57 protein-coding genes (1 of these 57 running past the window's edge) are annotated in these 55,046 nt (G+C 67.4%); 20 read left to right on the top strand and 37 right to left on the bottom strand.

Annotated features, from left to right (window positions below):
• The 7 genes from cutA to B9C99_RS17045 form a co-directional block, all read right to left on the bottom strand.
• On the bottom strand, positions 1-1,284 hold the 5' portion of the coding sequence (gene cutA / locus B9C99_RS17075; RefSeq protein ID WP_088898673.1) for an aerobic carbon-monoxide dehydrogenase large subunit. 1,245 nt of this gene lie to the left of the window's left edge; 1,284 of the gene's 2,529 nt are visible here — the first part of the coding sequence; the start codon lies at positions 1,282-1,284; its stop codon lies off the left edge, out of view.
• Entirely contained in the window at positions 1,281-1,952 is a 672-nt protein-coding gene (locus B9C99_RS17070; RefSeq protein ID WP_088898672.1) for a (2Fe-2S)-binding protein, read from the bottom strand. The genes cutA and B9C99_RS17070 overlap by 4 nt, the downstream gene beginning before the upstream one ends.
• Positions 1,949-2,863 (bottom strand): xanthine dehydrogenase family protein subunit M, encoded by a 915-nt coding sequence (locus B9C99_RS17065; protein ID WP_088898671.1) that lies wholly within the window; start codon positions 2,861-2,863, stop codon positions 1,949-1,951. The genes B9C99_RS17070 and B9C99_RS17065 overlap by 4 nt, the downstream gene beginning before the upstream one ends.
• 87 nt (positions 2,864-2,950) lie before the next feature.
• On the bottom strand, positions 2,951-4,399 hold the full coding sequence (locus B9C99_RS17060; RefSeq protein WP_088898670.1) for a solute carrier family 23 protein: 1,449 nt from the start codon (positions 4,397-4,399) through the stop codon (positions 2,951-2,953).
• A gap of 177 nt (positions 4,400-4,576) precedes the next feature.
• Entirely contained in the window at positions 4,577-6,280 is a 1,704-nt protein-coding gene (locus B9C99_RS17055; RefSeq protein WP_088898669.1) for a helix-turn-helix domain-containing protein, read from the bottom strand.
• Between the two features lie 54 nt (positions 6,281-6,334).
• Positions 6,335-7,435, bottom strand: a complete 1,101-nt coding sequence (locus B9C99_RS17050) for an XdhC family protein (protein WP_088898668.1) — start codon at positions 7,433-7,435, stop codon at positions 6,335-6,337.
• A gap of 21 nt (positions 7,436-7,456) precedes the next feature.
• Entirely contained in the window at positions 7,457-8,854 is a 1,398-nt protein-coding gene (locus B9C99_RS17045; RefSeq protein ID WP_088898667.1) for an amidase, read from the bottom strand.
• Positions 8,855-8,995: 141 nt separating this feature from the next.
• On the opposite strand from B9C99_RS17045, the gene B9C99_RS17040 reads away from it, so the two are divergent.
• On the top strand, positions 8,996-10,171 hold the full coding sequence (locus B9C99_RS17040) for an MFS transporter (protein ID WP_088898666.1): 1,176 nt from the start codon (positions 8,996-8,998) through the stop codon (positions 10,169-10,171).
• Here the strand turns inward: B9C99_RS17040 and B9C99_RS17035 are convergent.
• Positions 10,141-11,079 carry an alpha/beta hydrolase gene (locus tag B9C99_RS17035; RefSeq protein WP_088898665.1) on the bottom strand — a complete coding sequence of 313 codons (939 nt, stop codon included), beginning with the start codon at positions 11,077-11,079 and terminating at the stop codon, positions 10,141-10,143. The two genes, B9C99_RS17040 and B9C99_RS17035, sit on opposite strands and share 31 nt — an antisense overlap.
• 88 nt (positions 11,080-11,167) lie before the next feature.
• A complete protein-coding gene (locus tag B9C99_RS17030) occupies positions 11,168-12,139 on the bottom strand; it encodes an LLM class F420-dependent oxidoreductase (RefSeq protein ID WP_016692502.1) in 972 nt (323 codons plus the stop codon).
• A 107-nt stretch (positions 12,140-12,246) separates the two neighbouring features.
• Between B9C99_RS17030 and B9C99_RS17025 the strand changes: the two genes are divergently transcribed.
• Entirely contained in the window at positions 12,247-12,975 is a 729-nt protein-coding gene (locus B9C99_RS17025; RefSeq protein WP_088898664.1) for an MOSC N-terminal beta barrel domain-containing protein, read from the top strand.
• Between the two features lie 6 nt (positions 12,976-12,981).
• On the opposite strand, the gene B9C99_RS17020 is transcribed toward B9C99_RS17025, so the two are convergent.
• Complete coding sequence (locus B9C99_RS17020) at positions 12,982-14,412, bottom strand: acyl-CoA synthetase (protein ID WP_088898663.1); 1,431 nt, start codon at positions 14,410-14,412, stop codon at positions 12,982-12,984.
• Positions 14,413-14,550: 138 nt separating this feature from the next.
• On the opposite strand from B9C99_RS17020, the gene B9C99_RS17015 reads away from it, so the two are divergent.
• From B9C99_RS17015 to B9C99_RS17005, 3 genes are all read left to right on the top strand, one after another.
• Positions 14,551-15,288 carry an IclR family transcriptional regulator gene (locus B9C99_RS17015; RefSeq protein WP_085470098.1) on the top strand — a complete coding sequence of 246 codons (738 nt, stop codon included), beginning with the start codon at positions 14,551-14,553 and terminating at the stop codon, positions 15,286-15,288.
• Between the two features lie 125 nt (positions 15,289-15,413).
• A complete protein-coding gene (locus B9C99_RS17010; protein ID WP_088898662.1) occupies positions 15,414-16,088 on the top strand; it encodes a hypothetical protein in 675 nt (224 codons plus the stop codon).
• Complete coding sequence (locus B9C99_RS17005; RefSeq protein ID WP_253250105.1) at positions 16,088-16,306, top strand: helix-turn-helix transcriptional regulator; 219 nt, start codon at positions 16,088-16,090, stop codon at positions 16,304-16,306. The genes B9C99_RS17010 and B9C99_RS17005 overlap by 1 nt, the downstream gene beginning before the upstream one ends.
• Positions 16,307-16,404: 98 nt before the next feature.
• On the opposite strand, the gene fahA is transcribed toward B9C99_RS17005, so the two are convergent.
• From fahA to B9C99_RS16955, 10 genes are all read right to left on the bottom strand, one after another.
• Positions 16,405-17,589: a fumarylacetoacetase gene (fahA, locus tag B9C99_RS17000; protein WP_016692509.1), complete on the bottom strand. Its 1,185-nt coding sequence runs from the start codon at positions 17,587-17,589 to the stop codon at positions 16,405-16,407.
• Positions 17,586-18,467 carry a hypothetical protein gene (locus B9C99_RS16995; protein ID WP_088898660.1) on the bottom strand — a complete coding sequence of 294 codons (882 nt, stop codon included), beginning with the start codon at positions 18,465-18,467 and terminating at the stop codon, positions 17,586-17,588. The genes fahA and B9C99_RS16995 overlap by 4 nt, the downstream gene beginning before the upstream one ends.
• Positions 18,464-19,666, bottom strand: a complete 1,203-nt coding sequence (locus B9C99_RS16990; protein WP_016692511.1) for a homogentisate 1,2-dioxygenase — start codon at positions 19,664-19,666, stop codon at positions 18,464-18,466. Before B9C99_RS16990 ends, B9C99_RS16995 begins: the two co-directional genes overlap by 4 nt.
• A gap of 116 nt (positions 19,667-19,782) precedes the next feature.
• The gene (locus B9C99_RS16985) at positions 19,783-20,310 is read right to left on the bottom strand and encodes a MarR family winged helix-turn-helix transcriptional regulator (protein WP_016692512.1); all 528 of its coding nucleotides are present in this window, start codon (positions 20,308-20,310) and stop codon (positions 19,783-19,785) included.
• Positions 20,311-20,362: 52 nt separating this feature from the next.
• The gene (locus B9C99_RS16980) at positions 20,363-20,767 is read right to left on the bottom strand and encodes a hypothetical protein (RefSeq protein WP_088898659.1); all 405 of its coding nucleotides are present in this window, start codon (positions 20,765-20,767) and stop codon (positions 20,363-20,365) included.
• 132 nt (positions 20,768-20,899) lie between these two features.
• Entirely contained in the window at positions 20,900-22,231 is a 1,332-nt protein-coding gene (locus B9C99_RS16975) for an MFS transporter (protein ID WP_088898658.1), read from the bottom strand.
• Between the two features lie 35 nt (positions 22,232-22,266).
• Positions 22,267-23,727 (bottom strand): FAD-dependent oxidoreductase, encoded by a 1,461-nt coding sequence (locus B9C99_RS16970; RefSeq protein ID WP_088898657.1) that lies wholly within the window; start codon positions 23,725-23,727, stop codon positions 22,267-22,269.
• Entirely contained in the window at positions 23,724-24,521 is a 798-nt protein-coding gene (locus tag B9C99_RS16965; RefSeq protein ID WP_088898707.1) for an SDR family NAD(P)-dependent oxidoreductase, read from the bottom strand. Before B9C99_RS16965 ends, B9C99_RS16970 begins: the two co-directional genes overlap by 4 nt.
• Positions 24,514-25,344 carry an SDR family NAD(P)-dependent oxidoreductase gene (locus B9C99_RS16960; protein WP_088898656.1) on the bottom strand — a complete coding sequence of 277 codons (831 nt, stop codon included), beginning with the start codon at positions 25,342-25,344 and terminating at the stop codon, positions 24,514-24,516. The genes B9C99_RS16965 and B9C99_RS16960 overlap by 8 nt, the downstream gene beginning before the upstream one ends.
• A gap of 48 nt (positions 25,345-25,392) precedes the next feature.
• Positions 25,393-25,821 (bottom strand): nuclear transport factor 2 family protein, encoded by a 429-nt coding sequence (locus B9C99_RS16955; RefSeq protein ID WP_016692518.1) that lies wholly within the window; start codon positions 25,819-25,821, stop codon positions 25,393-25,395.
• Positions 25,822-26,000: 179 nt separating this feature from the next.
• Here B9C99_RS16955 and B9C99_RS16950 point away from each other — a divergent pair, with 179 nt between their 5' ends.
• From B9C99_RS16950 to B9C99_RS16940, 3 genes are all read left to right on the top strand, one after another.
• A complete protein-coding gene (locus tag B9C99_RS16950; RefSeq protein ID WP_172414985.1) occupies positions 26,001-26,663 on the top strand; it encodes an IclR family transcriptional regulator in 663 nt (220 codons plus the stop codon).
• Positions 26,664-26,772: 109 nt separating this feature from the next.
• Positions 26,773-28,290, top strand: coding sequence for a YhgE/Pip domain-containing protein (locus B9C99_RS16945; RefSeq protein WP_088898655.1), 1,518 nt, complete (start codon positions 26,773-26,775; stop codon positions 28,288-28,290).
• A gap of 27 nt (positions 28,291-28,317) precedes the next feature.
• Positions 28,318-29,988: a bifunctional 3'-5' exonuclease/DNA polymerase gene (locus B9C99_RS16940; protein ID WP_088898654.1), complete on the top strand. Its 1,671-nt coding sequence runs from the start codon at positions 28,318-28,320 to the stop codon at positions 29,986-29,988.
• Here B9C99_RS16940 and B9C99_RS16935 read toward each other — a convergent pair.
• The 4 genes from B9C99_RS16935 to B9C99_RS16920 are packed head-to-tail and all read right to left on the bottom strand — an operon-like array spanning position 29,961 to position 32,470.
• Complete coding sequence (locus tag B9C99_RS16935) at positions 29,961-30,857, bottom strand: AlkA N-terminal domain-containing protein (protein WP_088898653.1); 897 nt, start codon at positions 30,855-30,857, stop codon at positions 29,961-29,963. The genes B9C99_RS16940 and B9C99_RS16935 overlap by 28 nt on opposite strands.
• Entirely contained in the window at positions 30,854-31,450 is a 597-nt protein-coding gene (locus B9C99_RS16930) for a methylated-DNA--[protein]-cysteine S-methyltransferase (protein ID WP_016692523.1), read from the bottom strand. The genes B9C99_RS16935 and B9C99_RS16930 overlap by 4 nt, the downstream gene beginning before the upstream one ends.
• Positions 31,438-31,953 (bottom strand): RNA polymerase sigma factor, encoded by a 516-nt coding sequence (locus tag B9C99_RS16925; protein ID WP_172414983.1) that lies wholly within the window; start codon positions 31,951-31,953, stop codon positions 31,438-31,440. Before B9C99_RS16925 ends, B9C99_RS16930 begins: the two co-directional genes overlap by 13 nt.
• Entirely contained in the window at positions 31,940-32,470 is a 531-nt protein-coding gene (locus B9C99_RS16920) for a methylated-DNA--[protein]-cysteine S-methyltransferase (protein ID WP_088898651.1), read from the bottom strand. The genes B9C99_RS16925 and B9C99_RS16920 overlap by 14 nt, the downstream gene beginning before the upstream one ends.
• A 108-nt stretch (positions 32,471-32,578) precedes the next feature.
• On the opposite strand from B9C99_RS16920, the gene B9C99_RS16915 reads away from it, so the two are divergent.
• A complete protein-coding gene (locus B9C99_RS16915; RefSeq protein WP_088898650.1) occupies positions 32,579-33,301 on the top strand; it encodes a ribulose 1,5-bisphosphate carboxylase large subunit in 723 nt (240 codons plus the stop codon).
• 42 nt (positions 33,302-33,343) lie between these two features.
• On the opposite strand, the gene B9C99_RS16910 is transcribed toward B9C99_RS16915, so the two are convergent.
• Positions 33,344-33,964, bottom strand: coding sequence for a TetR/AcrR family transcriptional regulator (locus tag B9C99_RS16910; RefSeq protein WP_016692527.1), 621 nt, complete (start codon positions 33,962-33,964; stop codon positions 33,344-33,346).
• A gap of 95 nt (positions 33,965-34,059) precedes the next feature.
• Between B9C99_RS16910 and B9C99_RS16905 the strand changes: the two genes are divergently transcribed.
• Positions 34,060-35,439 (top strand): cytochrome P450, encoded by a 1,380-nt coding sequence (locus B9C99_RS16905; RefSeq protein WP_088898649.1) that lies wholly within the window; start codon positions 34,060-34,062, stop codon positions 35,437-35,439.
• A gap of 4 nt (positions 35,440-35,443) precedes the next feature.
• Here B9C99_RS16905 and B9C99_RS16900 read toward each other — a convergent pair whose 3' ends face one another.
• The 5 genes from B9C99_RS16900 to B9C99_RS16880 all read right to left on the bottom strand — a co-directional run bounded on the left by B9C99_RS16900 (position 35,444) and on the right by B9C99_RS16880 (position 40,325).
• Positions 35,444-36,178: an SDR family oxidoreductase gene (locus B9C99_RS16900; RefSeq protein WP_088898648.1), complete on the bottom strand. Its 735-nt coding sequence runs from the start codon at positions 36,176-36,178 to the stop codon at positions 35,444-35,446.
• Positions 36,175-37,203 (bottom strand): phosphotransferase family protein, encoded by a 1,029-nt coding sequence (locus B9C99_RS16895; RefSeq protein ID WP_088898647.1) that lies wholly within the window; start codon positions 37,201-37,203, stop codon positions 36,175-36,177. The genes B9C99_RS16900 and B9C99_RS16895 overlap by 4 nt, the downstream gene beginning before the upstream one ends.
• Entirely contained in the window at positions 37,200-38,411 is a 1,212-nt protein-coding gene (locus B9C99_RS16890; protein WP_088898706.1) for an acyl-CoA dehydrogenase family protein, read from the bottom strand. Before B9C99_RS16890 ends, B9C99_RS16895 begins: the two co-directional genes overlap by 4 nt.
• A 93-nt stretch (positions 38,412-38,504) precedes the next feature.
• Entirely contained in the window at positions 38,505-39,131 is a 627-nt protein-coding gene (locus B9C99_RS16885; RefSeq protein WP_088898646.1) for a TetR/AcrR family transcriptional regulator, read from the bottom strand.
• A 66-nt stretch (positions 39,132-39,197) separates the two neighbouring features.
• Entirely contained in the window at positions 39,198-40,325 is a 1,128-nt protein-coding gene (locus B9C99_RS16880; RefSeq protein WP_006554686.1) for an NDMA-dependent alcohol dehydrogenase, read from the bottom strand.
• A gap of 150 nt (positions 40,326-40,475) precedes the next feature.
• On the opposite strand from B9C99_RS16880, the gene B9C99_RS16875 reads away from it, so the two are divergent.
• Positions 40,476-40,916 (top strand): SRPBCC family protein, encoded by a 441-nt coding sequence (locus tag B9C99_RS16875; protein WP_059382785.1) that lies wholly within the window; start codon positions 40,476-40,478, stop codon positions 40,914-40,916.
• Positions 40,917-40,924: 8 nt separating this feature from the next.
• On the opposite strand, the gene hppD is transcribed toward B9C99_RS16875, so the two are convergent.
• Entirely contained in the window at positions 40,925-42,130 is a 1,206-nt protein-coding gene (gene hppD / locus B9C99_RS16870; protein WP_016692535.1) for a 4-hydroxyphenylpyruvate dioxygenase, read from the bottom strand.
• Between the two features lie 186 nt (positions 42,131-42,316).
• Between hppD and B9C99_RS16865 the strand changes: the two genes are divergently transcribed.
• The 3 genes from B9C99_RS16865 to B9C99_RS16855 all read left to right on the top strand — a co-directional run bounded on the left by B9C99_RS16865 (position 42,317) and on the right by B9C99_RS16855 (position 45,677).
• On the top strand, positions 42,317-42,826 hold the full coding sequence (locus B9C99_RS16865; protein WP_016692536.1) for an Lrp/AsnC family transcriptional regulator: 510 nt from the start codon (positions 42,317-42,319) through the stop codon (positions 42,824-42,826).
• A gap of 141 nt (positions 42,827-42,967) precedes the next feature.
• Positions 42,968-44,221 carry a Glu/Leu/Phe/Val dehydrogenase dimerization domain-containing protein gene (locus B9C99_RS16860; RefSeq protein WP_006554690.1) on the top strand — a complete coding sequence of 418 codons (1,254 nt, stop codon included), beginning with the start codon at positions 42,968-42,970 and terminating at the stop codon, positions 44,219-44,221.
• Positions 44,214-45,677 (top strand): amino acid permease, encoded by a 1,464-nt coding sequence (locus B9C99_RS16855; protein WP_088898645.1) that lies wholly within the window; start codon positions 44,214-44,216, stop codon positions 45,675-45,677. The genes B9C99_RS16860 and B9C99_RS16855 overlap by 8 nt, the downstream gene beginning before the upstream one ends.
• Here the strand turns inward: B9C99_RS16855 and B9C99_RS16850 are convergent.
• Positions 45,659-46,075 (bottom strand): VOC family protein, encoded by a 417-nt coding sequence (locus B9C99_RS16850; RefSeq protein ID WP_085470078.1) that lies wholly within the window; start codon positions 46,073-46,075, stop codon positions 45,659-45,661. The genes B9C99_RS16855 and B9C99_RS16850 overlap by 19 nt on opposite strands.
• 131 nt (positions 46,076-46,206) lie before the next feature.
• On the opposite strand from B9C99_RS16850, the gene B9C99_RS16845 reads away from it, so the two are divergent.
• Both B9C99_RS16845 and B9C99_RS16840 read left to right on the top strand, forming a co-directional pair.
• Positions 46,207-46,821, top strand: a complete 615-nt coding sequence (locus B9C99_RS16845; RefSeq protein WP_088898644.1) for a dihydrofolate reductase family protein — start codon at positions 46,207-46,209, stop codon at positions 46,819-46,821.
• Between the two features lie 161 nt (positions 46,822-46,982).
• The gene (locus B9C99_RS16840) at positions 46,983-47,543 is read left to right on the top strand and encodes a TetR/AcrR family transcriptional regulator (protein WP_088898643.1); all 561 of its coding nucleotides are present in this window, start codon (positions 46,983-46,985) and stop codon (positions 47,541-47,543) included.
• 35 nt (positions 47,544-47,578) lie between these two features.
• On the opposite strand, the gene B9C99_RS16835 is transcribed toward B9C99_RS16840, so the two are convergent.
• On the bottom strand, positions 47,579-48,691 hold the full coding sequence (locus B9C99_RS16835) for an alpha/beta hydrolase (protein WP_088898642.1): 1,113 nt from the start codon (positions 48,689-48,691) through the stop codon (positions 47,579-47,581).
• 120 nt (positions 48,692-48,811) lie between these two features.
• Positions 48,812-49,417: a TetR family transcriptional regulator gene (locus B9C99_RS16830; RefSeq protein ID WP_088898641.1), complete on the bottom strand. Its 606-nt coding sequence runs from the start codon at positions 49,415-49,417 to the stop codon at positions 48,812-48,814.
• Between the two features lie 138 nt (positions 49,418-49,555).
• Between B9C99_RS16830 and B9C99_RS16825 the strand changes: the two genes are divergently transcribed.
• From B9C99_RS16825 to B9C99_RS16815, 3 genes are all read left to right on the top strand, one after another.
• Positions 49,556-49,786, top strand: coding sequence for a ferredoxin (locus tag B9C99_RS16825; RefSeq protein ID WP_088898640.1), 231 nt, complete (start codon positions 49,556-49,558; stop codon positions 49,784-49,786).
• Between the two features lie 4 nt (positions 49,787-49,790).
• Positions 49,791-51,074 carry a cytochrome P450 gene (locus B9C99_RS16820; RefSeq protein ID WP_088898639.1) on the top strand — a complete coding sequence of 428 codons (1,284 nt, stop codon included), beginning with the start codon at positions 49,791-49,793 and terminating at the stop codon, positions 51,072-51,074.
• Between the two features lie 61 nt (positions 51,075-51,135).
• Positions 51,136-51,975, top strand: coding sequence for a mycofactocin-coupled SDR family oxidoreductase (locus B9C99_RS16815; RefSeq protein ID WP_088898638.1), 840 nt, complete (start codon positions 51,136-51,138; stop codon positions 51,973-51,975).
• Between the two features lie 51 nt (positions 51,976-52,026).
• On the opposite strand, the gene B9C99_RS16810 is transcribed toward B9C99_RS16815, so the two are convergent.
• Both B9C99_RS16810 and B9C99_RS16805 read right to left on the bottom strand, forming a co-directional pair.
• Positions 52,027-52,224, bottom strand: coding sequence for a helix-turn-helix transcriptional regulator (locus tag B9C99_RS16810; RefSeq protein ID WP_088898637.1), 198 nt, complete (start codon positions 52,222-52,224; stop codon positions 52,027-52,029).
• 2 nt (positions 52,225-52,226) lie between these two features.
• Positions 52,227-52,703 carry a hypothetical protein gene (locus tag B9C99_RS16805; protein ID WP_088898636.1) on the bottom strand — a complete coding sequence of 159 codons (477 nt, stop codon included), beginning with the start codon at positions 52,701-52,703 and terminating at the stop codon, positions 52,227-52,229.
• Positions 52,704-52,851: 148 nt separating this feature from the next.
• Here B9C99_RS16805 and B9C99_RS16800 point away from each other — a divergent pair, with 148 nt between their 5' ends.
• Entirely contained in the window at positions 52,852-53,472 is a 621-nt protein-coding gene (locus B9C99_RS16800; protein WP_088898635.1) for a class I SAM-dependent methyltransferase, read from the top strand.
• A 10-nt stretch (positions 53,473-53,482) separates the two neighbouring features.
• Here the strand turns inward: B9C99_RS16800 and B9C99_RS16795 are convergent, their stop codons facing one another.
• Entirely contained in the window at positions 53,483-54,739 is a 1,257-nt protein-coding gene (locus tag B9C99_RS16795; RefSeq protein ID WP_088898634.1) for a VWA domain-containing protein, read from the bottom strand.
• Positions 54,740-55,046: the final 307 nt, after the last annotated feature.

Raw genomic sequence — 55,046 nt, 5'->3', positions numbered from 1 at the left:
CTCGAGGACATCCCTGCCGAGATGCTTGGCGATGGCGTCCATCGCCCGTTCCATCGCGAACACCGCCTGGGGCCGTCCCGCGCCGCGATAGGGCGTGACGATGACCGTGTTGGTGTACAGCGAGTAGGCGTCCACCCGGAAGGCGCGCGGCTTGTAGGGGCCGAGTACCTGGGTGGAGGTGTTGAGCAGCACGATGATTCCGTACGGCAGGTAGGCGCCGTTGTCGTGCCAGATCGAGAAGTCGAAGGCCAGCAACCGGCCGTCGTCGTCGAACCCGACGGTGACCTCGTGGATCTGCCCGCGCTCGTGGGCGCTGGAGACGAAATGTTCGCGCCGGTCCTCGACCCACTTGACCTCGTTGGAGATCCCGGCCTGTCCCAGCTTGCGCGCGGCCCAGGTGACCATGACCTCCTCGGGCCACGGGTGGACGATCTTCACACCGAAACCGCCACCGACGTCGGGGGCGATGCAGTGGACCTTGTTGTGCGCCATGCCCAGTCGCGCTGCGATCGCGGCGCGGGCGGAGGTCGAGGTCTGGGTGGACGTCCAGAAGGTCAGCGCCTTCTCGTCGTCGTCCCAGCGTGCGTAGACGCCCTTGCCCTCCATCGGCATCGACGCCGAACGCTCGATCTCGAGGTCGAGGGTCAGCGTGTGCGGTGCCGCGGCGAGTTCCGCCTCGATGTCGCCGAAACCGTGCTGGAGATGCGCCGCGACGTTGTCGGGCACATCCGGGTGGACGACGTGCTCGGCGTTGCGTGCGGTGTCGACACCGACCACGGCCGGAAGTGCCTCGTAGGTGATGTCGATCAGCGCGCAGGCGTCCTCGGCAATGTACCGGTTGTCGGCGACGACCATCACGATCGCCTCACCGACATGGTTCACCTCGTCCTTCGCGAGCGGATATCCGTTGCGCGGAGCGGTGATCGCGGGGTGCGGGATGAGCAGCGGGAGGTTCTCGGCCATCTCGGGCGAGTCGGCCTCGAGATCGTCGTAGGTGTAGATGGCGTGCACGCCCGGCAGTTCGAGCGCCGCGTCGACGGCGATGTCGAGGATGCGAGCGTGGGCGTGCGGCGACCGGACGAAGGCCGCAGCGAGAGCGCCGTGCCCGAGGTCGTCGAGATAGCGACCGTTGCCGCTGACGAGCCGGTTGTCCTCGACGCGTGGGATGGGCTTGCCGAACGACTTGCCCGACTCGGTGGCACCGCCGATGTCGGCGGGAGCGAGGTCGGTCGTCGTGCTCGTCGAGGTGGAGTTGGAGACGGGCGAATCGGAGACACTGGTCATGCTCGTCCTGCCTTTCCTCCGACCGGAGCGGTGGTGCCGCGAACCTTGGCGTCGAGCGAGGCACGGGCCGCCTCGCTGTCGGGGCCGAGCGGTGAGCCTCCGGACCGTTCACGTTTGATCTCGGCGGCGCGCAACACGGCCGCCCGGATGTTCTGATAGCCCGTGCACCGGCACAGATTGCCCGCGATCGCCTCGGTCGCCTCCTCGTGGGTGGGCGACTGGTTCTCCTCGAGGAAGGCGGCGATCGTGGTGACGAATCCCGGTGTGCAGAAACCGCATTGCAGACCGTGACAGTCGACGAACGCCTCCTGTACGGGATGCAGGGTGCCGTCCGGTTCGACGAGCCCTTCGACCGTCGTCACCGAGCGGCCCTCGAGGCTCGCGGCGAGCACGAGGCACGACCGCACCGGCTTGCCGTCGAGCAGCACCGTGCACGCGCCGCACACACCGTGCTCGCATCCCACGTGGGTGCCGGTCTGGCGGAGGTGATGACGGATCGCGTCCGATGCCAGCGTGCGCGAGGGCAGCACGACCGTCTGCGTCACGCCGTTGAGAGTGAAGGTCACGGCGACGTGGTGCTCGCCGGTCTCCGCCTGCATCTCGTCGACCTGTTCGGCGACGGTCCGCCGCGAGGCGTCGCGACCACCCTTGTGGATCGAACTCGTCATCGACTTCCTCCCGTATGCATCGGTACCCGTGTGTCGTCACGGATCGCGTCCTGCGCCGCCGCGAAGCCGACACGGCCGGTCAGTGCCGCCACCAGCTGCGACCGGTAGCGGTCGGTGGCGTGGATGTCCGCCTCCGTCTCGACGGTCTCGCGTGCCTTCTCCGCGACCTGCTGCCAGAGCGGGTCGCGCTCGTCGCGCGCCGAGGCGCCGCGCAGGATGTCGGTGTAGTCGACGACCTGCCCGAGCTCTCCTGCGGAGACGTAGGTCATCCGGGCGGACGTCACCGCGCCGTCCTCGACCTCCACCTGCGCGACCACGCCGACGAGGGCGTAGTCGCCGTGGCGTCGTGCGATCTCGTCGATGGCGGTGCCGGTGCCCGGACGCGCCGCCGGCACCGTCACGCTGGTCGCGATCTCGTCGGCTTCGAGGGTCGATTCGAGCGGGCCGGCGAACAGCTCCGAGGCGGGGATCTGCCGGACTCCGCGCACCGAGCGGACGGTGAGCGTTCCGCCGAGCAGCGACAGCACGGCCGGCATCTCCGCGGACGGATCGGCGTGGACGATCGATCCGACGGTCGTTCCGCGATTACGGATGGTCGGGTGTGCGACCAGGCGGAGCGCGCGGCCCAGCAGGGGCTGGACCTGCGCGACCGTCGGATCGGATTCGAGCGCTGCGTGGGTGGTGAGCGCGTCGAAGGTGACGCCGAGTTCCGGCGAAGCGGAGATCGCATCGAGGCGCGGAATGGAGCCGATGTCGACGAGGTGAGCCGGTGCCGCCAGGCGCATCGACAGCAGCGGAATCAGTGACTGGCCGCCGGCGAGCACTTTGCCCTCGTGCGCGACCCCAGCGAGGATCTCGCAGGCTTCATCGATCGACCGCGGTCGGTGATAGGTGAGTGGCGACGGTTTCATTGAACAGATCCTGCCCGCATAGTGCGATCGACGTTTCGTGGAGAAGTGACAAAGCTCACCGGTCGACAATGTCAGATGTAATAGAGGTCACGCGAACTCCTTCACCCTTCCCGCGCCGCTCTCGCCGTCGGGATCGGGCTCCGTCCGAACCGGTTCTCCCTGTTCGGATGGGGTATCGGGGTCCTCGGGTGCGATGTCCTCGGGAGCGATGACCCGGCAGAGGTGGTAGAGACCGATCACGACGATGGTGCCCAGCGCGATGCCGCTCAGCGAGAACGTATCGGTGAACTGGAGGCTGGTGTCGCCGATCGCGATGATCAGGCCGGCTGCGACGGGCATGAGGTTGCGCGGGTCGCCGAAGTCGACGCCGTTCTCCTTCCAGATCTTGGCGCCGAGCAGGCCGATGATGCCGTAGAGGACCACGGTGATACCGCCGAGGACGCCGCCCGGAGTCGCGGAGATGACCGCACCGAACTTCGGGGAGAAGCCGAGGAGCATGGCGATGACGCCGGCTGCCGCGTAGGCCGCCGTCGAGTACACGCGGGTCGCGGCCATGACGCCGATGTTCTCCGCGTAGGTCGTCGTCGGGGAACCGCCGACACCGGTGGCGAGGGCCGTGGCGAGACCGTCACCGGCCAGTGCGCGTCCCATCATGGGGTCGAGGTCGGTCTTGGTGATCTCGGCGACCGCCTTGACGTGTCCGGCGTTCTCGGCGATCAGGGCGATGACACCGGGCAGGACGAGCACGATGAAGGTGAGGCTGAACGACGGGGCGTGGATGCCGACGACACCGGCGGCTTCGTCCGTGAACGGCGGCAGACCGAACCACGGAGCGGACGCAACGCCTTCCCAGTTCACGCGGAAGTGTTCGGTGACGGCGTCGGCGCCGGCGTCGTAGGAGGTGATCGGTCCGCTGATGCGGTCGAGAACCCAGGACAGTGCGTAGCCGAACAGCAGTGCCAGGAAGATGGCGACGCGACCGAGGAATCCGCGCAGCACGACGCTACCCACGATCAGCGCGATCATCACCGTCAGTGCGACCCATTGGTCCTGTGGCCAGTAGGTGCCGGCCACGACCGGCGCCAGGTTGAAGCCGATGAGCATGACCACCGCGCCGGTGACGACCGGCGGCAGGATCTTGAAGACCAGCGAGCCGCCGAGGAAGTGGATCACCACACCGATCGCGGCGAGCACGAGTCCGGAGACCATGATCGCGCCGGTGACCTCCGACGGCGAGCCGCCCTGGGCGTAGATCGCGGCGATGCCGCCGACGAAGGCCGCGGAGGTTCCCAGATAGCTGGGGATCCGGCCCTTCACGACGGCGAGGAAGAAGAGGGTGCAGAAGCCCGAGAGCATCACTGCGAGTTGCGGGTTGAGACCCATGATGATCGGGAAGACGAACGTGGCGCCGAACATCGACACCACGTGCTGACCGCCCAGACCGATCGTGCGTCCCCAACTCAGGCGCTCCATCGGCGCCACGACCTGACCCGGTTCTATGTTCTTGCCGTCTCCGTGCACTGTCCAGATGGGCATATCGGACCTTTCAGCAGAGTGTGGGTGCCGATAGAGTTCACGTGGATTGTTACGCCTGTGTTGCCGATCACACGTGTACTTCGGTAGCCGCAAACGCTAACGGAGCAGCTCCGGCCCGGCGTGGGAGGAATCTGCCATGAGCGACCCTCCGAAATTGGCAAGATCGGTGGTTGATCGTCAGGAATCGATTCCGCGCATCGCGATGATCTTGAGCGCGAGCGAAAGGTCCAACCGCAGTTCGGGCTGTTCAGTGAAGGGACCGAGGATCTTTTCGAGTTTCGCCACACGATAGCGCAGAGTGTTGTAATGAAAATGTAACTGGCGCGCGGCTTCTGCGATGTTGATGTTGGTGGCGAGGAGCACCTCGAGGGTACGGCACATGTCCTGCGCCTCGGCCGTGCCGTCGGTCAGTTCCTTGAGCGTCTCGCGCGCGAACGACTCGAGTTCCTCGGTGTCCTCGACGAGGCTCAGCAACCGGTACACACCCAGATCGTCGAAATGGGTCACCGCCCACGGACCGGAGATCTTGCGTCCCACTTCGAGTGCCGTGCGCGCCTGCGCGTAGAGCGCCGGCAGGTCGTCGGTGGACGACGACGCACGCGAAACCCCCACACCGAACGGCCGACGCCCTCCCCCGCCGGCTCCGCGCACCAGGGCGACGAGTTCGCGCACGAGGGTCATCGTGTCGCTGCCCTCACCCATGAGTACGACGGTCTCGGTCGCCAGAGCTGTGACGGACGCTCCGGAATCGCGCCCGGCCAGCGCACCCGCGAACGCGCGGGCCTGCCGTTCCACGACGGGCAGTCGCGCCGGTGCCGCCGAGGAATCGTCGTCCACGCGATCGGGTTCGACGGCGACCACCACCACCGGGCGGTCGAGATTCCAGCCGAACATCTGCGCGTGCACGATCACCTGTTCGGGTTCACCGGCGCGGCCGCGCAACAGGTCCCGGACGAAGTTGGCCCGGTGCTTCTCCTCGACCGCGGACACCGCGAGCTCACGACTGACGACGAGCGCACACACCGTCGCCGCCTGCTCCACGAGATACAGATCCGGGGCGGAGAGATCACGTGCAGGACAGAAGAATACGAGCCGACCGTGGTCGATACCGTTGGCGGAGATCGCGGCGATCGCCACGTACTCGTCGCCGAAGCGGTGCAGACCGAGACCGCCCTCGATCGAATCGGTGCGCACCCGGCCAGTCGGGTCGACAGCCGCCGTCGAGGACAGCCACGCGAAGTCGGATTCCCTCCCGGCCCGGTAGGTCTGGCGTCCGTCCGGGGTGGTGATGAGGACCGCCCCGCCGAGCCGGCGCGAGATGCCTTCGGCGAGCGCCCTGTGTCCACCGCCCGCCATGACGATCTCGAGGAGGCCGCGACGGAGGTGATCCGCCTCGAAGACCGCTTCCACCTGAGCGACGGCCATGTCGCGGAGAGCCCGCGCGAGCCGATGATCCGCGACGACCTCCTCCGGCGTCGTCAGCACCGGGAGGGGAACGTCGTCCGTGAGGCCCTGGGGCAGGGGATGTCCGGCGTCGAGCCGGACCACGAGTGCCGAGACCTCGCTCCGGTCCAGCCGTGCCAGGAAGTCGGCGACCGGCACGGCGAGTCGCGCGAGCACGGTGGTGGAGGTGACGAGCAGCAGCCCCGGACGCAGCCAGGGACCGATCTCGGGGAGCATCATCACCGCGACCCCGGTGACAGGTCGCGCCGTGGAGACGTCACCGGCAAGCACCGTCGGTGCGACGAGGAGACCCGAGGAGACGACGTCTGCGAGCGGGCACGGTTCGAATACGACCGCTGCGCTGTCCTCCGGATCGGCTGCGCTGCGTCCCGGTTCGGATGCGCTGGGCCCCGGTTTCTCAGCCTTGCGCACCGTCACAGCACTACCCGTCCACCTGCCAGTCGTTCACCCCCGCATGGGAGACACGTGACATTAGAGGGCTGCCGCAACACCGTCAATCGCAGGCGGACAATCCGCAGGTCGGGCAGCGCGTCCCGCCGGCACCCGGTGGATGGGTCCGCGCAGTGTCGCAAGGCTGCGCCCGGTGGCACCGCGCGTGCTCACGAGGATCTCGGCAAGGATCGACACGGCCGTCTCCTCCGGGGTACGCGCCGCGAGGTCGAGTCCGATCGGCGAGTGCAGCCGTCCCAATTCGTCGGCCGACAGACCGGCCTCGCGCAACAGGGCGACCCGGCGCTCGTGAGTGGAGCGGCTGCCCATCGCCCCGATGTATCCGGCCTCGCAGCGGAGGGCGCGTTCGAGCAGCGGGATGTCGAACTTCTCGTCGTGGGTGAGCACCGCGACGACCGTGGTGGGGTCGATCGGCGCCGACTCGAGGAAGACGTGCGGCCACGCCACCACGACCTCGTCGGCGTCGGGGAACCGGGCGGGGGTCGCGAAGACGGGCCGGGCGTCGATCACCGTCACGCGGTAACCGGCGAACTTCCCCAGCGTGCACAGGGCGGACGCGAAGTCGATGGCGCCGAAGACGTACATCCGCGGTCGTGGCGCGAAGATCTCCACGATCTGCGCACGCTCCTCGTCGACGTAGACCTCCGAATCGCCGTAGGACAGGCGCAGTCGCACCTCGTCCTCGAGGTCGGTGTCGTCCCCGTCGAGGGTGACCACACGATGGCCGGCGGACTCCCGGTCGGTGACGACAGCGACCGGCTCTCCCGCCCCGATCCGCCGTGCCACCTCGGTGAACTCGGGGTAGGTCGCGGCATCGACCCGCTGCACGAACACCTCGATGGTGCCGCCGCAGGTCAGGCCCACGCCGAAGGCATCGTCGTCGGTGACACGGAAGACCTCGGTCCGCGCATGGCCATCGGCGAGCACGTCCCCCGCGATGTCGTACAGGGCGCCTTCGATGCACCCTCCGGACACACTGCCCACCACCTCGCCCGACCGCGAGACGGCCATCGCGGCGCCGGGTTCGCGCGGCGACGACTTCCAGGTGCGCACGACGGTCGCGAGCGCGAACGTCTCACCGTCGTCGAACCATCGCGACAGTTCGTCGAGAATGTCCCGCACAGCGGCCTCCTTACCGGTGTGTCACAGACGCGCGGCGACGGCCAGCGCGACGTGGTCGTGGAAGGGGCGCGCGACGATCTGCACGCCGATGGGCATGCCGTCGCTCGTCCGCCCGACGGGGACGACGACGGACGGGAAACCGGTGACACTGATCGTGCGGCAACTCGCCAGCGCCTCCTGCCAGGTGAGCAGCCGATCGTCGACAGCGAAACGATCGTCGCCGAGCGGAGGCGCCCCGATGGACGCGACCGGCAGCACCAGCACGTCGCCCATTTCGTCGAGCAGCCGATGGATCAGCGCGGTGCGCCACGCCCAGAGGCCCTCCACCTCCCGGTGCTCGGCGCGACCGGCCGTGGACAGCAGGTCGCGGATGACGGCACCGAACCGGTCGGGGCTCGCCAACGCGTCGATGTCGGCGTGGGTCTGGGTGGCCCGCAACCGGCCGAACAGTTCGTTCCCTTCGACCAGCGCCGACCCGCGATAGGGGCGGGCACCGAGGCGCCGCGCGCTCTCGCGGACGACGTCCACGATCTCGTCGTCGACGGGCACCGTGCCGTCCCCGTCCGCCCAGGTGATCGTCAGCGCATCGACGTCGACACTCGCCGGATCGGTCCACGCGACGTGCGGTTCGGAGATCACGCGCAGGGCGAGGACGAGGTCGTCGAGGTTCCGCGCCATGGGTCCGACGGTCTGCAGCGCGCCGTGCACCGTCGTGGGGTTGGCCCGCACGTGGTCGCCGACGAGCACCCCCGGGTACTGGCCGTCCGCGGACACCCGGCCGACGGTGGGGCGGATGGAGCACAGGCCGGTGCAGTGTGCGGGCCAGCGCACGGACCCGCCGAAGTCGGTGCCCAGTCCGAGGACGCTCATGCCCGACGCGATGGACGCGGCTTCGCCGCCGCTGGATCCGCCGGGTGATCGCGGCGACTCGGGGCTGCCGAGGGGATTGACGGCCGGTCCGAACATCTCGTTGTCGGTGAGCCCTGAGGTTCCGAATTCGGGCGTGTTGGTCTTGCCGACGAGGATCGCGTCGGCCGCCTTCATCGCGGCGACGGCGGGTGCGTCGACGACGGGGACGTTGTCGGCCAGCGCCCTCGAGGCAGCCGTCGTGCGCACGCCTGCGGTGGCGATGAGGTCCTTGACGGTGAACGGCACCCCGGCGAGCGGACCGGCCGTCTCACCGCGGGCGAGACGCCGGTCGAGGGCGTCGGCCTCGGCGAGGGCATGGTCCGCCGCGACGGTGACGATCGCGTTGAGGCGCGTGCTCTGCTCGGCGATCAGGGCGAGGTGGTCCTCGACGACGCGACGGGCGGTGACCTCGCGGCTGCGGACCACGGCGGCGATCGACCGCGCGTCGGCGCCGGTCCACGTTCCGGTGCGCTCGGTGTCGAGCGTCGGGGATCGACCTTCTACCGCCACTGGCCCTCCTCGGTCTGCGTTCGACGAGAACGCTATGGCCGGCTCCGGGCCTCTCCTACGTCCACACTCCACAGGAAGCCGGTCGCCGCGGTGTGAAGAGTTGATACTTTCCCGCCGGAGCGGGCCTGAGAGGATCGGGGAATGATTCCGTCCTGGGCTCGTCTTGCGTTCGCCGTGTTCGCGGTGAGCTGGGGCGCCAATCAGTTCGCTCCGATGCAGCTCGTCTACCGCGATCACCTGGGACTCGGCAGCGACTCGTTCACCGCCATGCTCGGCTCCTACATCCTCGGGTTGATTCCCGCGCTGCTCTACTTCGGGCGCGTAGCCGACCGGATCGGCCGCCGTCCGGTGATCCGGGCGATGATCCCGGTGAGCATCGTGTCGTCGATCGTCCTGCTGCTGGGCGCCGACATCCCCGCGCTGTTGTATCTCGGTCGGGTCCTCGCCGGATTGGCATCCGGGATGGCGTTCGGAGCCGGCACCGCCTGGATGAAGGAACTCAGCGAAGGGCCGGGTGTGGGAGCGCGCCGGGCCGCCGTGTCGTTGTCGGCGGGATTCGGCAGCGGTGCCCTGTTCGCCGGTCTCATCGCGCAGTGGCTGCCCGCCCCCGACCGTCTGCCTTATCTCGTGCACATCGCTCTGATGGTGGTCGCGGTGGTGTTGGTGTGGGCCGTCCCCGACGCGCACCGGCCCCGCACCGTGCAGGGCTCGTGGCGCCTGTCGACCCTGTCCACCCGACGCTTCCGGTGGGGTGTCGTGCCGTGGGCTCCGTGGGTCTTCGGATGCGCGACCGTCTCGTTCGCGACGATGCCGCCCATCGTGTCGGATCGCGTGGACAGCGTGGCCGTCGCGTTCACCGGGGTGGTCGCCGCCCTGACCCTGCTCACCGGTGCGTTGATACAGCCCGTGGCCCGGCGCATCACCCGGCACGGCGAGGACCGTGGCGTCTGGACGGGGGTGGGTCTCGGTGTGCTGGGCTTCGTGACCGCCGGCGTCGCGGTAGTCGTGGACGGCCCGGTATCGGTTCTCGCCGTCCTCGTCACCGCCGTCTTCCTGGGTGGCGGCTACGGCATGCTGCTCGTCTCCGGCCTCGTCACCGTCGAGCACATCGCTCCACCGGAGGAGCTGGCACAGACCGTCGCCGTCTTCTACTGCCTGATCTATCTGGGCTTCGCGGTGCCGTTCGTCATCTCGCTCGCCGCGCCGCACGTCGGGTTCGTCGCATGCTTCGCGGTCGCCGTGGCCCTGCTCGTGCTCGCGCTCGTCCCCCGGAAGTTGCTCGCCGATCAGGAAGCAACGCTCGTCGGTACGCGCTGAGCGGGACCCGGGGCGCGGACCTGCCCGAGCAGATCCGAGAGCGCGCGGGCGACCTCCTCGGGACGGTCGGCGAGCACGCGGTGACCGGCGCCGACGAACCGCACGAGATTCGCGTGCGGCAGTCGCGCCGCCATCGCCTCCGACAACGGCAAGGGCACGAAGACGTCCTCCGTGCCCGCCGCGACGACCACCGGCACTCTCGCGAGCACGTCGAGGGCGGCGGACTCGTCGAGCACCGCGAAGTCGGCGAGCAGCCGCGACCAGGTGACGACGGAGGTCTCGTTCGACAGCGCCGATCCGACCATCCGCAACCACGATTCCTCCGTGCGCCTGCGGGCAGCGACCGTGCACACGCGACCTCCGGCGCGCTTCGACAGCTCCATCACGCGCGGCGCACGCGACACCGCCCGGTGCACGATCGAGGCGGCCGGGTGACGCAGATAGCGTCCGATACCGCCGTCCGCGAGTCCCGATGCAGCGGTGGCGATCAGACCGACACCCACGATGCGGTCGCCGACGGCGTCGGGGTGACGACGGGCGTAGGACAGCGCGACCATGCCGCCCATCGAATATCCCGCCAGCACCACCGGTCCGTCCGGCGCGAGGGTCCGGAGCACCGCATCGAGATCGTCCGACATCCCGGAGACCGTGCACGCGGTGGCGTCGCCGGTCCCGGAACGACCGTGTCCTCGCTGGTCGTAGCGGACGATGCGCAGACCCGGCAGGTCCACCGATTCGCAGACGGCATCCCAGCTCGCGGCGTCCTGGCAGTGGCCGTGCAGGCACACGAGCGTCAGATCCGCATCCCGCGGTCCGGTCACCGTGGCGGCCAACGGCACTCCGTCGTCGGCAACCACGATCACACGAGCGATCGTGTTCGGGTCCGTACTCGACGTCGGCTCGGCCATCTCGCCTCCTGCACAGCGCATCTGCAGGAGTTGTCGCGTCACCGTCGGGCGTCGTTAACCGCCGACATCGAATCGTGACGTCCGGCGGTCAGCGCGGAGCGAGCGCCCGGATCATCGGTGCGGGATCGCCCGAGGGCACCAGGGCGATGGCCGGGGTGGTCACACCCGCCTCGACGTAGCGCTCCACGTGCTCGCGGCACGCCTCCGGTTCGCCGTGGATCACGAGGGCGTCCACGACGTGGTCCGGGATCGCTTCGAGGGCGGCCTTGCGGTCGCCTTCCGCCCACGCCTTCCACATGCCGGCGAAATCGTCCGACCGGCCGAGGAATTCGTGGAAGGCCCGATAGACGGGCACGTTCATGTAGGCGGCGATCATGCGACGGCCGATGGCGCGGGCGGTCTCGGTGTCGAAACCGGGGAGCACGAAGATCCGCGCGACGATCTCCTTGTTCTCGCCGCCCTCGTGGACGTAGGGCGCCACGGTGCGGACGTCGTCGGCGGACAGCCAGTTGATGATGGCGCCGTCGGCCTCACGTCCGGCCAGACGCAGCATGCCCGGTCGCAGTGCCGCCAGCAGCACCGGCGGCGTCGGGTCGGGTACGACGCCGGCCCGGAAGCCGTCGACGGCGAAGGTGTCGTACTTCTCGGAGACCTTCTCCCCCGACAGGGCGGCGCGCAGGAACCGCAGGGTGTCGCGGGCGCGCTTGAACGGTTCCTCGAAGGGGATGCCGTTCCACTTCTCCACGATGACGTCGGAGGAGGTGCCCACCCCGAGCACGAAGCGGCCGGGTGCGGCGGCGGCGAGGCTCGCGGCCGACATGGCCAGCGTCGCGGGGCCGCGGGTGTAGACGGGGACGATCGCGGTACCCAGGCGCAGGCTGGGAGCCCACACGCTCGCGAGGGTCAGCGGGGTGAACGCATCGGCGGCGCCGGCCTCGGACGACCACACGTCCGTGTACCCGAGGTCGGGGAGCTCTTCGATGATGCGTCGCTGGTCGGGCAGGGGGATGCCGTCGAGCGGGACGGTCAGGCCCCAGCGTCGTGTCGTGTTCTCCGTCATGACCGTCACCCTAGCCACACTGTGGTTCAGGTCATACCCGGGCGTGTTTCGGACCGGCGGATCGGGCCCGCCCCGCCGCCGCTCCGGTCCCCGTATGCTCGCGAGTCGTGCGTATCGATCAGTTGTGGCGTTATCCGGTGAAGTCGTTCGGGGGTGAACGGATCGACGCCGCAGCGATCGAAGCGGACGGCCTGCGCGGCGATCACCTGTGGGCGCTGGTCGACGCCGAATCCGGAAACATCGCGAGTGCGAAGCGGTTCCGCCGATACGGACTGCTGTTGACCTGCTCGGCGCGACTTCTGAGCGACGACGAGCCCCGCGACCCGGCGGCACTGGAACTGACGCTGGCCGACGGCACGGTGGTGCGCGGCGACGATCCCGAGGTCGACGACCTGCTGTCGAAGCTGGTCGGTCACGACGTGCGGCTCGAACCGCGCGACCGAACCTACGACGAGGCGCCGTTGCATCTCGTCTCCCGCTCCGCGGTCGAGGCGCTCGGCACCGGCGACCCCACCGATGTGGCGTTGCGGCGATTCCGGCCGCAGCTGATCGTCGACACTCCGGACACGACCGGTTTCGTGGAGGACGAATGGATCGGCCGACGGGTGTCGGTGGGCTCGGCAGTCCTCGAACCGCACAAGCGCACCGCGCGGTGCGTCATGGTGACGCTCCCCCATCAGGAGGTTCCCGCGCGGCGCGACATGCTGCGTGAGGTGATGACCGCGCATCAGATGCCCAATATGCCGGAGGGCAAGCCGATGCCGTGCATCGGCATCTACGCGACCGTCCCGACTCCCGGCGACATCACCGTCGGCGACGAAGTCGGGATCGGGTAGACCGGGTCACTTCCCGGCGAGGTACTCGTCGACGAGGATCTTCTTCTGCACCTTGCCCATGGCGTTGCGCGGAAGTGCGTCGACGGTACGGATCTCGCGGGGACGCTTGTGGACCGAGAGGGTCTGCGCGACGAAGTCCGAGAGTTCGCTCGGATCACGGAGATCCCCGACGACGTAGGCGACGATCCGCTGTCCGAGATCGTCGTCCGGCACACCCACCACCGCCGCCTCCTGCACACCGGGGTGGTTCAGCAGCGCGTGCTCGACCTCGCCGGCACCGATCCGGTAGCCGCCGGACTTGATCATGTCGACCGATTCGCGGCCCACGATGCGGTGGAAGCCCTGGTCGTCGATCACGGCGATGTCGCCGGTGTTGAACCAGCCGTCCTCGGTCATCGACTCGGCGGTCTTCTCGGGATTGTTCAGGTAGCCGTCGAACAGGGTGGCGCCGGAAACCTCCAGCTGGCCGAGGGTTTCGCCGTCGTGTGCCACGAGGTTGCCGGCCTGGTCGCGCAGGCGGGTGGAGACCCCGGCGATCGGCAGTCCCACCCAGCCGGGCCGGCGCTCACCGTCGTGGCGGGTGCTGATCGTGATGATCGTTTCGCTCATCCCGTACCGCTCGATCGGCGCGGAGCCGGTGAGGGCGAGCATGCGCTCGAAGACCGGCACGGGCAGGGGTGCACTGCCCGACACGAGGAGGCGCGCGGACGACAGTGCGCGCGCGGAGGATTCGTCGGCGACGACCCGCGACCACACAGTGGGAACACCGAAGTAGAGCGAACCACCCGCTGCCGCATAGGCTTCGGGCTTCGGCCGCACGGTGTGCACGAGCGGCGAGCCCTGCCGGAGCGCACCGACGACGCCGAGGATGAGCCCGTGGACGTGGAACAGCGGAAGTCCGTGGACGAGAGTGTCGTCGGACGTCCAGTTCCACGCCTCGGCGAGGCCGTCGAGACCGGCCGCCACGGCGGACCGCGAGAGCACGACTCCCTTGGGGGCACCGGTGGTTCCGGAGGTGTACATGATCATCGCGGCGCTGCCCGGGTCCGCCTCGGCGTGCGAGGACGACGAACGCGCGCTCGCGTCGACCGGGATCGCGGGGAGAGTGACATCCTCGGGGGCAGTGCCGAGCCACACCTGCGCACCCGAGTCCTTCAGGATGTGGGCGCGCTCGGCCGAGCCGGAATCCGGCGGCACGGGCACCGCGGCCACACCGGCCATGAGGCATCCGGTCGTGGCGATCACCGTCTCGATACTCGCGGTGGCGTCGATGGCGACCCGCGAGGAACCGGCGACCTCGTCGGCCACCGCGGCGGCGGCCGCGATCAGTTCGGATCGGGTGAGCGAGACGTCTCCGACGCGGACGGCGCTGCGGTCGTCACCTGCTCCGGATTCGGTGAGCGAGGTCAGCAACGGCACGGGCGTGGTGGTGGTCATCGGTGGGTCCCTTCTCGACGTCCTGCCGGACGGTGTCGCGCAGCGCCTGGTCCACATTGTGGACCGCCGTGCTACGATGCGGTCCGGCTCAACCTATAACCCGTGACGCCTGCCGTCAACGATGCGCGAAAGGTTCCGATGAACAGCGTTCTCACCGCACTCCGCGTGTTCGAGGAGGTCGCGACCACGCAACCAGTCGGGCTCTCGGAGTTGAGCAAACGTCTCGACGTCCCCAAGAGCACCGTGCAGCGGTGCCTGAAGACTCTCGCCGAGGCCGGCTGGATACGCCCCTCGACGGCGAATGCCGGGCAGTGGGTCATCACCGGCCGCGCGTTCAGCCTGGGCAGCGCGATGTCGTCCGGCGACGACCTGCGCGAGGTCGCACTCCCCGAACTGAACCGCCTGCAGGCGGAGACGGGTGAGACGATCCATCTCGCCGTGCCGGACGGCAACGAACTGGTCCTGATCGAGCGACTCGACAGTGCCCATCAACTCCGCGCCTTCCTTGCGCTCGGCACGCGCCTGCCCCTGCATGCCGCGTCCACCGGCAAGGCCTATCTCGCGTCGCTGCCCGACGCGCGGATCGAGGACTTTCTCGCGACCGAACTTCCTTCGCTGACCGAGCACACCGTCACCGACCCGGTGGCGCTGCGCGAGGAGATCGCCGAGATCCGCGCCCGCGGGTACGCCGTGACCGAACAGGGGCTGCACGACGGCATCGCCGCCGTCGCCGTCGCGCTACGTGGGCGCGGCGGCACCGTGCGCGGTTGCTTCAGCATCTCGGGCCCGGCCTCGCGACTGACGCCCGACCTCTTCCCCGACTACGGCGCGAAGGCGCTGGCAGCGCGGGACGCGATCGAGCGTCGCCTACCCTGATCCGCTCCGACCAGGACCGGCGGGAACCCGCCACCTCTGGACATATCGTTTGTCGATAGGTATAACGATTATCGATGGTATCGGCAATCGATAAACCCCGCCGTCCGGCGAGTTCGGAGACGACCATGAATTCCACCCACGACACCGACCGCCCCCAGGGCCCGGGCGCCGAACCCGACACGCTCTCCCCCACCGAGACGTCGAAGAAGGACCGCACCGATCTGTGGGCGTCCCTCACCGTCTTCGCGCTGACGTCGCTGATCGTGCTCTTCACCTATGTCCGCGACCTCGCGAGCTCTCTCGGCGACGGCATCGTGACCGCGCGGGTCCGGTTCGACGACGCGGCAGCGGCGCCGGTGCTGTCCACCCCCAACGGCGTCGACCTCCAGACCACCTCGACGACGGTGATCGACGTTCCGACCGACACCCTCTCCCCCGTCAGCGTCGGCCTCATCCGCGCCGGGGAAGCGCTGCAGACCCTCGGCTATCTCGCAGCCCTGGCCCTGCTGAGCTGGATCGTCGTGCGATTCGTCCGGGGCCGACTGTTCGACCGGGGCGCCATCCGGCTCGTGTGGATCACCTCCATCGTGGCGATCGCGACCATCATCGTCCCGATGATCCCCCGCACGCTGGGCACCAACATGCTGATCCGTGACGTGGACATGAATTACGTCCTCTCGAACGCGCCTCTCGGACCGGAGTTCTGGTACGCCTACGTCTTCTGCATGGTGATCTCGGCCGTGGGCGTGGTGCTGCGGATCGGCAGCCGCATGGCGCGCGACAACGAAGGACTCGTCTGATGCCTCCGGAAACCGAGCATGCCGTCCGGTGTCATCTCGACGAGCTGCTGGCCGACCGGGGCATGACCCTCACCGAGTTGGCCGAGAAGGTCGGCGTCAGCGTGGTGAACCTGTCGGTACTCAAGAACGGACGCGCCCGCGCGATCCGCTTCTCGACCCTCACCGCCCTGTGCCGCGTACTGGATTGCTCTGTGGGCGAAATTCTTTCGGTCGACTGACCGAACCGAGAAACGGCGATGCCCGGAACCTCGTGGGTTCCGGACATCGCCGACGGTCCGGCCGGTGGCGCTCCGGCTGACGCACGGACCTGTTTCTTCTATTCCCCGATCGCGGGAAGAATGCGGGTGCGGACCTCACCGAAGCCGATGCGGGTCCCGTTCGGGCCGGGCGCGGTGGCCGAGATGGCGATCTCGTCGCCGTCCTCGATGAAGGTGCGCGTCTCGTCGCCGACCTGCACGGGTTCTGCTCCGCCCCAGGTGAGTTCGATGAAGGCGCCGCGTTGGTCCTTCTCCGGGCCCGAGATGGTGCCGGAACCGAACAGATCACCGGTGCGGGTCGCGGCACCGTTGACGGAGGTGTGGGCGAGCATCTGCGCCGGCGACCAGTACATCTGCGCGTACGGCGGGCGCGACACGACGTGCCCGTTCCACTCGACCTCGAGATCGATGTCCAGGCCCCACTTCTCGGTGCCCTTCAGGTACGGCAGCGGCTCCGGGTCCTGCACCGGGGTGTCGATGCGGGCGGCCTCGAGTGCGGCGAGCGGAACGACCCACGGCGAGATCGACGTCGCGAAGGACTTTCCGAGGTTCGGGCCCAGCGGCACGTACTCCCACGCCTGGATGTCGCGGGCCGACCAGTCGTTGAGGATGACGGCACCGAAGCAGTGGTCGGCGAACTCGTCGGGAGTGATCTGCGAACCCATCGGGGAGCCGACACCGACGATGAAGCCCATCTCGGCCTCGATGTCGAGGCGGATCGACGGCCCGAAGACCGGCGCAGCATCGTTGGGGCCCTTGCGCTGTCCGCACGGCCGCACGATGTCGACACCCGAGGTCACGACGGTGCTCGACCGGCCGTGGTAGCCGACGGGCAGGTGCTTCCAGTTCGGCATCAGCGGGTCGGGATTCTGCGGGCGGAACAACCGGCCGAGGTTCGACGCGTGGTTCTCCGACGCGTAGAAGTCGACGTAGTCGGCGACCTCGATGGGCAGGTGCATCGTCACGTCGGCGACGGCGAAGACGGCCTCGTCGGCGACATCACCGGCGACGAGTTCCTTGATCGCAGCGCGGACTTCGTCCCATCGGGTGCGGCCCTGGGCCATGAACGCGTTGAGCGACGGCTCGGCGAAGACGACGTCGTCCTCGAAGACACGGCTCAGGTCGAGGACCGAATCTCCGACGCGGACACCGACGCGGGGTTCACTGTCGGCCGTGGAGAAGATGCCGTACGGCAGGTTGTCGAGACCGAAGAGCGAGCCCTCCGGAATGGCGATGGTGGTCATGCGTTCGTTCCTTCGGTGATCGGGGAAACGGTCGAGGGCACCAGACCGAGGCCGAGCAGATCCTCGAGCGGTTCGGCGATGCTGCAGGTGCCGTACGACAGGAAACGGCGCCGGACCTCTGCGGCCCGGTCGTCGGACAGGGCGCCGAGGCGGGCGGAGAGCACTGCCCCGTCGCGTTCGGCGAGCACGGAGGCGACCTCGTCGGTGTCTGCTCCGGACAGCACCGCGTCCACCGCGGCCAGCAGGTTCACGAACCCGTGCTGCTCGAAGCCCGTCTTCGGGTCGGTGTTGCGCACCGCATGGTGCAGACCGGCGGTCGCCTTGAACGGCACACCCGTGGTGACGACCGTGCCGACCGCCGCGGCGAGTTCGGCTTCGTCGGGATATGCCTCGGCGACGATGCCGCCGGTGCGGAACTTGGCCGCGTAGGGCGTGCCGACCATGCGGGCGAGGATCTCAGGGCGACGCTCGTCGCGCGGAACCTCCACGAAGATATCGACATCCGGGCGGTCCGCGGAGATCTCGCCGAGTGCTGCGAACAGTTCGTCGACGGATTGTTCTGCGGGGACCGGGATCTCGAGTGCCACCACGGATACCGAGTCCATCGCGTCGACCTGCTCGAGTGCGGGCCGGACGGCTGCGGTGCCGGTCGGCGCGGTCAGGCTCAGGGCCAGCTCACCGGGATACGGGTGCTGCGCGAGGTGGTCTGCGAGTTCACCGAGGCGACCGGCCGGGAAGACGAACGCTCCGACGAGCGGTGCGTGCGCGGACGAGCGGTGCCCGGCGTGGGCGGGGACGGCCACGGGCAGCGGGGCGTTGCCCGGAGGGAACAGCGCAGCGTCGTCACACAGTCCGGTCAGGAGAGGTCCGAAAGTCACTTGGCCGCTCCTGCATTGCGGTTCCAGCTGCCGGCATAGGCGGCGTCCTCGCACGCGAGTGCACCCTCACCGAGTTCGAGCGGGCGGAAGGTGTCGACCATGACGGCGAGTTCGTCGAAGAACTCCACACCGATGCTGCGCTCGTAGGCACCCGGCTGCGGGCCGTGCGCGTGACCACCGGGGTGCACCGAGATCGAACCCTGGCCGATGCCCGATCCCTTGCGGGCCTCGTAATCGCCGCCGCAGTAGAACATGACCTCGTCGGAGTCGACGTTCGAGTGGTAGTACGGCACCGGCACGGCCAGCGGGTGGTAGTCCACCTTGCGGGGCACGAAGTTGCAGATGACGAAGTTGTTGCCCTCGAACGCCTGGTGCGCCGGCGGCGGCTGGTGGACGCGGCCGGTGATGGGCTCGTAGTCGTGGATCGAGAAGGTGTACGGGTACAGGCAGCCGTCCCAGCCGACCACGTCGAAGGGGTGGTGCGGCATCAGGTAGCGGGTGCCGACGACGCCGTGCGAGGTGCGGTGCTTGACGAGCACCTCGACGTTCTCCTCCTCGACCTGCATCAGTTCGGTCGGGCCGTGCAGGTCGCGCTCGCAGAACGGCGCGTGCTCGAGGAACTGCCCGAACTTCGACAGGTAGCGCTTCGGCGGCACGATGTGGCTGTTGGCCTCGATCGTGTAGGCGCGCAGCGGTGCGTCGCCCTTGGGCACCCAGCGGTGGGTGGTGGCCATCGGCAGCAGGACGTAGTCGCCGGCCTTCGCCTCGAGCGGACCGAAGACCGTCTCGACGGTGGCCTCACCGGACTCGACGTAGACCATTTCGTCGCCGACGACGTTGCGGTACAGCGGCGAGGGCTTGGACGACACGACGTACGAGATGCGGACGTCGGCGTTGCCCAGGACCAGACGACGACCCGTCACGACATCCGTCTCGGCCCAGATCGTCTCGGGGAACAGATCGTGCAGTTTCAGGTGCCGCGGCTTGAGCGGGTGGTTGGGCGTGGTGGTCTGATCGGGCAGCTTCCACTCGGTGGCGTCGACGATCGCCGACGGGATGTACCGGTGGTAGAGCAGCGCCGAGTCGGACGAGAAGCCCTCCTCGCCCATGAGCTCTTCGTAGTACAGGTTGCCGTTCTCGTCACGGTGCTGGGTGTGACGCTTCGGCGGGATGACGCCGAGCTGTCGGTAGAACGCCATGATCTGACTCCTCGCGGATCTCGGGCGTGCGCGGGAAGGCCGCTCGCCTGGAATTAGTAAACACATTAACTAACCGGAGGGCGTGAGCGCAACCACAGAGAGGTCACGAGGCTGTGTCAGTTGCGTCCGCGCACGTCGAACTGACTGCGGTTGGTGATCAGCTTGTTCAGGAGCATCACGAGAATCTGCTGCTCCGTGGGGGTGAGCACCTCCACCCAGGCCTCCTCGCGCTCGTTCTGGGCGCGGAAGCTGTCGCGGATCTCCTTCTCCCCCGCTTCGGTGAGCGACAACTGCACCGAACGCGCGTCGTGACTGACCGGCGTCTTCTCCAGGATCCCCGCTTCGACCAGCGGTTTCGCCAGATTCGACACGGCGGCGCGGCTCATCCCGGTGAGCCGCGCGGCGACGTTCGGCTCGATCGGGCCCGCGAGCCAGATGACGAACATGAGCCGGTAGGCCGACCACGACCGGCCGCGCGGACGGTGAACGGCGGCCTCGAGGTCGTAGGTGACGATGTCCGAGGCCCGGTTGAGCGTGAGCAGGACTTCGGTCGCGCTGCGGTGATGTTCGCCGAACTTGCTGTTCAGACGCTCCTGCGCGAGTTCGACGAAGGACCAGTAGTCGAGGTCGCGGGGTCCGGACATGCGGTCACAGTACCGCAGATCCGGGATAATTCATCCATTTACTATCTGGTGATCAGAAGAGCGGATACACGAAGTGCCCGACACCTCCGCCGGGTGCACTCGACCCCGTCACGTTGGGCAGGTTCGCGGGCAGACGCTGAAGCTTGTGTGGACGGCCTTCGAGGTCGGCCTGCCAGCAATCGGTCGTCACGCCGTGGAAGCCCTGACACACGATGCGGGTGTTCGTGCCGAAGGGCGAGGTCAGCCGCGGCTCGTTCACCAGCGGATTCCAATAGGCGAGTTCGTCCGGGGTGAGCCAGTTGGCGGGGTCCACATCCGACACGGAGATCGGACTGTTCGGCTGCTGGACCGGCCACTCGTCCTGCGCCGCCGCGATGCCGGCGCCGCCGAGGACGATGCCTCCTGTCACTGCGGCGACCGCTCCGGCCCGCAGTACCCGTCGAAATCCGTTCGCCATCGTTCCCCTCCGGCCGTGTCTCCGGGACCCGTGTCCCCTGGACATCGAAACACGGACCGGGCGGTCCGGATATGGGAATGCCGGAATTGTCGGCCCCCGACGGGTTCCGACAATTCCGGCTGCACCACAGGACTAGTCGGTGCGGAGTTCGATGCCCTTCGTCTCCTCGATGAAGAAGACCGCACCGAGGGTGAGCAGCGCACAGAACACGAAGTACCCGGCCGGTGCCAGCGAGTTCCCCGTGACGTCGATCAGCCACGTCGCGATGAACGGTGCGGTGCCACCGAGGCACATGTTCGTCACGTTGTTCCCGAGAGCGATACCGCTGTATCGCACGGACGCCTTGAGCATCTCGACATAGGTGACGAAGGAGGCGCCGTTGACCACCGACACGCAGATGAACAGCACGGACTGGCCGACGACGGCCTGCCAGACGGTGCCGCCGGACATCAGCATGAACATCGGAACACCGACGATCGCGGATGCGGCACTACCGGCGAACAGCACCGGCTTGCGCCCGTACTTGTCGGCGAGATAACCGGCGATGGGCAGCGTGATCACACCGAGTACGAGAGCGAGACAGGTCGACAGGAACGCGACGGAGGACGACAGCCCACCCGTGGTCTGCAGATAAGTTGCGGCATACACGGAGGCGATGTAGTAGCCACCGATGATGAGCGCACCGAGCAGGATGATCTTGACGACGCTTCCGCCCGATGTCTTCAGCAGCTCGGCGATGGGCAGCTTCTTCGTCTCACCCTTGTCGGCGAGTTCCTCGAACTGCGGGGTGTCCTCGAGGTGGTTACGGATCCAGACGCCGATCACGCCGATGACCACGCTGAGCAGGAACGGAACACGCCATGCCCATTCGAGGATCTGCTCCTCCGAGAAGGTGGACGTGATGCCGAGCGCCACGAGAGACGCCACCAACGACCCCAGGTAGGTACCCGAGTTGACCATGGACGTCTGCGTCGCGCGCCAGCGTGCCGGTGCGGATTCGGAGACGAATGCGTTCGCGCCGCCGAGTTCACCGCCGGCCGCGAAGCCCTGAAGGCAGCGGGCGAGCACGAGCAGAACCGTCGCCCACACACCGAGAGTTGCGTAGGTGGGCATCAGACCCATGGCCGCGGTCGCCACGACCATGAGCAGAATCGTCCACGACAGTGCGTTCTTCCGGCCGTACTTGTCACCGATGTGCCCGAAGAAGATGCCGCCGGGCACCCGGAGGAAGAACGCCACGGCGAAGGCAGCGAACGTACCGAGCAGAGCAGCTGTCTCGTCTTCGGAGACGAAGAACAGGGTGGCGACCATCGTCGCCATGTAGCCGTAGATACCGAAGTCGTAGTACTCGACGATGGTGCCCACGACGGCAGCACGAATGACCTTCGTCGTCGACTGCTTCGGCTGCGGAGTGCCGACCTGGGGTGGACTCACTGCGGGGGATGCCGCGTCCGATCCGAGCATGTTCGTGTCCTTTTCGAATGTGAGGGGAGGAGGCGCTACACGCCGGCAACGCCGAGTGCGGTGCGTGGAGCGGCGCCGGATGCAGCCGACCGGGCCGCGTTGAGGCCGGCGATGCGGCCCATGGTCAATGCGTTGGCGACGGCGTTGCCGCCGCCCACATAGCGGAGGCCGAGGATGCCGGCGCCTGCTTCTCCGGCCGCGTACAAGCCGGGTACGACGTTCCCGATGGTGTCGAGAACTTCCGCATTCGGGGTGATCTCGAGCCCGGCGTGGGTGCAGACCAGTTCGGCGGGCAGCATACGTGCCGCGTAGAACGGTCCCTCCGCGATGGGGTCGGGGTTCGAGGTCGATCCCTTGTTGGCGAGGGTGCGATGCCGCAGGAACTCGGGATCGATCCCATTGGGCAGCTGGGTGTTCCAACGATCGATCGTGGTGACCAACGCATCGACCGGTACGCCGATGAGGTCGGCGAGTTCGGGGAGGCTGTCGGCACGCAGGGTACGACCGGCGTCGGCTTCCTCTGCGATCCGGTCGGCGTCCCAGTCGGTGTAACCGCCGGGCAGCCCGGTGCGTGCCTTCTCGTCGAAGATCGCCCACACCGGCCCGTCCTGACGATCCATGAGACCACCGGAGACCGCGTACGAGGCGTCCTCGTCCATGAACCGCCGACCGGACTTGTTCACATACACCCGCGACTTGGGCGGGAAGCCTGCCTGCCAGTGGTGGTAACGCTGGAAGTAGGCGGTGGGCATGGTCAGCCCCCAGTCCTTGCCGGCGATCGCCGAGTCGACCTGTTCGCCGAAGCGGAAGTGGTCGCCACGGCTACCCGGGGCGGCGACGACGAAGAGCGACTCGCCGGCTCCGAGCGGATACGGGTAGTACTGCTCGAGCAGGTCGCGGTTCTGCGCGAAGCCACCGGAGGCGACCACGACGGCGTGGGCACGGACCTCGATGTCGTCGGCGACGACACCGACCACACGTCCGTCCTCGACGAGCAGCCGCTGGACCCGGGTGCCGAGCACGGCTTCCACACCGTGTGCGCGACGTGCACGGTCGAGGGTCTGCACGAGTCCGTAACCCTGGTCCTTCGGCACGTGCCCGCGCCACACGTCTTCGACGCCGGCCTGGCACAGACCGGGCATGTGCGCGTTCGACGATTCCCGGGCGGGGATCTCCACACCGAGACCGATCAGCCACTCGAGGGTGGGGCCCGCATTCTCGCAGAACGCACGGACCAACCCGGGTGTGAGGACCCAGTGGTTCAGATCCATGTAGTGCTGGAAGAACTTCTCGGCTGAGTCCTCGATACCGAGACCGCGCTGCACACTGGTGCCTGCCGCAGTGAACAGTCCCGCGGAGAGTTGCGTCGACCCACCCAGTTCGGTTTCGGATTCGAACAGCAGGACGCTCGCGCCGGATTCGGCAGCGGACACTGCGGCCGCGAGACCGGCACCGCCACCACCGATCACCACGACGTCGATGATGTCGTCATTCATGAGAGTTGATCTCCCGTCTCCGCGATGATGCGGTGATAGAGGCCGTTGGACGTCATGCCGCCGTCGACGGTCACTTCGCTGCCGGTCATGTAGCTCGAACGATCCGACAGCAGGAAGAGCACAGCGTCGGTGATCTCGTCGACGGTGGCCATCCGGCCGGCCGGAACGCTGTTCAATGCGGCACCGACGAACGCGTCGGCGCCGCCGAGCAGGGCCGTGCCCACGAGGCCGGGGTGAACCGAATTGACCCGGATACCCCAGCGCGCGAAGTTCCCCGCCGCCGACTTGGACAGGCCCCGCAGGCCCCACTTGCTCGACGAATAGGCCGGAGAGAAGTAGCCGATCTGCCCCGAGATCGACGAGATGTTGACGATCGAGCCGCCACCGCTGTCGCGCATGAGCGGAGCCACCGCCTTCATCCCGTAGAACGGGCCGAACAGGTTGATCCGCATGGTCTTCTCCCAGACGTCGTCCGGGGTGTCCATGAATTCGAGACGTCGGGAGATGCCGGCGTTGTTGACGAGTCCGCCGAGTTCACCTCGCTGGGAGCGGATCTCGTCGACGACTCGCTCCCATGCCGCGGCGTCGGACACGTCGAGCGTATGCGCCGATGCGGAACCACCGGCCGCCTCGATCTGTTCGACGACCTCGGACGGGTCGTGGATATCCGCAAGGCACACATGCGTTCCCCGCGCAGCAAGCGCACGGGCATGATTGGCGCCCATTCCCCCGGCCGCGCCCGTGACGAGCACGACCCAGGGGTACGACACGGATTCGACGACGCTGTCAGACATGACGCGATCCACCGTCGACGGCGATCGAATGTCCGGTGACGTAGCGGGCGCTGTCGGAGAGCAGGAACAGCAACGGTCCGAAGACCTCCTCGGGGGCACCGAGCCGGTGCAGCGGGACGACGTCGAGCGCGTGCTTCAGTGCGGCCGGGTCCTCCTGGACCCACCGGGTCATCTCGGTATCGATATAACCCGGAGCGATCGAGTTGACACGGATTCCCTTGTCGCCGAACTCGACTGCCAGCGATTCGGTCAGATGGGCGACGGCGGCCTTGGAGGCGCAGTATGCACCGCGGCCCTTGCGCACACGCAGCGCCGAGACCGACGACATGTTCACGATCGCGCTACCGGGCTCCATGTGCCGCGCCGCGGCCTGCGAACCGAAGAGCACGCCTTCGACGTTGACGTCCAGGGTCGCCGCGATCTGGTCCTTCGAGATCTCCTCGGCGAGGGCGAACGGGAAGATGCCGGCGTTGTTGATCCAGAAGTCGATGCGACCGAACTCCTGCAGCGCGACCTGCGCGAGCGCCTCGTGCTCCGCCGGATCGGTCACGTCGACACGTGCTCCGATCACCGTGCCGGGCGTCTCGACGAGGGCTTCGACGGCGAGATCGGTGTTGATCTGCTCCGCGGTCTCCTTCATCTGCACGTCGTTGATGTCGCCGCCGACCACGTGCACGCCGCGCGTGGCCAGACCGCGCGCGAACTGGGCACCCATTCCGCGGGCCGCGCCGGTGACGACGGCAACCTTGCCGGCCATCTCCGGGTAGAGGGCGACGATCTGGGTGGTGACGGTACGGCCCGGGTTCTGGGCGTCAACGGTCATGGGTGATTCCTCCGAAAATGTGGAACGAATAGGAAAGAGATGCGACGGTCAGCTGTCGTCGCGGGAGACGACGCGGCGGGCTATGCGCCATTCGCCGCCGGTGCGCACGACGCGGTCGTCGATGGTGGTGAACCGGACGAGCCTGGATCCGCCGCCACGAACGGTGGCCACGATCTGCAGATAGGCCCGCACACGAAGGGTGTCGTCGTCGACGCGGTAGACGGCCAGATTCGTGACGACGTGCCGATGCACTTCCCCTGCAGCCTGCGCGCCGGCGTGGAAACGCTCGGCGAAAGCCGCGAGGTCGTCGGTTCCTGCCACGGGGGCGGGGTAGCTGGGCGAGCAGAACTCGCCGTCGGCGGTGAACGTCTCGGCCCACTCGCGCGCAGAGCCCTCGTCGATGAGGTGGCTCTGCCGGCCGTAGAGCTGGTGGATGTGGGCGAGAACCGCCGCGTCCACGTAGTCGGTCCGTGTCATGTCGTACGAAAACCATCCGTCGTGTGTGCGATAATCGCACTCAGTGTGCGATTAACGGAAATGCTAGGTGTTACAGTTCACAGACGTCAAGGGAGGTAACGGGGGTCATGACACAAATGCGGGATGTACCTGCACAAACGGGGGATCTGAATCTGCCGCGGATCGAGCCGGATGCCGGCATGTCCAAGACGCTCCACAACGGTCTCGAGATCCTGGAACTGCTCGCGCGGAACCCTCACGGCCTGTCGGTCAGCGAGATCGCCGAGAGCCTCGACGTACACCGCACGGTCGCCCACCGACTCGTCCGGACACTCGAGGCGCACCGACTGTGCCGCCGCGACGACCACAAGCGCATCTCACTGGGCACCGGCCTGGTGACACTCGCCGAATCCGTCGAGCAGGACCTACGGACTCTGGCCCGCCCCATCCTCGAGGACCTCGCCGACAGCGTCGAGGCCACCGCCCACCTCGTCGTCCGCGAATCCGACACCATGGTGCGCGCGATCATGGTGATCGAACCCCGGCGATCCGATGTCCACATCGCCTTCCGCCCGGGCCAGGTCCATCCGCTGGATCGAGGCTCGGCCGGTCTGGCAATCCTCGGATCCATGCCGCCACGCCCCGACGAGCGCCCGGAAGTGACCCGAGCGCGGCAGACAGGCTATGCAGTCTCTACCGGCGAGGTCGTATCGACCACTATCGGAATCTCGGCAGCAGTGCCGACGCGTCCCGGGGGTACACAGGCGGCGATAGGTGTCTCGGTCTTCGACGCCACCGATGAAGCCCACCTTGCGGCAGCCGTGGTCTCTGCGGCGTCGGCTCTCGGCGAGTTGCTCCGGTGACCGATGTCGGAATGAGCAGGGTCGGAGTGACAGATCACGTAGCCCGACTTCGCGTGCATTCGAGCACTCGACACCTCCGACAGCACACACCTGTGTGCACAATCGACAGGTGAGTTCAACCCAGTCGACCACCGATCCGCACCACGGCACCCTGCGCAGCCCCCGCTTCTGGCTCGCGCCCTTCGCTGTCGTCGCAGCGATGATGAGTGCCCTGGCCTACTTCTATCTCGGCGCACTCCTCGATCCGAGCGAGAACCTGAGACAGTTCCCGATGGCCATCGTCAATCAGGACGTCGGCGATGTGCTGCCCGGATCGGACGAGCGACAGAACTTCGGCGACCAGATCACCGAGGGCATCCTCGACGGCATCGATCCCGAGGAGATCGACCTGCAACGGATGGGGATCTCGGCCGCCAACCAGGGTCTCGACGACGGCAGCCTGTACGGCGCGATCGTCATCCCGAGCGACTTCACCAAACGCATCTCGATCCTCGCGCAGGCCTCGGTGGTTCCCGGCGACATCGAGAAACCGATCATCACCCTGTACACGAATCCCCGGACGGGTGCGTTCGCGACAGGCATCGTCACGACGATCGGTGACCGCGCACTGACCCAGGTGAACGACACGGTCGGCCAGCAGCTGACCGAGACCGTCACCGCGACGCTCGCCGAGTCGGCACCCGACCTGCAACTGTCCGGAGCGAGCAGCCTCGTCCTGGCCCAACCGATCGATGCGCTCACCGTCGAGCACAAACCGCTGCCCGACGGGACGGGCGCGGGCCTGTCCGCCTTCTTCTACACCCTGCTGCTGATCCTGGCCGGCTTCACCGGCGCCACGATCATCAACGCCGTCGTCGACAGCGCGCTCGGTTTCGTGCCCACCGAATACGGCCCCCTCTACATCGCGCGGGAGACCACCCGGATGTCGCGCCTGCAGGTGCTGGCACTCAAGTGGGGCATCACCGTGGTCATGTCGTTGATCGTCTCGGCGTTGTATCTGTGGATCTCCACCGCACTCGGCATGCCGGCGCCACGCGCGTTGCTGCTGTGGGAGTACGGGGCACTCGCGATCTCGGCGGTGGGTATCACGTCGCTCGCGGTGATGTCGATCTTCGGTGCGGCGGGTCTGCTGGTGAACCTGATCGTGTTCATCGTGCTCGGTCTGCCGTCGTCCGGTGGCACCATCCCGATCGAGGCCACCCCGCGGATGTTCGAATGGTTGTCGACCTTCGAGCCGATGCACCAGATCTATCTCGCGGTGCGGTCCATCCTCTACTTCGACGGACGACCCGACGCCGGGCTCGGCCACGGCGTGACGATGACGATCGTCGGCCTCGTGTTCGGTCTCGTCGTCGGCGCCCTGGTGACGTGGATCTACGACCGCGTCGGTTTCCACCGGGCCGCGGACGCACCCGTGCGTCTGCCCTGGCGGCCGTCGCGACAGCACGATCGGGATTCGGCGGTCGCGGCCGATACGGTTCGCTCGGACGACAGCGTGGGCGCCGGTGAGGACGCCGGTGAGGACGATCGTGACGATAGGGGCGAATCCTCCGGCAGCTCCGAGCATGCGGGCGAAAGCGACGGGCCCACGAACGAAATGGGGGGCCCCGCCGCGCGTCGGGGGTAGCGGCGGAGTCCCTCCACTACCACGGTAGTGGCGGTTCTCGCGGGGATCGCTCTCGATACGGGTGAATTCGAGGGTGAATCGGAGGGTCACCGCGCGTCGGGGTCTGTCGCCGTGATGGAGCACACTGTATGGGTGCGCACGGTCGTCGTTCCTCATCCTGCGGACGGCCGGGGCCGTCGCGGTGCAAGCATCGTCGAGGTCGACGCATTCGGTGCGCCGCTCAGCTCGGTGCGGGAGTACCCCGGATTCGCGGATGCAGTCGCTGCGATCGAAGCCGAATCGCGACCGCGCTGGGTGTGGACCTCGACGGCATCGGTCTATCCCGAGCTGCTCCGCGCCGATGTTCGGGTGCAGCGATGCCACGATCTCGCCACCACCGGCGCCATCCTTGCCGTACGCGAGGGCCTACCCCCGCCCACTGCGGAGGAGCCGGTCGACGAGCGGCCCGGCCTCTTCGATGCGGCTCCCGCGATCGACGTCGAGGCGGTGGTCGAGCAGTTCGCCGAGCAACGTCGCCGCATCTCCGGCGACGCCCGCCTCGAGTTGCTCACCGCCGCCGAATCGGCCGGCACTCTCGCAGCGGCCGAGATGGGTTTCGACGGGTTGCCGTTCTCGGCGCAAGCGCATCGTCGCCTCCTCGAGGACACCCTCGGGCCGCGCCCGACCGGCTACGACCTGCCGAGCCGTATCGCCGAAGTGGTCGAGGAGGTCAGCGCGGTCTTCGGCCGCCCCGTGAATCCCGCCTCCCACAGCGAGGTGCTCGAGGCGTTCCGTCGCGAGGGCATCACCGTCGAGTCGACCCGCAAGCATGTGCTGCAGCGGATCGACCATCCCGCGGTGCCTCTGTTGCTGCGGCACCGCGAGCTGTCGAAGTTGTACAGCACGAACGGCTGGCACTGGCTCGACACCTGGGTCCGCGACGACCGGTTCCGTCCGGTCTATGTTCCCGGCGCGGTCGTATCGGGCCGGTGGGCGAGTCGCGGCGGTGGCGCTCTGCAGATCCCCAAGGCGCTGCGGTCGAGTGTGATCGCCGATCCGGGCCGGTCGTTCGTCGTCGCCGACGCGGGCCAGCTCGAACCGCGCATCCTGGCGGCGATGTCGGGCGATCGGCGCATGGTCGCGGCTGCCGGTTCGGACGATCTGTACGCCCCGGTCGCCGCGGCGTCCTTCGGCGGCGACCGCGCGAAGGCGAAGGTCGCGGTGCTCGGTGTTCTGTACGGCGCCACGTCGGGCGACGCGCGTGCCCTGCTGACGGTGCTGCGTCGCAGCTTCCCGACCGCCGTCGACTTCGTCGAACGTGCCGCCCGTGCGGGTGAACGTGGCGAGGTGGTGCATTCGTGGCTCGGCCGTGCGTGCCCACCCGCTCCGGAAGGCTTCCACTCCCACGGTGATGCGCATGCGCGGGGCCGGTTCACGCGGAACTTCGTCGTGCAGGCCACCGCGGCCGAGTGGGCGCTGTGCGTGCTTGCGGAACTGCGACGGCGGCTGACCACCGATCCCGACCCGACGGCCGGCGATCTCGTGTTCTTCCAGCACGACGAGGTGGTGGTGCACACCGGCAACCCGGAACTCGCGTCGTCGCACATCACGGCGTCGGTCGAGGTGGCGACGCGCCTGATGTTCGGCGACACGCAGGTTCGTTTCCCGATGGACACCGCCGTGCGCAGCGTCTACGCCGAGGATGCGGGCGGCGAGTAGGTGGCGTGTGTCCACAGATGCATGACGGCGTAGGCCCGCCACGGCCGCCATTGTTCGGCGCGCTCGGCGGCTTCGCGCGCACTCTCCACCTGCAGGGCTCGTCGGAGAACGAGGTCGCCGGACGGATACGCGTCGCGGTCGCCGAGTCGTAGAGCGAGATAGTCGACGGTCCACGGTCCGATCCCGCGAAGCGCGAGAAGGTCTGCCGCGAACGACAGATGCTCCGGCGCCACCCCGTCGGCTGCGACCCGGGCCAGTTCGGCGACGGTGCGGGCGCGCGACTGCGTCGTGCCGATGACGGCACGCAGCTCGCTCTGCTCGACCGTCGCGAGTCGGTGCGGCGTAGGGAAGCATCGCAACCCACCGGGTGCACCGTCGCCGAAGGCTGCGACGAGTCGTCCTGCGAATGTGCATGCCGCAGCGACGCTCACCTGCTGCCCGAGCACTGTCGACACGGCGGTGGCGAACCAGTCGGTGGTGCCGAGCACGCGCAGACCGGGGTGGGTCTGCACAAGAGGCCCGAGCACGGGATCGGGCTCGAATGCCGCATCCACGACGGACGGGTCGACGCCGAGATCGAGCCACTTCCGGACCCTCTCTTCGATCTCCTCGACATCCGCACGACCTGCGGTCTCGACGTGAACCTCGAGATGTCGCACGTCCCCGCCTCTCCCGCCGTCGGGTGTCGCCGGGTCGTCGAAGCGGACAGCGACGTGCGCGACTCCGCCGGTCATGCGGATCGCGCGGTGATGAGTGCCGGTGGCGCTGTCATGGTGTTCGTAGCCGGGGACGGTGTGGCTTCGCAGCGACGCGAGCATCGGCCCCACCGCAACGGGTTCGGCCACCGGGATCCGGAGGGTGGTGATCATGCCACCGACTCGAGTTGCAGCAGCGCTCTCTTCGCCTCGACTCCCCCGACGTACTGCCCCATGCTGCCGTCGCTGCGCACCACCCGATGGCACGGCACCACCACAGGCAGCGGGTTCTTCGCGCACGCCGTACCGACAGCCCGCACCGCCCGCGGACTCCCGGCCGCGGCCGCGATCTCGGCATAGCTCGCCGTGCGCCCGTATTCGATCTCGGGCAGGCGCGTGATCACCTCACGGCGGAACCCGTCGGCGAGACGCAGATCGAGCGGAACGTCGAAATGTGTCCTCGTACCGGCGAAGTACTCGTCGAGCTGCCGGACCACCGGGTCGAGCCGACGCGGCGCGTCGAGCACGCGCGGGCTGATCCGGCGGGAGAGTTCGTCGAGCACGGCGTCGGATCCGTCGGCGACGTAGGCGACCCGCACGAGTCCGACGGTGGTGGTGGCCAGCAGGAGCGGACCGACGGGGGTGTCGACGACGCGGAACGCGACATCGAGCAACCCGGCCGCTTCGGCGTCGAGTACGAGCTTCTCCCGCAACCACGCGAGATCGGCCGATCCGACCGAGGGTTGTGGAAAGTTCATGAGCGACATCCTGTTCCGTGTTCGATCCGACGACGCAACGCAGCCCGACCGTCGGCCGCTGCGCGACGTGCCGCGGCCGGACTGTTGCCGAGGATCGTGCCGATCTCCGCGTAGGGCAAGCCCCCGACGTAGTGGTAGACCAGCGCCGCGCGCTGCGTGAAGGGAAGCTCGGCGACCGCGCTCCACAGTTCGTCGTCGCCCTCACCGGGGTTTCCCGTGGCCGACGCGGGTTCGGGGAGGTTCTCAGTGGGGACCGGCGTCCGCCCGCGCACCCGGTGGATGTCGACGGCCTTGCGGTGCGCGATGGTCACGAGCCACGCTTCGACGTTGCTGCCCGGAGGCAGATCGGGATAGGCGCGCAACGCCGCGAGGAAGGTCTCGGACCAGGCGTCGTCGGCGTCGACCGGTCCGAGCAGTGCGCGGCAGACCCGGAGGACCGTCGCGCCGTGGCGGGTGACCACCTCCTCGAAAGGAGGCAGGCTCGCCCGCGGTAGGTGATCAGGCAGGGACATGGGTATCGCCGGCGACATCGGGCTCGGCGGAACTCAGCACCCGTGCCTCCTGGTCGAGCAGGAAGCGTTTGCGCTCGAGACCACCGGCGTAACCGGTGAGCTTGCCGCTGCTACCGATGACGCGATGGCACGGCACGATGATGCAGAGCGGGTTGCGGGCATTGGCCGCAGCGACCGCCCGTACCGCAGTGGGTCGGCCGAGGGCGAGAGCGATCTCCGAGTAGGTGCGCGTGGTGCCGTACTCGATCGTCGTCAGCGCCTCCCACACCTCGCGTTGGAACGGGGTCCCGACGGGAGCGATGGGGACGGTGAACCGGGTACGGCGACCCGCGAAGTACTCGTCGAACTGGGTGATCGCCTCGTCGAACCCCTCGGTGACCTGCTCGCCGAAACCGGTGCGGTCGGGCGCGGGGTGATGCTCGGCCATGTACACGCCGCTCAGGACGCCGTCGGTGTTCACCAACGTCAGCTCGCCGATCGGTGTGTCGATGACGGTGTGGGTGCGCAATGCGGTCACGGCCTCGATCCTTCCATCCGGTGTGTGCTCTGTACCGGGTAGACGAACGGGACGCCGAAAATGTGAGGTCCGTGATCACGACGATCGGACGTACTGCACTATGACGACATGATCTCGCTGCCTGTGCCCGCGCTCGGACTCTCGGTCGCCGGTTCCATCGTCGACGTCACCCGGACCGTGCTCGGACGCACCCGCGAGACCGCCGAGTTCGCGCTGTCGATCCCGGCGCGGGTGGAAAGCCTGCTCGGCGAGGCCGAATCGCTCATCGACTCGGTCGAATCGCTGATCCGCCGCATCGACAGCGTGGTCACCGACGCCACCGACATCGTCGAGGGAGCATCGGTCGCCGTCGCGCAGGCCACGCAGGTGATCGCCTCGACCATCGGCGTGGTGGAGGAAGCCGCCGACGCGGTCACGCGCGCCACGGAGATCATCGACTCGACGGGCGGGGTCGTGCGCGACGCGACGGCGGTCGCGGCGGACGCGCGGGTCGTCGTCGAATCCGCGGGCCGCAGCTCCGACGCCGCCGGGGAACTGCTCGAGACCTACAAGCCCCTCGCCGACCGGGCCGCTCCCCTGGCCACCCAGTTCGTCGAGGAGTTCTCACCGGAAGAACTGCGCGCGGCGATCAAGCTCATCGACCGGCTCCCCGAGATCACCGAGCGGGTCGACTCGGTCCTGCCCATCATGGCGACGCTCGACACCGTCTCCCCCGAGATCCACGAACTGCTCCTCGTCGCGAAGGACGTCCGACAGGCCATCGTGGGCGTGCCCGGCTTCAACTTCCTGCGCCGACGCGGCGAGGAGAAGGAGATCCAAGGTGATGACTGACCGCACCGCGGTCGGCGACGACTGACAGACCCCCGGAAGGCTCTACCGGTGGGCCGTCGAGAGGAACTGGTGCGTCGCCGCGTCGACGATCTCGTCGGGCGAGATGGTGATCTCGTCGTTCAACCACGCGGTGACCAGTTCGGCCAGACCCCCGACGAACAGCAGTCCGTTGATCTCACCCCGCTCGGGCGGCCACGCCCGGTCGCCGTACATGCGGGTCGCTTCGTCGGCGACCATCTGGGCGAAACTCCGTAGCGACGCTCGTCTGTGGGTGCGCAGGGGTTCGAAGCCGGCGGACTCGATGAGCGAGACCCGGCCCTTGCGCGGGTCGTCGGTGAGGATCGCGACGAACGACGCGATGGCGTTCCGCACGAGGTCTTCGAGTGTGCCCGTGCCGGCGCGGAGGACGGCGAGCACGGCCTCGCGCACCTCGTCGGCGATCTTGTCGAGGACCTGCTGCAGCAGATCGTCCCTGCTGGTGAAACTCTCGTAGAAGTACCGCTCCGTCAGCTTGGCGTGTGCGCAGATGGCGGTCATGGTGGCGCCGCTCTTCCCCGAGGCCGCGAACAGTTCCAGTCCTGCTTCGAGCAGGGCTTCGCGCCGCAGCGCGACACGCTGTTCGCCGCTCAGACCGGCGTAGCGGCGGGGCGCGGGGGAAGTCATGGGACCGATCTTGACAGACGCGATCGATGTGACGCAGACTACACCCCAATCTGACAGGGTCTCCTGTCAGATGTCCGCAGAACTGGAGGTTCGTCGTGACCCGGATCCTGGCGGCTCCCCCCGCCCACTCCCAGCTGCGCCCGGTCCCGGGACGATCGGGAATACCCGGTATCGGGCACGTCCTCGAATACATCCGCGATCCCCTCGCGATGATGCAGAAGCACTGGGACCGCTACGGCGAGGTCTCCTGCTTCTCGGCGGCCGGTCGACGCTGGATCTCGGTCCTCGGACCCGACGCCTGCCAGGAGGTGCTGCAGAACAAGGACCGGGCCTTCGCCAACGGCGACGGTTGGTCGGCACTGATCGGGCCGTTCTTCCACGGCGGCCTCATGCTCCTCGACTCGGAGGAACATCACCGGCACCGCCGCATCATGCAGCAGGCGTTCACCCGATCACGCCTCGAGAAGACCGTCGACGCCATGAACCCGTCGATCGCCGAGAAACTCGACAAGTGGGTTCCCACCGACGGATTCCGCGCCTACACGGCACTGAAGACACTCACGCTCGATCTCGCCACCGACATCTTCATGGGCGGCGCCGAGGACTCCACACCGGCCGAGATCGAAGCGGTGAAGAAGGCATTCATCGACTGCGTGCAGGCCGCGACCTCGATCGTCCGGTATCCCGTCCCCGGCACCAGATGGAAGCGCGGACTCGACGGGCGCCGGGTGCTCGAGGATTTCTTCCGGCACTATCTCCCGGCACGACGCTCGCGCGAGACGGACGACCTCTTCTCGGTGCTGTGTCACATCGAATCCAAAGCGGGACAACGGTTCAGCGACGACGAGATCGTCGATCACATGATCTTCCTGCTGATGGCCGCGCACGACACGTCGACCATCACGATCTCCACGATGATGCAGTATCTCGGGCAACACCCGCAGTGGCAGGACCGGTGCCGGGCCGAGTCGCTCGCGCTGGGCACCGCCGCACCGAGTCACGCCGATCTCGACGCGCTCGGCAGCCTCGATCTGGTGATGAAGGAATGCCTCCGGCTGGTCTCCCCGGTCCCGGTCCTGGCGCGACGGGCCGTGCGCGACACCGAGGTCCGGGGACACTTCGTGCCGGCCGGTACGTATGCCTCCGTGGCACCGCACTTCACGCACCACATGCCGGAGTACTGGCCGGAGCCCGAACGTTTCGACCCCGAACGCTTCGCGGAGCATCGACGCGAGGACAAGGTCCACCGCTACGCGTGGGAGCCGTTCGGTGGGGGCGTCCACAAGTGCCTCGGCATGCACTTCGCCGGGGTCGAGGTCAAAGCGATCGTCCACCAACTGCTGCTGCGCTTCGACTGGCACGTCGACCCCGGCTACGTCGCCCCGCTCGACTTCACGTCGTTGCCGTTCCCGTCCGACGGGCAGCTGGTCGACCTGCGACTGCGGTCGACCGACTCCGAACGTCAGGCCGTGTAGAGCATCAGGCGGTGTAGAGACCTGCGCCCGCGCGGCTGAGCACGAGCTTGGGCACCACGGCCCGCGACGACAGCTTGAGCAGCGCGTCGACGATCTCGACGACGTCGTTCACCTCGATCATGGACTCGGCCGGGATCTTGTCCTTGATCCAGTCGGACATGTCGGTGTCGACGTAGGCGGGTGCGAGCGCCGACGCCGAGATGCCGTTACCGGACTCCTCGGCGTTGAGCGTCTCCACCAGCGAGATCAACGCGGCCTTCGTCGCACCGTAGGCGGCGAGACCGGCCTCGGCGTAGACACCCGTGATCGACGAGAGCGCAACGATCTTCGATCCGCGGGCCGGATCGCTCTCCGCCTCGGCGCGCAGCAACGGCAGCGACGCCTGGATGAGCGCGAACGGAGCATTGAGGTTCACAGCGACCGTCTTGTCGAACCGCCGGGCCGGGAACTCGGCGATCGGGCCTGCCGTGCCGACACCGGCATTGAGGATCAGCGCCTTCATCGAACCGAACGCCTCGCGATGCGTCTCCACGACGCGGGCGGTGGCTTCCGGATCGGCGAGATCGGCTGCGACGGCACGTACCTCCTTGGCACCCGCCTCCCGCAGACGCTCGGCGACGCTCTCGAGGCGGTCCGCGCCGCGAGCGCTGATCGTCAGCGCGTAGCCGCGTTCGGCGAGGCGGGTTGCGATACCGAGGCCGATTCCTCTCGAGGCTCCGGTCACGAGCGCGCTGGTCACGCGTGTGCTCCCTTCAGTGCTGCGAGTCCTGCTGCCACCAGATCCGGCACGGCTTCACCGGCACGGTCGAAACCGTCGCCGACGGTCGCTCCGGCACGCCACCGATGGTTGATGCCCTCGGCGATGACGGCGAGCTTGAGGTAGGCCAGACCCATGTAGAAGTTCCAGTTGGCGATGTCGCGACCCGACGCCGTGGCGTAGCGCTGCACCAGATCGTCCGCCGCCGGCAGGCGGTCGCTCGACCATGCCGCCGGGAAGCCCAGGATGTCGTCGAGCGCCGGATGCCGGTACACGCACATCATGGCGAGATCGGTGAGCGGGTCGCCGAGGGTGGACAGTTCCCAGTCCACCACGGCGACGACGCGTGCCGGGTCGGTCGGGTCCAGGATGGTGTTGTCGATGCGGTAGTCGCCGTGGACGATCGACGGGGCGGGCGACTCCGGGATCGACTCGGCGAGCGCGGCGTGCAGTCGTTCGAGATCCGGCAGTTCGCGGGTCTTGACCCGGCCCCACTGGCTCGCCCACAGCTTCACCTGCCGGGTCACGTAGCCGTCCGGCCGGCCCAGTCCCCCGAGACCGACGGCCTCGAAGTCGACGTTGTGCAGTTCGGCGATGATGCGCACGAGTTCACCGACGCAGCGGTCGATCTCGTCGTCGCCGAGCGCGTCGAGGTCGGCTTTGCTGCGCACCACACGTCCGTCGACGAACTCGACGACGGTGAACGGCGCGCCCATCACCGAGTCGTCCTCGCACTGGACGACGGTGGGCGCGACCGGCACACCGGTGCCCTTCAGTGCCGACGTGATGCGGAACTCGCGGGCGACGTCGTGCGCCGACGGCGTCAGACCCGTGGTCGGAGGGCGACGCAGCACCCAGTGGGACCTGTCGTCGCGCAGCCCGTAGGTGAGGTTGGACTTGCCGCCCGAGATGAGCTCCGCCCGGAGTTCACCGTGGACGGTCACACCGGAGTCGGCGAGGAAACGCTCGAGAACGGCGAGGTCGAGTCCCTCGTGCACGGCGGTCATTTCGCGGCCTCGCGGGCCGCCTTGCGGACGGCGCCGACGGCACGCTTGGCGATGGCCCAGCGGTGCACCTCGGACGGGCCGTCGTACACGCGGAACGGCCGGACCTCGCGGGTGAGGCGTGCGATCGGAAGGTCTTCGGAGACACCGAGACCGCCGCACATCTGAGCGGAGCGGTCGACGATGCGGAAGATCGCTTCGGCGGCGAAGGTCTTGGCGATCGACGTGGCGTTCGAGGCGTGCGAACCCTGGTCGAGTTCCCAGCACGCCTGCACGAGCAGCGCACGGGTCGCGGCGATGTCGATCTCGTTGTCGGCGATCATCTTCTGGATCATGCCGAGATCGCCGAGGCGGGAGCCGAATCCTTCACGTTCCGCGACGTAGCGGACGGCGGTGTCGTGACCGCGGCGGGCGGCACCGAGCCAGCGCATCACGTGCGTCATGCGGGCAGGGCCGAGGCGCACCTGCGCGTAGGCGAAGCCCTGGTCGACCTCGCCGAGCACGGCGGAGTCGGGGACGAACAGGTCCTCGAAGTCGACCTCGCAGTGACCGCCGATCATGGAGCGGTCGAGGGTGTTGATATGGCGGCCGACCTTCAGGCCCGCGGTGTCGGCGGGGGCGAGGAACATGGTCGCGCCGCCGCGCTGGCCGGGCTCGCCCGAGGTGCGGGCCATGATGATGAAGAATCCGGCACCGTCGGCGCCGGTGATGAAGTGCTTGCGGCCGTTGATCTTCCAGCCACCGGAGACCTTCTCGGCGCGTGTATTCAGCGCGTTGGGATCGGCGCCGGCGCCGGGGGCGGGCTCGGTCATCGCGAAGGCCGAGCGCACGTCGCCGGCGGCGAGGGGCGCGAGGAACTGCTGCTTCTGCTCGTCGCTGGCGATGTGCGCGAGCATGTGCACGTTGCCCTCGTCGGGGGCGGCGATGTTGAGCGCGGTGGGACCGAAGAGCGAGTAGCCCGCGGCCTCGAAGACCGGGGCGCGGTCGGACATGTTCAGGCCGTGGCCGCCGTATTCGACGGGTGCGTGCGGGGCGAAGACACCGGCAACCTTGGCGGCCTTCTGCAGATCCGCCCGGATCGCGTCGCCACCGGCCGCGGTGATGTCGCCACCGTGGGCGTCCTCGACGGGAAGCACCTCGTCGCGGATGAACTGTTCGGTCCGCGCGATGAGGTCCCGGACGTGGTCCGAGTAGGACAGGTCGACCGCCATGCTGAGCTCCTTCCGTACCGACCGATCGATCGCTCGGTCGAGTTCACGGTGGCATATCCCCGCCACCGGGTCAAGCCCGGAAGGCGCGCTCGGCTACTTCGCTCCGACCGCGCTCCGCGCGACCTGCAGGTAGCGGTGCACGATCTCGTCGGGCGACAGCGAGCCGTCCGGTCGGTACCAGCTCGCCACCGCGACGCACATCGTCGTCACGGCGCGACTGGCGTCCTGTGGGTAGGGGGTGGAGAAGGTGCCGTCGGCGACACCGGCCTCGACGATCTCGTCGATCATGCGCTGCTGCTCGTCCCGCAGGGCAACGAACGCGCGGCGGGCCTCGGGTTCCATGCTGCGCATCTCGGTCGACGCCACGAACGCCTGGTCGCGGCGGAACATGTGGAAGCGCAGCAGTGACTCGACGACGGCGTCGAACTTCTCGGAGGGGGTGGGTCCGGCTTCATCGATCGCCTGCCGGCTGCGCGCGAGCAGGTCGTGCAGCACGGTGGTCGTGAGCGAGACGAGCAGCGCCTGCTTCGATGGGTAGTGGTGGTACAGCCCCGGCACCGACAGGCCGGACCGCGACGCGACCTCGCGGATGGACGTGCCGTCGTAGCCGCGTTCGGCGAACGCCTCGAGCGCAGCGGCGAGCGGCTTGGGCAGGTCGGTCGGGCCGTAGTCCCGCCAAGAGCCGACGTCGCCGGAAACCGAATCCTCACGCGTGTCCATGCTCAACACCGTAAGGGACGGTTCCGGCGACGTCGGCGCTCGCAGGATCGAGAGCCGCTCGCAGGATCAGTAATCGTCCTCGCCGTAGAGGACGAGGCCGCGGAGGTTCTTGCCGGCGTGCATGTCGGCGTAGCCCTCGTTGATGTCCTCGAGCTTGTAGGTCTTGGTGACGAGGTTGTCGAGATCGAGCTGCCCGTTCCGGTACAGCTCGAGCAGCTTCGGGATCTGCGATCGCGGGCCGGTGCCACCGAAGATGGCCCCCTGCAGGCGCTTCTGCAGCAGCGTCAGTTCGAACAGGCTCATCGTCACCTGCGAGTCGGTGGCGTGGCCCATGCCGACGACCACGACCTGGCCACCCTTCGCGGTGAGACCGAGTGCGGGGCCGATGATGTCGCCGGTGATCTCACCGACCGTGATGACGGTGACGTTGGCCATCTGACCCCAGGTGATCTCGCCGATCACCGGTGCGGCCTCCTCGATCGATGCGAAGACATGCGTCGCGCCGAATTCCTTGGCCTTCTGCCGCTTGAACTCGACCGGGTCGATCGCGACGACGAACCGCGCCCCGGCGTGTGCTGCGCCCTGGACGGAGTTGATGCCGACACCGCCGACACCGATGACGACCACGGTGTCGCCGAGCTTGGTGCCGCCGATCTCGGTGGCCGAACCCCAGCCGGTCGCGACACCGCACCCGAGCAGGGCCGCCTTCTCGAGCGGGATGTCCTTCTCGATCTTGATGACCGACGCCTCGTTGACCGTGACGTACGGCGCGAACGTGCCGAGCAGGCACATCTGCAGCACCGGGTCGCCGTTCAGCGTCGCGCGGTAGGTCTTGTCGGAGATCGCCTGGCCTGTGAGCAGGCCGGCGCCCTCGTCGCAGATGTTCTGCATGCCCTTGGCGCAGGCCCGACAGCGGCCGCAGGCGGGGATGAACGCGAGGACGACGTGGTCGCCCTCCTCGAGACCCCGCACTCCCGGGCCCACCTTGGTGACCACGCCCGCGCCCTCGTGACCACCGAGGACCGGGAAGGACGGAAGCGGTGTCGCCCCCGAGCGCAGATGCTCGTCGGAATGGCACAGACCCGAGGCCGCGAGGCGGATCTGCACCTCACCTGCGACGGGATCGCCGAGATCGATCTCCTCGATCTCCCACGGCTGGTTGATTCCCTTGACGACTGCTGCCTTCGTCTTCACCCGAGCCTCCTGAGCCGAAAGTGTGTGTGACGTGCGTCACGGCATTCAAACACTTATCGGACGTTAGAGCAACGGGTTCGAAACTCTTCCGCAGCGGCCATTTACCCGCTACATTCGGTAACAGACAACTTCTCGTGAAGGGCTTCAGCCATGATTCACGTCCGCCACAGCGCCGTCGCAGACATCCCCGTCGACCTCGCGTTCTCCTACGTCGACGACTACCGGAACGTCCCCGACTGGATGTTCGGGGTGGCCCGCTTCCAACCCGTGGGCGAGCAGGTCTCCGGCCTCGGTGCCGTCTACGACTCGACCATGCGCATCGGCCCCAAGGATCTCGATTCGCGCGTGGAAGTCGTCGAATGGGAACGCAATCGCGTGATCGTCCTCGACTCGATCGCCGGATTCCGCGCCGCGTCGTCGTGGACCTTCACGGACCTCGGCGACGCGACGCGGCTCGACGTCGACTTCGGTTACCGGCTGCCCGGTGGGATCGCCGGCCGCACACTCGGCATGCTCATCGAACCGATTGTGGGAACGGCGATCCGGCAGACCGAGCACGCGTTGCGCACGCGGCTCGGCCAGCTCGTCTAGGACCGGACTCAGAAGTTGCCGCGCGCGGCCTGCTCCCGCTCGATCGCCTCGAACAGCGCCTTGAAGTTGCCCTTGCCGAAGCCGAGCGAGCCGTGGCGCTCGATCAGCTCGAAGAACACGGTCGGGCGGTCGCCGACGGGCTTGGTGAAGATCTGCAGCAGGTAGCCGTCCTCGTCGCGGTCGACCAGGATGCCCCGCTTCTTCAGTTCCTCGATCGGCACCCGGACCTCACCGATACGGGCGCGCAGCTCCGGATCGTCGTAGTACGCATCGGGAGTCGCGAGGAACTCGACGCCCTCCTCGCGCAACCGGTCGACCGCGGTGAGGATGTCGTTGGTCGCCAGGGCGAGATGCTGTGCGCCCGGTCCGCGGTAGAAGTCGAGGTACTCGTCGATCTGCGAACGCTTCTTCGCGATGGCGGGCTCGTTGAGCGGGAACTTCACGCGGTGGTTGCCGTTGCACACCACCTTGCTCATGAGCGCCGAGTAGTCGGTCGCGATGTCGTCGCCGATGAACTCCGCCATGTTCGTGAAACCCATGACGCGGTTGTAGAAGTCGACCCACTCGTCCATGCGTCCGAGTTCGACGTTGCCGACGACATGGTCGAGCGCCTGGAAGATGCGCTTGGGCGCACCCTCGCGCTTGCGGTAGGTCGAGGTGCGCTCGACGTAGCCGGGCAGGTACGGACCGTTGTAGCGCGACCGGTCGACGAGCGTGTGCCGCGTGTCGCCGTAGGTCGCGATGGCGCCGATGCGGACGACACCGTTCTCGTCGCTGATCTCGTAGGGCTCCTCGAGGACGGTCGCCCCCTGCTTCCGGGCGTGCTCGATGCACTTGTCGACATCCGGGACCTGCAGGGCGATGTCGACCACGCCGTCACCGTGGAGGCGGTGGTGCTCGATCAGCGGGCTGTCCGGATCCACCGCACCCTTGATCACGAATCGCACGGCGCCGCTGCGCAGTACGTAGGCGTGGTGGTCGCGGTTGCCGGTGGTGGGTCCGGAATAGGCGATGAGTTCCATGCCGTAGGCGGACTGGTAGTAGTGCGCCGTCTGCGTGGCGTTTCCGACCACCCACACCACGGCGTCCCAGCCGCTGACGGGGAAGGGGTCCCGTTCGCTGTCGTACTCCACGAGACCGACCAGGCGCCGGAGCTCCTCGGCGTCGAGCTGAGCGAGTCGTTCGCTGTCGGTCAGGGTGTATTCCAGAGTCATCGCTGCAACCTCCTGCCGCTCACTGCGGCACAGTCGTTGTGTCGTGTGTCACCAGGAGAAACCCACCTGTCGGTGCGACGCAACGTCGCCTTCGGGAACTGGTCCGACTGACTGGAATCCGCCGGAATCCGCACGCTCACCTATACAATCGGGCTAGTTTTCGGCGCTCGATGGGAAGGAACCGCGATGCGCGAGCCCGTGCAGCTGGACGAATTGGATTTCGCTCTCCTCGAGGCCCTGCACGCCGACCCGAAGATCGGCGCGCTCGAGCTGTCCCGTCGGTTGAAGGTCGCGCGCGCCACCGTCTCGGCCCGCCTGCGACGCCTCGAGGACACCGGGGTGATCGCCGGCTACGAACCCCGGATCAACCTCGCCGCAGCAGGTTTCGACGTGCAGGCGTTCGTGACGATGGAGATCGTGCAGGGCGCGCTCGAAGACGTCACCGAGGTCCTCGAACGCATCCCCGGTGTGCTCGAGGCGTTCGCCACCACCGGCGCGGGCGACGTCCTGTGCCGGATCGGGGCCGAATCCCATCTCGGTCTCCAGCAGACCCTCATCGAGCTGAACCGCTCCTCGATCGTCGCGCGGTCGACAAGCGTGATGGTGCTGTCGGAAGTGGTGCACTACCGGGCGATGCCGCTGCTCCGCACCCTCGAGCCGGAACGATCCGCGAAGGCACCGGCCTACCGCCGCTGAACCGATCACGTCCACAATCCGTCTCCGACTAGCCGGATTGCACAGAAAAAAGCGCTCCGGGCATCCGGACCCTCCGCACGCTGCACAGTTCGATGAAGCACAGTTGCGCAGCATTTGTTACTGCCGTCACAGTCTTTCGCCATGAAGAACCTGCTGACGCGATTCGAAGAAAAAGCCCCCGAGATCGTCTTCGAGTGGCACGACACCGAGACCACCGCCCGGGGCTGGGTCGTCATCAACTCGCTGCGGGGCGGCGCGGCCGGCGGCGGCACCCGCATGCGCCGCGGCCTCGACCGGCGCGAGGTCGAGTCGCTGGCGAAGACCATGGAGATCAAGTTCACCGTCTCCGGACCTGCGATCGGCGGTGCCAAGTCCGGCATCGATTTCGATCCGTCCGACCCCCGCAAGGAAGGCGTGCTGCGCCGCTGGTTCGCGGCCGTCACTCCCCTGCTGCGTGCCTACTACGGCACCGGCGGCGACCTCAACGTCGACGAGATGAACGAGGTCGTTCCCCTCACCGAGTCCAACGGCTTGTGGCACCCGCAGGAAGGTGTCGTCAACGGACACTTCGGCAAGGACGAGCGCCAGCGCATCCAGCGGGTGGGCCAGCTGCGACTCGGCGTCGCGAAGGTTGTCGAGGACGCGCGGTTCACCCCTGCCACCAGCACGAAATACACTGTCGCCGATCTGATCACCGGTTACGGCGTCGCCGAGTCGGTCCGTCACCACCAGCTCGTCTATCGGGGCACCGACCTCGCCGGCAAACGCGTCGTGGTGCAGGGCTGGGGCAACGTCGGCGCCGCTGCTGCCTACTATCTCGCTCAGGCCGGCGCCTCGATCGTGGGCATCATCGACCGCGACGGCGGCATCCTCGCACCCGAGGGTCTCTCCTTCGACGAGGTCCGTACCCTGCTGCTCGAGCGCGACGGCAACGCCCTGCGCAGCGACCGCATGATCCCCTTCGACGAGGTGAACGACCGCATCTGGGATCTCGGAGCCGAGATCTTCCTCCCCTGCGCCGCGAGCCGCCTCGTCACCCGCGAGCAGGTCGACCGCATGGTCGCCGCGGGACTCGAGTCGATCGCTTCCGGCGCCAACGTTCCGTTCGCCGACGACGAGATCTTCTACGGCCCCACCTACGAGCACGCCGACAAGTCCGTCGCCGTGATCCCCGACTTCATCGCCAACTGCGGTATGGCCCGGGCTTTCGCCCAGCTCATGGAGGGCGACGTGGAGGTCTCTGACGCCGCCATCTTCGGCGATGTGTCCACCACCATCGAGACGGCACTGCGCCGCTGCCACGACCGGTCGACCGAGCTCACCGGGCTCGCCGCGACCGCCTTCGAGATCGCACTGGACCAGCTGGTCCCGGCCGGGGAGCGCATTGATGACTGACACCCTGGCCACGGCGACGACCAGCGCCCAGAGCACGGCCGGGACGACGACCGGCGCCCAGAGCACCGCCGGCCTGCATCGTGCCATGCGGCCCCGCCAGCTCGTCATGATGAGTCTCGGTGGCGCCATCGGGGCCGGCCTGTTCGTCGGGTCGGGGGCGGGTATCGCCGTCGCCGGCCCGGCGATCCTGATCTCGTTCCTGGTGGCGGCCGTTCTCGTCGTGTTCGTGATGCGCATGATGGGCGAGATGGCCGCGGCCAATCCCGCCAGCGGTGCGTTCTCCGAGCACACCGAGAACGCGCTGGGTCCTGTCGCAGGACGGACCATCGGTTGGCTGTACTGGGTGCAGGTGATCATCGTGATCGCTGCGGAGGCCACCGGCGCCGCCGCGATCACCGCGGTGGCACTGCCCGGCATCCCCCAGTGGGCGTCCGCGCTGTTCTACATGGTCGTGCTGACGGGCGTGAACCTCGTCGGTGTGCGCCGCTTCGGTGAGGTCGAATTCTGGTTCGCCGCAATCAAGATCGCCGCGATCCTCGGCTTCCTGGTGATCGGTGTCGCGATGATCGCCGGGTGGATGCCCACCTTCGAGACGACCGGCTTCTCCAACCTCACGGCGCACGGCGGGTTCGCTCCCACCGGCATCGCCGGTATCGCCGCCGGCCTGCTCATCGTGGTCTTCGCGTTCGGTGGCACCGAGATCATCGCGATCGCCGCCGCGGAGACCGCCGATCCCCGGCGCAACGTGGGCCGCGCGGTGCGCACCCTGGTGTGGCGCATCCTCGTGTTCTACATCGGGTCGGTGCTCGTGATGGTGACGATCCTGCCGTGGACCTCCGAGGATCTCGCGACCGGTCCGTTCGTCGCCGTGCTGCAGGCCGGGGCCGTCCCGGGCGCTGCCGCGGTGATGACCGTGATCGTCGTGGTCGCACTGCTCTCGTCGCTCAACGCGATGCTGTTCAGCGCTTCCCGGATGATCTTCTCGCTGTCGCACCGCGGATCGGCGCACCCCGTCTTCGGGCGACTGTCGTCCAACGGCGTTCCCCGCAATGCGGTGCTCGCCTCGGTGGCGTTCGGCTTCGTCACGGTCGGACTGAACTATCTCTACCCCGACCGGGTGCTGCCGCTGCTGCTCAACGCCGTCGGCTCCACGATCCTGGTGTTGTGGACGTTCGTCGCGGTCTCGCACCTCGTGCTCCGTCGTCGCGCACGCCGCAACGGCACCGAGGATGCACTGCCGCTGAAGATGTGGGGCTTCCCGTACCTGTCGTACGCGACGCTCGGTCTGCTCGCCGGCATCGCGGTGCTCGCCCTGTTCGACGCCGCCGCCCGCACGCAGCTGCTCGCGACCGGCGCGTTGACCGCAGCGATCGCCGGTACCTGCACGGTGCTGGCACGGCGACGCGCTGCGGCCGAGACGGCTCGCGTCGAGACGGTTCAGGAGCGCCAACCGTAAGGACGCGTGATTATCTCCATGAAGTGACCGGCGGGGTCGAGGAAGTAGGTTCCTCGACCCCCGTCGTTTCTGTTGATGCCGTGCGCCGACTGCCGGGGATCGGCCCAGTGTTCGATCTTCTGCTCGAGGATCCGGGCATAGATCTCGTCGAACTCCTCCTCCGACACGAGGAATGCGTAGTGCTGCGGCGGATACTCCACATCCGGTGGCGGTTCGGCGAAATCGAGAGTGACGCCGTTCGCGAGTTCGACGGCGAGGAAGTGCCCGGCGGGCACGGGGTCGGGCAGCCCGAACAGGGTGGTGAGGAAGTAGGCCGAATGCTGCTTGTCGTCGGCCGCGACGATGGTGTGGTTGAACGCAATACTCAAGGAGAACTCCTTGCGGTCCCGCGCCTCCATGCCTGACGCAGTCCGTCATCGACACGCGACGCTGCGTCCAGAGATACCTTCCGCACTCGGGGGATGCAAGCGATGAGTTCTCCGCGCTCCCCGGGTCGGTATTCGTCGACGACCTTCGAAAGGGGACGACGATGAAGCTCACGGTGACGACCTTCGTATCGGCCGACGGCGTGACCCAGGGGCCGGGCGGTCCCGACGAGGACCGCAGCGACGGCTTCGACCGCGGCGGCTGGGTAGTGCCGTTGTTCGACGAGGACACCGGCAAGTTCGTCGACGAGGTGTTCTCGCAGGTCGATGCGTTCCTGCTGGGTCGGAACACCTACGAGATCTTCGCTGCCTCGTGGCCGAACTCTACCAATCCCGACGATCCGGTCGCCCGGGCACTCAACACCCTCCCGAAATATGTCGCCTCCACGACGCTCACCGACCCGAAGTGGCAGAACACCACCGTCCTCGACGGCGACGTGGCCGCCGCCGTGGCCGAGTTGAAGAAGCAGCCCGGACGCGAACTGCAGGTGCACGGCAGCAGCCGGCTCGTCCACACCCTCTACGACCACGATCTGGTCGACGAGTACCGGCTCCTCACCTTCCCCGTCGTCCTCGGCCAGGGGCGGCGTCTGTTCCCCGTCGGCGGTCGCGACACGAAGTTCGATCTCGTCGAATCGCGCACCACCTCGTCCGGCATCCTCATCACCGTGTACCGGCCGGCCGGACGACCCGAGTACGGACTCGCCGAAGTCGAGTGACCCGAAGTACGAGCCGATCTGTACCGAGGGGCTGCTCGAACTCGCCTGCCGCATCATCTGTTCGAGACGGCTGCGGACCTCGTTCCGAAACGGTCGGCCGGAACCCGCTCTTGGGGGCCGGCCAAGATAGCATCGGGGCGGGAACTAGGTCAGGACTGGAGATGCCTCGCAACAGACGTCCGCAGGATCGGGAAGAGAAACGCGCCGAGATCGTGGTAGCCGCCCGACGGTTGTTCGTCGAGGAAGGATACGACGCGGCATCGATGACGCGGATCGCCCGTGACGCCGGAGTCGTATCGAACACGCTGTACTGGTATTTCCAGGACAAGGACTCGATATTGATCGCGGTCCTGGATGCGGTTCTGGCCGACTCGATGGCCTCCTACAGCAAGATGCTGGGCTCGGGGCTGGCCGATCGACTCTTGTGGTTGGTCGAAGAATTGGAACAGCTGGGGCGGTTGGTGAGTACGGTGCACACACGCGCCGAGAAGTCCGCGTCCGTTCAGCAATGGCACGAGCAGTTCCACACGCTGGCCGAAGGGTTGTTCCGGGCAGAGCTGATCGAGCTCGGTGTGCCCGCTGACGAAGTCGATCCGCTGGTAGCGATCGGCGTTTTCGTGGTCGAGGGCTTGCTGATGCACCCGACGGATCAGGCTCAGCGGCGCGCGGTGATCGAGACGTTGCTCAACGGCGCTCGCAGTCGTGCCGCAGCCACCGGCTGAGCGCCTGATCTGCGCGTCCACGAACTCGGAGCGACCTACTGTGCGGTGGGGTCGAATTGCCTTTCAAGGAAAGAGAGTTGGTCACACACGGCGTTTTCGAAGTGTTCACCGACGTAGATGTCGAAGTGGTCGCACACGTAGCTCTGAACCTGCACGTGTGCCAGGCCCTGTGCGTGACGCTTCGTGGTCTTCGCGGGCGCGGCCGCGTCGTTGTCGCAGACACACAGCAACGTCGGAGTGCTGAAACGAGCCAGCGCGCGACCGGGTCGATCGAGCGGAAGACGCAGCGCCAGCCGGGCAGCGAGGGCGTTGGCAGCCTCGAATTCGCCGTTCGGACCGCGCAGTACACCCCAGATGCTGTCGCGGCCGACCCCGGTCTCGGGTTCTTCCCTACCGTCGATCTCCGTCGGCTCGATGTTCTTCGACAGCTGAGCCCGCACCGACGGAAGCCGTTTCAACACCGTGCTGGTGCGCCGCGAGAGCCGGGTCCCCGCGGGCAGGAGTGCGGAAGCGCCGGCGAGGGCGTCGGGTGAGGCCACGAACGCGGGCATCCAGGACGCCCCCGCCATCGGCAACAGGATCGGCTTCGCACCGAACCACGACCCGACCGTGTCGAGAATGCCAGCCACTGTCAGTGCCACCACGCTCAGCGGGCCGGTCCGTATCCGCGCGCGCAACGACGCCGGACCGTCGGTGAAGGGACACTGCGCCACGACCGCCGCGACACGGGCGTCCTCGGAGGCGACCTGAAGGACATGACCTCCGCCGAACGAACTTCCCCACAAGGCGATCCGGTTGACATCGACCTCCGGGAGTGTGCGCACGAAGGCCAGAGCGGCATGCCAGTCGGCGCGTTGCCGGCCGATGTCGAGGATCTGACGCGGCTCTCCGCCGCTGGCCCCGAGGTGACGGTAGTCGAACACCAACACCGACCACCCCGCGGCGGCGAACCGTTCCGCGTAGGCATCCAGACGCATCTCCCGCACCGCTCCGAGCCCGTGCCCCATGATCACCATCGGGCGCGGACCAGTCAGGTCGGGTGTGGTGTACAGCCATGCGGCGCACTCGTCCTGGCCGGAGACGAACGAGACCTCGCGCCGCTGCACCGCTGCAGCCTCGCGCCGGTCGGCAGACCCACCGATTTCCATGACTTGTGCCCTCCCCGCTTCTCCACCACATTTCTTGGACGCCATTCAAGAAAGCGTCACGATTACGGTAAGGGCGTCTTGGATGCCAGTCAAGAAGACGGCAGGGATACGGGTCCGCAGTCAGGCGCCCTGACCGCGCTCGCGTTGCGTGGCCTCGTACCCCGTGGTCAGCCAGTACACCGCGCGATCGATCGTCGGCAGGATCTCGGCGAGTTCGATCTGTCCTTCGAGGCAGCGGCCGACGAGCCCGAAGACGACACTCGACAGGATCGACATCGACTCCTCGACGAAGACCGGGTCGACATCTTCCAGAACGGCCATGCCGACGGGAATCACCTCGTCGAAGCCTCGCATGTGCAGCCCTTCCCAACCGGGTGCCGTTCTCACCCTGAAGTAGGCGAGGAGCATCGCGGGGTTCTTCTCCCACGGTTCGAAGATGGCGCGGATGACGCGCATCATCGCCGGATGCAGGCGCTCGCCCGGCGCGCGCGGCTGCTCGACGAGGCCGGCGTGGTTCTCCTTCATCCAGTGCTCGATGGCGGCGAGAATCAGTTCCTCGCGTGTCGCGAACCGTTTGTAGACGGTGGACAGCGACATGCGCGTCCGGCGCGCGACCTCGCGCAGCTGGACGGCGTCGTAGCCGCCTTCCTCCAGGAGTTCGATCACGGTCTCGAGCAGGCGTGATCGCGCCTCGTCCGCTTCGTTCGGGATAGCGGTACCACTCATTCCGAAAACATCCTTGCCGTCAAGCGGTAACCGCGTTATCGTGACCCAGGTAACACGGTTACACCCTACCCCGGTGGTGGCCACCCAACCCGGCCGCACCGCCACCGTTCGAGCCCACATCCCCCTCCTGGAGCGCCGATGACGGGATCACCGAAGCGCCTGTACATCGATCGAGACCTGTGCGAAGCACACGCGTTGTGCATCGAGATCGCACCCGAGATCTTCGATCTTCCCGACGACGACATCGCGACCTGCGACGAGAACCCTCCGGAAAAACTCTGGCCCAAGGCCTATTCCGCTGCCAGCGCTTGCCCTCGTCAGGCCATCGGCATCGTCGAGAACCTCCCTTCTTCCCCGAAAGGTCCGTGAGCCGATGACCGATCTCGCATCCTCCGACTACTTCACCGACGGAGAGATCGCACAGAGTCCGTTCGAGTACTTCGACCACATGCGCAGCCGCAACCCGGTGTACCGGGAACCTCACTACGGCGTCGTGGTGGTCACCGGCTACCAGGAAGTGGTCGAAGGATTCAAGAACAGCGAGGCGCTGTCGGCGGTCAACTCGATCGGAGGTCCGTTCCCGCCGTTACCCTTCGAACCCGAAGGTGACGACATCACCGAACAGATCGAGGCCCACCGTCACCAGTTTCCGATCTTCGAACACATGGTGACGATGGACCCACCCGACCACACGCGCGCCCGGTCGCTGCTCGGACGACTCCTCACCCCGAAACGACTGAAGGAGAACGAGGAGTACCTCTGGGGACTGGCCGACGACGTCATCGACGAATTCATCGGTGAGGGCCGATGCGAGTTCCTCGGCGATTACGCAAAACCCTTCGCCACCATGGCGATCACCGACCTGCTCGGTGTGCCGGAAGAGGATCGCGAGGAGTTCCGGTGGGTACTCGGCGCCGGTGAACGGCCCGGCACGCGGGTCGGCGCACTCGATCACGAACCCGTCGGGATCAACCCCCTCGAATTCCTCGACGGACGTTTCGAGAAGTATCTCGCCGACCGTCGTCACGAACCCCGTAACGACATCCTCAGCGGTCTGGCCGCAGCGACCTATCCGGACGGCTCGATACCGGAATTGCTCGAGGTCGTCCGACCTGCGACGTTCCTGTTCGCAGCCGGCCAGGAGACGGTGACGAAACTCCTCAGTTCGTCGCTGCGGGTGCTCTGCGAACGCCCCGAGTACCAGAAGATCCTGCGCGAGGACCGCAGTCTCATCAAACCGTTCATGGAGGAATCGCTGCGCTTCGACAGTCCCACGAAGGTGGACTTCCGACTCGCTCGCAAGACCACGACCATCGGCGACGTCGAGGTGCCGGCCGGGACGGTCGTGATGCTGAGTCTCGCTGCCGCGAACCGTGATCCGCGTAAGTTCGAGGACCCGAACGAGTTCCGGCTCGATCGGAAGAACTCGCACGATCACATCGCATTCGGTCGCGGCCTGCACACCTGCGCCGGCGCCCCGCTCGCACGCATCGAAGGGCACGTCACCCTCAACCGCCTGCTCGATCGGATGGAGGACATCCGCCTCAGCGAGCAGGCACACGGCCCGGAGGACGACCGTATGTTCGCCTACGAACCCACCTTCCTTCTGCGCGGGCTCGTCGATCTGCACATCGAGTTCACCCGCAGCACGCAGTAACCCGGCAATCCCATGGCTCTGCATCGCCCGACCGGACGGTGCACGAAGTGAGAGGTGTTCAATGGCAGGAAGAGTCGAAGGCAAGGTCGCGTTCATCACCGGAGCCGCACGCGGACAGGGCCGCAGTCACGCGATCCGGTTGGCACAGGAAGGTGCCGACATCATCGCACTCGACATCTGCGGCCCGATCCGGGAGAACGCGCAGATCGAACCGTCCACCCCGGAAGACATGGCCGAAACGGTCGAAGCCGTCAAGAGTCTGAACCGGCGGATCGTCACGGCCGAGGCCGACGTCCGCGACTTCGACGCCGTGAAGGCCGCCGTCGACAACGGCGTCGAACAACTGGGCCGTCTCGATATCATCGTCGCCAACGCCGGAATCGGCACCGGTGGGGCGATGCTGCACGAGACCGACGAGTTCGATTGGCAGGAGATGCTCGACATCAACCTGTCAGGTGTGTGGAAGTCGATCAAAGCCGGAGTGCCGCACATCATTGCGGGTGGGAACGGCGGATCGATCGTTCTGACAAGCTCGGTCGGAGGATTGAAGGCCTATCCCACCATGGGCCCGTACATCTCCGCGAAGCACGGGATCGTCGGCATGATGCGCACGTTCGCCGTCGAACTGGGGCAACACTCCATCCGGGTCAACACCGTGCACCCCACCAACGTGAACACGCCGATGTTCATGAACGAGGGTGCCATGAAGATGTTCCGCCCCGACCTCGAGAACCCGGGCCCGGAGGACATGAAGGCGGCCACGCAGTTCATGCACGTCCTGCCGGTGGGATGGGTGGAACCGGAAGACATCAGTAATGCCGTTCTGTTCCTGGCGTCCGACGAGTCCCGTTACGTCACCGGTCTCACGCTCACTGTTGACGCCGGTAGTACGCTCAAGTGATCGGGCAAGTGGCCGAGCGAGTTCTGTCGGGGAATCCGCTCGGCCACTCCGTTATTCCTCGTCGGGTACGAAGATGTCCTCGATGCGACGCCCGAACAGGCGCGCGACGCGGAACGCCAACGGAAGGGACGGGTCGAATCGTCCCTTCTCGATCGAGATGATCGTCTGTCGCGAGACACCGAGCTCGTCGGCGAGCCTCTGCTGCGACCATCCGTTCTCCGCGCGCAGGGCCGCGAGCGAGTTGCGCACCCTCAGCCTTTCTGACGCTGCACGGCGTAGCGCACACCGAACGACGCGAACGCCACGAGAATGACCGCCATCAGCGCGTGCAGACCCTCGACCTCGATCGGAGCGAATGCCAGAGCGGTGCATCCCAGCCCCGTGACGAGAAGGATGTCGGTGAAAGCACCCGAGGCGGCTTTCTCGTACCAGGACGCCTCGACCGAATCCTCCGGCCGGTCCGTGGCGCCTTCGAGGGTCGACCGATCCACGAGAAGCACCCACGACAGGGCCGACAGCGAGGGCGCGGTCGCCAGCGCGACCGCTACACCGGCGGCCACGGGATAGTCGGATACCAACCCCAGGGCAACCGTCACCGCTCCCAGGACGGCTGTGGCCAGGATTCCGAGGACGATCGCCGGCGGTACCGCGCCGATCCACCGCGACCGCACCCGCACCTTGCCCCACTTGCTCCGCGCCACCGCCGATCCGGCATCCCCGCTGTCCATCACCGCCCCTTTCGCCGTAAAGCACGCTTTGCATGTAAAGGTAACTTAACAGCGCTCTCGGCACAGCGGAAACAAGGGGTTCCGTTCGGCTGGGCAGGTGTCATGATGGATCGAGCAGATCGACACGCCACGAGGCGAAGGGACTGCCATGGGCCTCTACAACGATCACGTCGTACCGCGACTGGTGAACATCGCCTGTGCACCGTCGTTCACCGAAGCGAACCGGAAACGAGTGTGCGCCGGCCTGAGCGGCCGCGTCGTCGAGCTCGGGTTCGGGTCGGGTCTCAACGTTCCCTACTACCCCACCGCCGTCGAATCGGTCAGTGCCGTCGAACCCGCCGATCTCGGATGGAACCTCGCCCGCTCGCGTATCGAGGACTCCCCCGTGCACATCGAGCGGTCCGGCCTGGACGGACAATCACTTCCATTCGAGGACAACACCTTCGACAGTGCACTGTCGACGTGGACCCTGTGCACCATCCCCGATGCCGACGCGGCCCTGCGCGAGGTACGTCGCGTCCTCGCACCGGGCGGCACCCTGCACTTCGTCGAACACGGACTCGCCCCCGACGAGAACGTCCGGCGGTGGCAGCACCGACTCGAACCGATCCAGAAGCGCGTCGCGGGTGGCTGCCATCTGACACGGCGGATCGCCGACCTCATCCGCGGTGCCGGGTTCGACATCCGCGAACTCGACACCTTCTACGAGGAGAAGACCCCGAAGTTCTTCGGCGCACTGTCGCTCGGAGTCGCCGAGGCCGCCCGGTAGGCGACGTTGTTCAGCCGACGATCCCCGCGTTCTTCGCCGCCTTCAACCAGTCGGGGAATTCGCTGAGCAGGCGCCGATACAGTTCGGCGTCGGTCACCTTCGAGATGTCGTCGACGCTGAAGAAGCCGGCATTGTCGACGCGGCGACCCGACATCGTGTCGAGCCGTTCGAGCACACCGTAATTGGCCTTGCCCAGCCCGACGAACTGCCAGAACGCCGGCAGCGCCGACGCGCTCTTCATCAGGTCGGCGATCTTCTGCTTCTGCGTGAAACCACCATCGGTGAAGAACAGCACCAACGTCGGCATCGCCGCTCCCGGCACGAGCGAGTCGATGATCTCGTTCATCACCGGCAGTTCGTCGTTGACGCCCCCGATCCGCCCGTAGTCGATGCCGCCGTGCGTTCCGTTGAGATGCAGGTAGGTGGACGACCACACGTCGACCTCGTGGACGACGATGTCGGGCAGCCGCGCGAACGACTTCGCATACAGATACGGTTCGAGCTTTCCGTCGTCGTCGACCTGCACCGCGATCGGCACCATGCGTTCGACGACCTCGTGGATGCGCTTGCTCGAGTACTCCCGGTTCATGCTGCCGGTCTTGTCGATGACGAGCACGACACGAGCCCGCACCCCCGGAGCGCCCTTGTCGAGCAGCACCTTCGCGACCTCACGCTTACGCATGTCGAGCTTCTGCCGCTTCTCGAGGGAGAGCTTCTCCTCCCCCGCCACGGTGCGCACACCCTGCGGGTCGGCGACCGGCGCGACAGGCTCGTCGTCGACCTGCACGCCGTGCTCACGCACCAGCGCGGACAGGCCGGCATCCCAGCCCGCGGAGACGTTGCGGACCTTCCAGGAGTCGTTCCGGCGATAGATCTCGAGCAGCACCGCGGCGCGTTCCGTCGTCAGATCCAACGCCCGCGCCGAGACCGTGCCGGCCAAATGCGCGATCTCCACCCCCAGACCGGTCACCGTCGCAAGGCTTCCGGCAACGCTGTCGTCGAGTGCGACCGCGATCGACAACCGCTCGACAGCTGCCGGCACCGACGTGAGGTCGATCGAGAGCTTGTCCGCCGCCACCAGGCGAACCGCGCCCTCCGGCGAGGACGGCTGGTTGAAGAATACGAAATCGGCGTCGTTCCGAACGCGCGAGTCGGCGCCGAGCTGGAAAACCATCAGGTCGACGGTTCCCTGACGGGCTCCTGCCACCGAGACCGTGACGGCTCCGGTTGCGATCGTAGTGTTCTCACCGCGCGCAAGTTCGGTCATGGGTTTCCTCGGAAAGGGATCGGATGTCGTGACGTCCGCACCCTATCGGCCGATATCCGTACACAGAAGAGCGTTCACCACTCGGCAGTGACGTTTGCGCACCTGAGGGAACATGTCGGGTATGCAGTCGAACAGCATTGCCTCGCCACGCGCACGTTGCTGAAGCAACTCGACCTGGTCTGGCTCTTCACTATGGATCTCGTGGACCGGTTGGTCTGACTCCTTGATGGGCGTGACGGTCTCGGCTCGGTGGACGCAGGATGGGTCTGGTGGGCGGGTCTGGCTCACGGCTCTTCTGACGCCACTG

Origin of the sequence: Rhodococcus sp. BUPNP1, from assembly GCF_002215235.1 — a bacterium.
Taxonomy (GTDB): domain Bacteria; phylum Actinomycetota; class Actinomycetes; order Mycobacteriales; family Mycobacteriaceae; genus Rhodococcus.
The sequence above is the reverse complement of the archived record's forward strand: the minus strand, read 5'-3'. Positions and strand labels throughout refer to the sequence as shown.

What these genes read in the sequence shown, in the direction of transcription:
- B9C99_RS17070 (WP_088898672.1), bottom strand. Translation starts at nt 1,952, where the DNA reads ATGACGAGTTCGATCCACAAGGGTGGTCGCGACGCCTCGCGGCGGACC.
- B9C99_RS17065 (WP_088898671.1), bottom strand. Translation starts at nt 2,863, where the DNA reads ATGAAACCGTCGCCACTCACCTATCACCGACCGCGGTCGATCGATGAA.
- B9C99_RS17060 (WP_088898670.1), bottom strand. Translation starts at nt 4,399, where the DNA reads ATGCCCATCTGGACAGTGCACGGAGACGGCAAGAACATAGAACCGGGT.
- B9C99_RS17040 (WP_088898666.1), top strand. Translation starts at nt 8,996, where the DNA reads ATGATTCCGTCCTGGGCTCGTCTTGCGTTCGCCGTGTTCGCGGTGAGC.
- B9C99_RS17035 (WP_088898665.1), bottom strand. Translation starts at nt 11,079, where the DNA reads ATGGCCGAGCCGACGTCGAGTACGGACCCGAACACGATCGCTCGTGTG.
- B9C99_RS17030 (WP_016692502.1), bottom strand. Translation starts at nt 12,139, where the DNA reads ATGACGGAGAACACGACACGACGCTGGGGCCTGACCGTCCCGCTCGAC.
- B9C99_RS17020 (WP_088898663.1), bottom strand. Translation starts at nt 14,412, where the DNA reads ATGACCACCACCACGCCCGTGCCGTTGCTGACCTCGCTCACCGAATCC.
- B9C99_RS17015 (WP_085470098.1), top strand. Translation starts at nt 14,551, where the DNA reads ATGAACAGCGTTCTCACCGCACTCCGCGTGTTCGAGGAGGTCGCGACC.
- B9C99_RS17010 (WP_088898662.1), top strand. Translation starts at nt 15,414, where the DNA reads ATGAATTCCACCCACGACACCGACCGCCCCCAGGGCCCGGGCGCCGAA.
- B9C99_RS17005 (WP_253250105.1), top strand. Translation starts at nt 16,088, where the DNA reads ATGCCTCCGGAAACCGAGCATGCCGTCCGGTGTCATCTCGACGAGCTG.
- fahA (WP_016692509.1), bottom strand. Translation starts at nt 17,589, where the DNA reads ATGACCACCATCGCCATTCCGGAGGGCTCGCTCTTCGGTCTCGACAAC.
- B9C99_RS16990 (WP_016692511.1), bottom strand. Translation starts at nt 19,666, where the DNA reads ATGGCGTTCTACCGACAGCTCGGCGTCATCCCGCCGAAGCGTCACACC.
- B9C99_RS16985 (WP_016692512.1), bottom strand. Translation starts at nt 20,310, where the DNA reads ATGTCCGGACCCCGCGACCTCGACTACTGGTCCTTCGTCGAACTCGCG.
- B9C99_RS16980 (WP_088898659.1), bottom strand. Translation starts at nt 20,767, where the DNA reads ATGGCGAACGGATTTCGACGGGTACTGCGGGCCGGAGCGGTCGCCGCA.
- B9C99_RS16975 (WP_088898658.1), bottom strand. Translation starts at nt 22,231, where the DNA reads ATGCTCGGATCGGACGCGGCATCCCCCGCAGTGAGTCCACCCCAGGTC.
- B9C99_RS16970 (WP_088898657.1), bottom strand. Translation starts at nt 23,727, where the DNA reads ATGAATGACGACATCATCGACGTCGTGGTGATCGGTGGTGGCGGTGCC.
- B9C99_RS16965 (WP_088898707.1), bottom strand. Translation starts at nt 24,521, where the DNA reads ATGTCTGACAGCGTCGTCGAATCCGTGTCGTACCCCTGGGTCGTGCTC.
- B9C99_RS16960 (WP_088898656.1), bottom strand. Translation starts at nt 25,344, where the DNA reads ATGACCGTTGACGCCCAGAACCCGGGCCGTACCGTCACCACCCAGATC.
- B9C99_RS16955 (WP_016692518.1), bottom strand. Translation starts at nt 25,821, where the DNA reads ATGACACGGACCGACTACGTGGACGCGGCGGTTCTCGCCCACATCCAC.
- B9C99_RS16950 (WP_172414985.1), top strand. Translation starts at nt 26,001, where the DNA reads ATGTCCAAGACGCTCCACAACGGTCTCGAGATCCTGGAACTGCTCGCG.
- B9C99_RS16935 (WP_088898653.1), bottom strand. Translation starts at nt 30,857, where the DNA reads ATGATCACCACCCTCCGGATCCCGGTGGCCGAACCCGTTGCGGTGGGG.
- B9C99_RS16930 (WP_016692523.1), bottom strand. Translation starts at nt 31,450, where the DNA reads ATGTCGCTCATGAACTTTCCACAACCCTCGGTCGGATCGGCCGATCTC.
- B9C99_RS16925 (WP_172414983.1), bottom strand. Translation starts at nt 31,953, where the DNA reads ATGTCCCTGCCTGATCACCTACCGCGGGCGAGCCTGCCTCCTTTCGAG.
- B9C99_RS16915 (WP_088898650.1), top strand. Translation starts at nt 32,579, where the DNA reads ATGATCTCGCTGCCTGTGCCCGCGCTCGGACTCTCGGTCGCCGGTTCC.
- B9C99_RS16910 (WP_016692527.1), bottom strand. Translation starts at nt 33,964, where the DNA reads ATGACTTCCCCCGCGCCCCGCCGCTACGCCGGTCTGAGCGGCGAACAG.
- B9C99_RS16895 (WP_088898647.1), bottom strand. Translation starts at nt 37,203, where the DNA reads ATGACCGCCGTGCACGAGGGACTCGACCTCGCCGTTCTCGAGCGTTTC.
- B9C99_RS16890 (WP_088898706.1), bottom strand. Translation starts at nt 38,411, where the DNA reads ATGGCGGTCGACCTGTCCTACTCGGACCACGTCCGGGACCTCATCGCG.
- B9C99_RS16885 (WP_088898646.1), bottom strand. Translation starts at nt 39,131, where the DNA reads ATGGACACGCGTGAGGATTCGGTTTCCGGCGACGTCGGCTCTTGGCGG.
- B9C99_RS16875 (WP_059382785.1), top strand. Translation starts at nt 40,476, where the DNA reads ATGATTCACGTCCGCCACAGCGCCGTCGCAGACATCCCCGTCGACCTC.
- hppD (WP_016692535.1), bottom strand. Translation starts at nt 42,130, where the DNA reads ATGACTCTGGAATACACCCTGACCGACAGCGAACGACTCGCTCAGCTC.
- B9C99_RS16865 (WP_016692536.1), top strand. Translation starts at nt 42,317, where the DNA reads ATGCGCGAGCCCGTGCAGCTGGACGAATTGGATTTCGCTCTCCTCGAG.
- B9C99_RS16860 (WP_006554690.1), top strand. Translation starts at nt 42,968, where the DNA reads ATGAAGAACCTGCTGACGCGATTCGAAGAAAAAGCCCCCGAGATCGTC.
- B9C99_RS16855 (WP_088898645.1), top strand. Translation starts at nt 44,214, where the DNA reads ATGACTGACACCCTGGCCACGGCGACGACCAGCGCCCAGAGCACGGCC.
- B9C99_RS16850 (WP_085470078.1), bottom strand. Translation starts at nt 46,075, where the DNA reads ATGGAGGCGCGGGACCGCAAGGAGTTCTCCTTGAGTATTGCGTTCAAC.
- B9C99_RS16845 (WP_088898644.1), top strand. Translation starts at nt 46,207, where the DNA reads ATGAAGCTCACGGTGACGACCTTCGTATCGGCCGACGGCGTGACCCAG.
- B9C99_RS16840 (WP_088898643.1), top strand. Translation starts at nt 46,983, where the DNA reads ATGCCTCGCAACAGACGTCCGCAGGATCGGGAAGAGAAACGCGCCGAG.
- B9C99_RS16835 (WP_088898642.1), bottom strand. Translation starts at nt 48,691, where the DNA reads ATGGAAATCGGTGGGTCTGCCGACCGGCGCGAGGCTGCAGCGGTGCAG.
- B9C99_RS16830 (WP_088898641.1), bottom strand. Translation starts at nt 49,417, where the DNA reads ATGAGTGGTACCGCTATCCCGAACGAAGCGGACGAGGCGCGATCACGC.
- B9C99_RS16825 (WP_088898640.1), top strand. Translation starts at nt 49,556, where the DNA reads ATGACGGGATCACCGAAGCGCCTGTACATCGATCGAGACCTGTGCGAA.
- B9C99_RS16820 (WP_088898639.1), top strand. Translation starts at nt 49,791, where the DNA reads ATGACCGATCTCGCATCCTCCGACTACTTCACCGACGGAGAGATCGCA.
- B9C99_RS16815 (WP_088898638.1), top strand. Translation starts at nt 51,136, where the DNA reads ATGGCAGGAAGAGTCGAAGGCAAGGTCGCGTTCATCACCGGAGCCGCA.
- B9C99_RS16805 (WP_088898636.1), bottom strand. Translation starts at nt 52,703, where the DNA reads ATGGACAGCGGGGATGCCGGATCGGCGGTGGCGCGGAGCAAGTGGGGC.
- B9C99_RS16800 (WP_088898635.1), top strand. Translation starts at nt 52,852, where the DNA reads ATGGGCCTCTACAACGATCACGTCGTACCGCGACTGGTGAACATCGCC.
- B9C99_RS16795 (WP_088898634.1), bottom strand. Translation starts at nt 54,739, where the DNA reads ATGACCGAACTTGCGCGCGGTGAGAACACTACGATCGCAACCGGAGCC.